Raw genomic sequence first — 57671 nt, forward strand, 5'->3', positions numbered from 1 at the left:
GGATTTATCGGCTCCAAAAGACCTATCGCGGCATACTGGACGGTCGTGAATCTATCCAGAAGCCACAGATCTGGGGCCGTTCCGCTCCGGACCGCGGTGATGACCGCCGAAGCGTCTCCCTGCGTGGAAGTGGGTACCTGGGATTGCTTGACCTTGAATTCAGGATGGATCTTCTTGAACTTCCTGATGATCGCCTCCTGACTCGGCAGGTCATTTGCCCATAGTCCCCATAGATTCACGTAGTTGGGATCGGCTGCGCTGCCACAGCCTGAAAGGGTGAGCGCGCCTGCTCCCAGTACCGTCGCTCCCAGCGAGAGTCGCAGAAAATCACGGCGTGAGACCATCATGACACCTCCTTTGATTCGTCAATGCGAGTTGATGGATGCAAGGCCTGACCCTTGTCGGATGCTGCTGCGGTTCGTGTCATTTGAACGCTCCCATCGTGATGCCTGAGATGAAGTAACGCTGGAACACAAAGAAGAGCAGCACAAGAGGCAGCAGCACCAGCACACTCGCCGCCATGAGCAGCCCATAGTTGACGTTCGTTCCCCCCGTGCTTTGGAAGAACTGCAGACCGATTGCCAAGGTCTGCACGCTTTCATCGTGCAGATAGATCAACGGACCCATGAAATCGTTCCACGCGCCCACCGCGGAGAAGATTGCGATGGCCGTGAGCGCCGGCCCTGTCATCGGGAAGACGATGGACCATGCGAGCTTCCATTCGCTGGCACCGTCGACTCGAGCGGCATCCAGCAGATCTCGTGGAATCTGTGACATGAACTGCCGCAGCAGGAATATGTTGAATCCGCTTCCAAACAGTGCCGGCACAACAAGTGGAATGAAGGTATTGATCGTGTGAAGCCCCGCCCAGAAATCGAACATGGGAATGAGGGTGATGGGCATGGGAATGAACAGGGTGGCAATGACGACGAAGAAGATCTTGTCACGCCATGGCCAATCGATGCACGAGAATCCATACGCAATCACGAAGTTCGCGACAACGTTGAACAGGGTGCTCAGCGCAGTGATGATGACGGTATTGCGGAAATATGTCAGGAATGGCATCATCTTCGTTGCGTTAAGGAAGTTCTCCCAGTGCCATTCCCTGGGCCATAGTGTGGGTGGGTATTGCGCCAGCTCTTGCGGAGACTTCACCGCCGAGATGACCATCCAATAGATTGGGAGCAGGAACAGCAGCAGCACGAGGAACAGGATTATCCTCGCAGCCCATGCGCTGTACCAGGGCGCCCTCGATCCATCCGCCCTCTTGTTGTATTTGCTTGTTTTTCTTATTCCATCGTTGCCGCTCTTGCCGACTCCCGGCTGCGCGATTTGAGCGACGGGCGAAGCACCATGTGTCATGATGAGTCCTTTCAGTCAGCCGAAACGTCGTAGTTAACGAACTTCTGTGAAATCCAATACACGAAGTAGGCAAGGATGATGCCAAAGACGAAGAGCAGCAGCGCCATAGCCGACGCATAGCCCAATTGTGCATACCCGAATGCGTTGTTGTAGAGATACAGCATGTAGAACAATGTGCCATTGTCAGGACCGCCGTTGGTCATGATGAATGACTGCGTGAAGATCTGCAATGCTCCGGAGATTCCGGTTATGAGGTTGAACAGAATCGTCGGCGTCAGCAGGGGCAGGGTTATCGAGAAGAACTGCCTTATGGGACCGGCGCCATCAACACGGGCCGATTCATACAGCGTTCCTGGAATGTTGTGCAGACCTGCCAGATATATCAGCGCGGCATTTCCTGCGCCCAGCTGAGCCATGACGACCATAACCACTTTTGCAGTCATGGGATCGCCCAGAAGATTCGAGTTAGGAACCCCAAACCAGCCCAGGAATATGTTGAACAGACCCATCGTGGGATTCGTGAACACGATGAATATGAACGACAGCGCAAAGGCCGGAACAAGCGAGGGTATGTACAGCGCCGTTCTGTAGAGGGCCACCTCACGGACATTCTTGTTCATTGCGAATGCCAGCAGCAAGGCGACGACCAATCCTATCGGAACTGCCATCGCCGCATATATGAGCGTGTTTTCCACTGACTTTGCAGTCAAGGGATCCGTGAATGCGCTCTTATAATTCTGCAGACCTATGTATTCCGGATTGTTCATGCCGGAATATCGGGTGAAGCTTATGACTGTCGAGTATACGATCGGATAGATCATGAACACGCAGAAACCGATGATCCACGGGGAGATGAAAAGCAATCCTATCCTTGTGTTCCTTTTTTCATGTTCGGTCCATCTATGCCGGCGCTTCACTCGTTTCTTACCACTGGTGAGTGAAGTCTCGGCCTCGTGGATGTTCTTCGGAGCTAGACCCCCAACCCCAACTAAAGTAGACACCTTTGTCCTCCTTCATTTTTCTGACACCGAAACCGTGAGAAGATTATTCGACTTCCTTTCTCAAACGCAAGGTACTGATTTGGAAAGGCTTCATGCTCAGGAATATCTGATGGTCCTCATTCGCGAGAAGCTTGGGTGAACCATTCGACGAATCCTGCCGAGGCCATGACGAATCGTTGGAAAGCGAAGATTCAAGGGCATCACACCGATCGGCGCCCATGAATGTTCGATCGAGCTGGATCTGGACTGTGCCACGGCCGCCATGGGACTCATAGAGGCGGACGATGACGTCGCCCGACTCGTCATCCGCGAGTTTGATCGCCTCTATCACGGCATTGCCATCGACGATAGACGCAAGAGGCGCAACGGTCCGCGCACCATTGAGATGGTGGACTGGCGCGTTGAGTCGGTAGCCGTCCTCGATCGCATCCTCCACATCGGCACCGACCAGAAGATCGGTCTTCATCATGAAACTTCCCTGATCGGCATGTGGGTCAGGGGCCTCGGGGCCGCGAAGCAGCGATTCGCCGATGACCGTATACGGTCCCTTGCGTCCCGTGGCGCGGAATATCCCATGCCCATAGGTCTGATCGTTGGCGATGGCGACTCCGAAGTCGCCCTCTTCGACTCTGACCCAGCGCTGGGCCATCGTCTCGAACCGTGCCTTCTGCCACGAAGTGTTCGTATGTATTGCACGCGTGAGATGCCCGAACTGGATTTCAGATTGAGCGAAATCAGTCATCAGATCCAGTGGGAACTCAAGCTTCAGGAGCTTTCGCTTTTCATGCCATTCGATTGCCGTCGTGAAACCCACCTGAGATGCATGGGGAGCAAGGCAGATGGTCTGTCTATACGAGCTCTTCCCATGGTGACGTGTAATCGTCGCAACGGCAGCGCCGCTGTCGTCATGGGTCACGCTGACGCTGTCGCAGGAATCGATGACCTGCTCATGGCGACGGTAGTCATCGTCTATGTTCCACGCATCCCATTGGTTTGGAATGTCTCTGGCGATGACCAGCTTCCCGAGCGACTCGTTTTCAGGAATTAGCTGGCGTGCCCTTCTCCTGTCGACAAGCGAGTCCACCATGCCGCTCCCGCTCAGATGCAGTTCGAGAATTCCGTTGTCAATGGTCCACCCATCCCCATCGCAATCACGAATGTCCACCCGATCGAGGCTCTCGCTTCGCGCTTCGCCTATCTCTCCGGCACGGACTCCATCGACCGTGAAGGCTCCAGGATTGACGGCAAGTGTGAGATCCCCCTCTCCCACAAGTGCCTTCAGACTGGCGTCGATGATGCGTTGGGCACGGTCCATGAGATCCGCATACATTCGTGTGGCATCCTCGTACACCCATTCGATCGCAGACCCCGGAAGGATGTCATGGAATTGAAGCAGCAACGCCGTCTGCCACAGATCGTGCAATTCATCATACGGGTATTGATCCCCCTCTCGGACAGCAGCGGTGGCAGCCCACATCTCAGCTTCGCGCAGCATATGCTCGCTGCGTCTGTTGCCTGCCTTCATGTTGTGCTGTGATGTCAGCACTCCACGATGATTCTCCAGATAGAGTTCGCCAACCCATGTGGGAGCGTCGGGATACTCGCCTTCAGCCTGTTCGAAGAAAGCCTCGGGAGAGGCAAGCCTCACGCGAGGAGATGCCTCCATGTTCTGCTGCCTATGTGCAAGTTCAAGCATGTCGCGGGTTGGACCACCGCCGCCGTCGCCGAATCCGTAAAGCAGCATCGTTGACCTTGCCGAACCCAGTTCCTTGAAATTCGATTCTCCCCTTGCCAATTCCTCCGGACTGAAAGTGGCACCATACGTATCCGCAGGAGGAAAATGAGTGAACACTCTGCTGCCATCGATGCCCTCCCACCAGAAGCTGGAATGAGGGAACACGTTGGTGTCATTCCACGACAGCTTCTGAGTGAGCATCCACTTCATGCCAACGTGCCGAGCGATTCCTGGCAGTGCCCCGGAATACCCAAAGCTGTCGGGCAGCCAGACTATCGAAGGCTTGACGTTGAAATACTTCTTGAAGAAGGCAATCCCCTCGCTGAATTGACGGATGTATGCTTCCGAGCCGATCATGTTCGCGTCGGCTTCGACCCATTCACCGCCCACGACAACCCAGCGGCCTTCCGCAACGCGTTTCTGAATTCTCTGGAATATATCGGGATGGTCTTCCAGCAGCCACTTATATTGCACGGCACTGGACGCGGCGAAGGTGAACTGTGGGTCCAGGTCCATCAGATACAGGACGTTGGAGAAGGTGCGCGCAACCTTGCGACGCGTCTCCCGCAGAGGCCAAAGCCATGCGGAATCGATATGCGCGTGCCCAACGGCATATACGTTGGTCGCCGATGCCACGGCCGGACTGTCCAGCGCCGGCTTCAAGGCCTTGCGCGCGGCCTGCACGCTGCCTCGGACATCGTCGGGGTCAAGCGCATCTATCGCCAGACTCAACGCGTGGATGATATCCGCCTTGCGCGTGCTTCTCTCTGGCAGGACATCAGCCCATCCACGCAGCACCATGACATCATAGACAAAGCCATCGGCCTCACTGTCTATCGAAAGGAGCTGGGCCTTTCTCAGACGATAGATGGGCTCCTTGCCGGCCGTCTTTCTCGAGCCAAGAGGCATGGGAGTGGTCCACCCAAAGCTGGCAATGTCCGGATTCGAAGCGGCCTCTACATAGAACTCAACATGGTGCTCAGCCGCGTCAGAGAGCTCACCCTCCAAGGGGATGTTCAGATTGCGTGGCTCAATGCCCTTGACGACGGTGCCATCCGGGCGATATACGGTTCCCTCTGCCTGGAATCCCGGCCCGCCGCCTTGGAATCCAAGATCGATGGCCAGCTCAATCCTCTGATTGGCAAGGTCTGCGCGATGCAGCCAGTGCGCCGGTATCGTCCCGGAAATGTGAAACCAGGTCGTGCCCCATGGGAATGACCAGTTGTCACCAACCGATGTGGGCTCGAACTCGTGTGCGACTGCCTCCTTGAATGTGACGGGCTCTCCAGGAGCTTCCCATCTCGAAACGCTCACGGCAGTGCTTTCAGTAATGCGACCGGGAACGACCCAGTCTTTTACCAAATGATCGATACGCTCACAGATTGCATTTTCTTCTAAGAACACAGGTCAAACCCCTTTGCTTGACGGTGATTATATATTTATTATATCTTCCGATGACTATATTGCAACTTCTTTCGATTTATTTTTATTATATATATTTTATATATTGTTTACTTAGCTTAAATATCCTTACATTCTCGGATTCCTGAGAAATTCCTATGAACCGTCTTCCCCATGCAGGTACATTTCAGTGATATATTGCATCAGCACCATCAATGATTTCCCTTACTAGAGCGTGTAATAGCTACTGGAAATAATCAATCTAACGAGTATACTTTTTGTATTATCAGAGTCTTGTGCCGGTACTGTTTCACAGAGGAGTCGCGATGTTCGAAGCTCATTGTTCCAACGGCTCACAGACCTGCCGCCCCATGTCGAAAGCAGTCGGACACGGATCTCTCTCCAAAGGCGTCGAGGATGAACATCGTCGGGCGAGAACGGAGGCCCTGTCAATGGGCCACCCTCCCATGCACGCCATCTGAGCGTCGCCGGAAATGGTGGGATTCATATCGTGCAGTTTGGTTCATTACACTTAAGTCAAATAGATCGTCTTCACAGGCTTTATCCAAGGAGGATAAGATTCTCTACCATCAGATTTATGAAAAGATTCGAGCGGACATACAGGGCAATGCGTACGAGATCGGCAGCAAGCTCCCCTCGGTAAAGCAACTCTGCGAAAAATACTCGGTGAGTGCAATAACCATCCGGCATGCACTCGACATGCTTCGCGACGAGGGCTTCATCACCCGCCAGCCCCGCATAGGAACGACGGTAACCAGCTTGAATCCAGGCACGGTCGCGAAGCCGACCTCGCCGTCAAATCTTCCTACGATCGCCTTCCTGACCACCGATTTCTCAGATTCATTCGGGACTCTCGTGCTGATGGGGGCATTGAAACGAGCTCAGAACAGGGCGCACATATTGCTTGGCAGAACTTCGGCAGACGACACTCTCCAAGAGAGCGAGATCGCCTCGGCACTCAGCGCGGATGCGGATGGGCTCATCCTGATGCCCTCCAATTCGACATTCATTCCAAAGGCGATTCTTGATCTGATATCCCGCGGTTTCCCGGTCACGATTCTCGACAGGCTCTTTCAAGGCATTCCTGTCGCGACCATTTCGAGCGACAACGTCCAGGCGGCGAAGGAGGCGACGAATCATCTATTCGATCTCGGACACAAGAATGTCGCATTCATCGGATCCAAGTCGCACATATCGACGATCACCTCACGGCATAGCGGCTGGGCTATGGCCTATGCAAACAATGACATTGTGCTCGATGACGAGCTGAGCTTCACAGAGGTTCAATCCACGATCCCCGACTCCACGGCGGAGGAACGGGAAGACGACATCCGTAAGCTCGAAGAATTCATAACCGCCCATGGCTTCGTCACCGCATGCCTCGTTTCGGAATACAACATCGCGCTTCTGCTTCGAGAGGCCCTGCGAAGGGTCGGCAAATCCATTCCAGAGGATATGTCGGTCATCTGCTTCGACCACGCAAGCTACGCATTCGATCATGAGCTCTTCAGATTCACGCACGTCGAACAGGAGCAGAAGGCATTGGGCGAGAAGGCGATCGACGTGACGCTGCGACAAATTGAGAACGGCCCCAGCAGCGAACAGATCCTATTGCCAACGTCACTGGTGACAGGGAATTCGACGGCAGAACCGCGGAAACGCACAGTGGCCACCCAGCCATGCGAATGACACGGCTCAGATGGCTCCGGGTGCCTATGTCAACGCAGTTCGAAGCCGGACGCGATCGCACGCTGGCCTCCATCGGCCATGGCCTGCATGGATTCGTACGGATGAATCAGCGTGACCTGACGATGTCATTGAGCGAATAGCTGAGTTTGACCGAGGCATTGCTCGATACCGTGATCTTGGATTTCGAATCGGTCGTGTACCGTGCCATCGAGTATGACTTTCCGCTTCCCTGAACGAAGAATTCCACGCTGCTCTGATCCTGGATAATATGGAAAGTCAAGGTTGCCGGGGATGCGATGCCGCTGTTGGCAGTTATTTTCTTCGTGTATTCATAGACACCGCCGCTGTCTTGGATGCGGGTGGTCGTTCTTGAGACTGAATAGTCGCCGGTCGCAGCGGAATATTCAATTGTCTCCGAAGCGTCCTTATGCGTAAGGGACACGGTTATGTCACCGCCGAGCCTGCTCTCACCGCTCACAGTCGAGAACCGCAGCACTGCATTTTGGCTTGTTGACCGAGTGACGTCAAGCAATTGCCGATGACTCCGAGACCCATAGGCAGTGCCCTTCACGGCACGCGCATAGAGAGACGATGGTTCGACGAAGGTGTTGTCAAGGGTGTAGTTTCCGGCCTGTCCCCTCAGTTTCAAACGATGGGCGAGGCTCAGCGATCCCAGTCTGTAAGCCGTGCCATTCTCGTCGGCAATCGTCTTGTCGGAATAGCCCCAGTTTCCCATCCATGCAAGCGAGATCAGTGCAGCATCGCCTTGCTGCATGAAATTCGCGCCATAGTAATCCGAACCATCATCCACGCGCTTGGGCTGCTGCTCTGGCACGAAAACATTCTTGCCGTCCAGATGACCGACCATGTAGTACGTCCCAGTGGTCTGACCATATTGGTATCCATTCGCGCCAAAGAACAGGATCGTCTTTCGCTCTCCGGTCTGAGGATCATACAGGGTCTTGATGTTTGGGCATTCGATCGTTCCCAGATCCTTGCCGCCCAAAGCCTCGGCATCGAGCATCGTATCGCCGACTTCAGTGAATGCAACGCCATCCTTGCTCGAATAGGTACCGATTCTGTCACCTTCAGCCAGATACATCATCAAAGTCTTCGATCGGGCATCATACGAGATATACGGATCTCTGAAATTGCTGCTCGCATCGGGAGCCGACATAATCGCAGCATCGCGATAAGGCTCGAAGGTCCTGCCGCCATTCTTTGAATATGCAACGAACTGCTTCTGCACACCATCGATGTAGCTGGTGAAATACGCCACGAGATCCGTCTTGGACAGATCCCCATAGAATCCGTTCTCATTCGTGATCACCGAACCAGTCGCCATCCAATACCAGACACCATTGAACTTTGGAATCGAAACTCCGACATTCGTGTAGTGGACGAAGTCTTTGGTCTTGACGTGATACCAGACGGTTCCATCATCGTCGTGCCGGTAATTGGCATTCTGCAGATACATGAAGTGATAGTAGCCGTCACTGCCCTTCCAGATGGTCTGGATATCGTTCATGAAACCCTGCGACGCTTGATAATGATAGAACTGGTCAAATTGTGTCTTTGTCAAACTGTTGCTCTCCCCTGTGGCGTCGACGGAATCGGCAGCATCGACCGCGTTGGCCTGTGAGGAAAAGCTCATTCCCACTCCGGTCGATAGGACGGTGACAAGGCAGACCGCGGCTGCCAGCATGCGCCTGGAACAGCGGTGAAGAAACCGCGTCTTCTGCGTGATCCCAATATTTCGCTCCCCATTGTCAAATCTCGGCTTATGCACTCTCATACACATTTCCCCCAGCAATCCCGTAACTGCATTGTTACCGTGACTTCGTCGTACTGGGAAAGAGATTATTACGTCAAACGTTTGACGTCAAGTCGGAGAGAATCCAATGTAATCGTCCTCAACGACGGCATGGCACCCATGCCAACAATGTGGCATGGGTGCCATGCATATATCAGACAGAGCGCCGACCGTGCTGAAGAACTCCCCGACGCGGCAAGAGGATTGCAATCGTCAGGCAATCCCTCATGCCGTGTCGTTCATCCGCGCGACAGTCTCTTTGACCGTCAGTGCTTTCTTGTCGAGTACCTCGACCTCGCCAAGACCGAGCCCAATCCAAGGAATGCAAGCACGACCGCAACGCCCGCCACACCTGCAATCGCGGTTCCTGTCTTTGCCAGTGGAGATTCGCCGGAGGATTGCTGTGCGCCTGCAGGAATCTTGTCGTTCTTGGCATTGACCGTCGCATCTATGCTCTTGACCTGCAACTCAATGGTGAACTTGAGCTTGGCGGCGTTCAACCTGTATCCCTTGGGAGACTGGGTTTCCTGGAAGTAATAGTCGCCGGGCTTCAAGCCATCGACCGTTACCTTGCCATCAGCGCCTGTCTTGAGACCGGACTGAATCTTCGTGCCGTCAGCCTTGTAGAGGCTGAACACAGCTCCAGCCAGCGTCTTGCCGGTCGCTCCATCGGTCTTGGTCAGGACGACAGACCCAGTGATCTCATCATTGGTCACGGAAACATTCGCAACCTTGGCAGTCGTCTGAAGATCCACCGTGAAGACCCACTTGGCGCCGCTCTTCACATAGCCAGCAGGAGCCTTGGTCTCAACGAAGTAATAGTCGCCAGGCTTCAAGCCATCGACCGTCACCGTACCATCCTCACCAGTCTTGACACCGGTCTGAATCTTGGTGCCATCAGCCTTGTACAGATCGAACGTTGCACCGGCAAGAACCTTGTTCGTATCGCTGTCGGTCTTCGTCAGCACCACCGAACCAGTCTTCTCTGCATTCGTTGCGGAGGCTGTGGCGACCTTTGCAGTGGTCTGAAGCTCGACCGTGAAGTTCAGCTTCGAATCATTGAGCACATAGCCAGCAGGAGCCGCAGTCTCGACGAAGTAATAGTCGCCGGGCTTCAAGCCATCGACCGTCACCGTGCCATCGGCGCCAGTCGTCAGACCCGTCTTGACCTCCGTGCCATCAGCCTTGTACAGATCGAACGTTGCACCGGCAAGAACCTTGTTCGTATCGCTGTCGGTCTTCGTCAGCACCACCGAACCAGTCTTCTCGGCGTTCGTGGCCGAAGCCGTCGCAACCGTCACAGGACTCTGGAACGCAATCGTGAACGGAACATGATCGCCGCTCAGCTCATAGCCAGCAGGAGCCGCCGTCTCGACGAAGTAATAGTCGCCAGGCAGCAGACCATCGACCGTCACCCTACCATCAGCGCCAGTCGTCACACCAGACTTCACCGGAGTGGCGCTGTCATTGGACGAATACACATCGAACACCGCACCAGCCAAAGGCTTGTTGGAATCACCATCGGTCTTCGTCAGCACGACCGAGCCGGTCGTTTCCTGATCCGAAACTGTGCACTTATTGGTGTTGCTGGAGGTATCAACCGAGCAGGTGACATCGCTTGGCGAAGAACTTGCGGCAGCGGTTGTGTACGACACGGTAAATGTCACGCCGTTCTTCAAATTGTCAGAGATGGTGTATCCCGCAGGAGCAGAGGTCTCGACAAGGATGTATTTGCCGGAAACCATGTTGCCCCAGGTCAGATTGCCATCGCTGTCCGTCGTGCCTGTCTTGAGAAGCGTGGCCTTCTGGCCATTGGAGTCGACGCTGTAGAGTGCGAAGGAAGCGTTCGACAGGGCAGCCTTGGTCTCGGCGTCGATCTTGTTGATCTCGATAGTGGTGTTCTTGCCGTCTGCCGAACCGTTGTTGTTATATACGGCAACGTTATTGGACTTGCTGGTCTGCGATTGCTCCAGATTGTCAGCGGAAATTGTCACCGAGTTGCTGACCGTATCATTCTTAAGCGGCGTGTTCACCAACGTGCGATATTGCAGGTCATATGCAGTATGAATCGTATTGCTGAAAGCAATGGTCAAGGTCTGTACGCCAGTCGCGGCCACTGTCTGCAGATCGACGGTGTAGTCCTTGCCGAGCGTAAGAGCTTTGCTGGTATCAGGAGTATATGTCTGCCCATCGGCGGAGACACTCACCGGATAGATCTTGATTGAACTCTGGTCGACGATCTGATTCGACGTTGGATTATCGACAATCTTCGCATTTTCCAAAGTGGACTGCGATTTATTGATCCAGACATTCCAATTCACATATGAGCTATCCGTGGAATCAGCGGTGCCAGACTTGTCAACATAGTTGCTGCCATTGGGAACGCTGATCGAAGCGTCAAGTTCGTTGTCGATCTTGTTATTGGTGTATGTTGCAGTGTTGCTTTCCTTCGTATCTGAAAGTACCTGATTGTCGAGACTCGTTTCGAACTGCAAGACGTATGCCTTGGTGCTGTCATCAGGAAGCTTTGCGGTCACCGTCTTGGAATCAGAATCAAAGCTCGGGCTGATCGAAGAGGTGACATCGCTGCCCAGGGAATATGATCCGTCGGCATTGATCGTTGCCTCGAACACCTTGGCGCTGTCAGGGACATAGGTCTGTGTGGAAGGAATCGGATCGGTGATCGACGCGTTGCTCAGCGTCCGTTGATTGTAATTTCCAACAACGGTCCAGGTGATGTCCTTGGTTGTCGCGTTATAGCTCCCCGACTTGCTTCCATCGTTTTGTGCACTGTCATTTGGGGAGAAGTCTGCCGAGCCGGTATTTGTATGCGTGGAGCCACTAGTGTCGGTCCACTGCGCTTCAGCGCTATTTTTCCAATCCTTATTGCTGGGCAAGTTCAGTGTGTCGAACGAAGTGTTGTAACTGAGGGTGTACCAATCTGGTGCGGACGTCTTCAAGTCACCAAGAAATTCGAGTGTGAATCCATCAGCAGTCGCCTTGACTTCATAGTCTGTACCATTGACGTAGGTAACGTTCTTATCTTTATCTTTAAGCACGAACGAACTCATGTCTACGGTGAGGCCCTCGGGGACTGTATCTGTCAATATCCAGTTGCTCATATTCTGACGAGCTTGGTTAATGTCAAAATGCCATGCAACCTGCTTGGTATTGTAATCAACGGATCCACGGGTTTTGGTGAGGCCCTGCTGTCCCAATGAGCCGGAGTTCGTGGTCTTCGTAACGTCATCGCTCGAAGCCGTATTGGTAATTCCATCCTTGTCGCTGTCATCAATCGCACCGCTGATGGTTGACTGATAGGCGATTTTTACGGCCTTGTCCAATCCATTGACGAAGGACACCGTCATCTGGTTGTGGTCTGCGTTATAGGCAATCGTGTAGTCTGCAGGATCAACCGTGCTTCCATCCGCATAGGTGAGCACAGGAGTTCCGGTGAACGTCCCCTTGTCGAGCGTATCGGTGATCACTGCATTGTCGGCCGACAGAGTCGCGTCCTGACCATTGTAGTCAATATGCCAGTTATATTTCTGGCTTCCGTCATTGTCCGCACCATCGAAGCTCTTGTCGAGGAACTTGCCATAATTTGCAGCCACTGATGCAGAGGCTGGCGAATCTTTCCCGTCATTGTTCAACGTGGCCGTGTTCTTGAATGTTTCGGTCCCGCCGTCCTTTGGCACCTTGGAGGTGTCGATATCGGACTTATATTCGATCTTGAACGCATCCCTTGTAGTAGCATACTTGCCAATGAACGTGACCTTGCCGGCGGCATCCACGGTATAGTCCGTGCCTTCTGTAAGGGCAGCTCCGGTTGACGTCACGTTGCCTTTCGTGTCAACGGTCACTGGGTATACGGCAACGCTTTTCAGCGTGGAAGCAACGGAATCCTCGGTTGAGCTCGGCATGGGGTCAGTGACCGTCGCGTTGGTCAGGGTCTGCAAGCTTGTATTGATGGTGACGTCCCATGTGATGCCCGTAGGGTTCTTGCCGTTCGTCTCTCCGTTCAGCGTTCCGGCCTTTGCGATGTCGGTGCCGCCAGTTGGCTGCACAAAGTATGGGATGGCAGGTTCGTTGCTCGTTGTGGGAATGTCGAAGCTCTGTTCACCTGTCGTCGTCTCTTGAGAAATCGAGGAACTGTATTCGAAGGTTCCAGAAACGTCGTCCACTCCGTCAACATTGTCATTGAAGGTGAAGGTCACATTGCCTGAGGCGTCAACGGTATAGGTGCCATAATCGCCAAGTTTTCCATTCGTGACGGTGTGATAGTCAATGTTCGCTGGCATCTTGAAGGTGAAGGTGTCGCCACCCTTCAGTCTGGTGCCGTCTGCCAACGGATCAGGAACGCTCCATGTATATTTAAAATCAACGTTGGTCCCAGCATTGACCTGCGATGAATCTACCTCATTGCCATTGGCATCGGTGAATGTCGCCTTTGCTGTGTCAATGATCGTTCCGTTCGAATCATCGGGAAGATTGGTGTTAATGGTGCCAGTTGTTACCCCTGGCGTCGTGTCATCTGCCAGTGCCGTTCCGCTTGAAGTCTGGAATACCACGAGCAATGTGGCCAAAGCCACCAGGAAAGTCACGATTCTCTTGACTATCCCTGTCTTCGCTAAATTTGAAGACTTTTTCATACATCCCCCTTGACCCTATCAATCCGGTCGGGGCCTTAGCCTTCGAGTATCGATAAGGTGTTTCTAACAATGAAGCCGGCCAGAAATGCCAGCGTCCCCCAGAAAGTAAAGAATAGCACAAATGGCACTTCAGAAAATTATATTTGTCAAGTGCCACTAGGCATTTTTCCGATGTCCATTTGGCATGGAAAGTCCATGCAATGCATGTTATCCCTCAGTCATCAGGGATACGCGTTGAACGATTCATCATAGGGAATGAGACATAGTTCACTATATTGATTGTCCGAAATGACCAATGGCAAGCTAGACTAGCTTGCATTTCATCATCTCCAAGTCCGAAAAAACGATTCAGCGCCTTGCACCTGCCCAGTCTTTCACACTCGTTGCCGTCCTTTCCGGGATGGTCGGTCACCTGACCGTGAATCATGCACATCACCCCTTTGCATGCAGCATGGCGATCGACATGCGTGTCAGACGGCAGGCCGGATGCGAATCGATGGGGCGGATTGAATCCGCATTGCTCGCCGCAGACGCATATCAGTCGAATAATCCACATGCAAAGAGTGTGGGAATGTTTGATGGGCCGGATGACCACCGTCATTTTTTCTGTTTGAATATCATGTGGTTGCGGATTGACTTCCTGAGTTGCACTGCACGACGAAAGGCTTGCGCGTATCGCTGACGTCTACTCCGATATGTCAGGGCTGTCGGATGAACCGCATACCAGCGGGCATTGGCACAGGAACCAATGGAATTCATGCCTCGCAACCATCGAGGATAGGGAGGACAGCGTGAGCACAGAGCCTCAGGGCTGGGGAGAGCAGCCACAGCCGTTGCACCCCGCAAGAGATTCCCGCCTGCTGACCATCGCTTCATCGAGCGCATGCCTGTTGCTCTCCATCGCACTGTTTCTGCTGTTCATCCCAACAAAAAGAGCGATCGCATACGAGGCGCATCATCTCGAACGTCTCGCCTCTGCGTCGTCTCGGATCATGGCTGCCCACCGTCTCCACGCAAGGACTCCGAACGAGCTCCAATATGCAGATGGGTACCACCCGATTGGCGAGGTGTCTGTTCCGAACATGCGGGACACGGACCATGTCGTCCGAATAGCCAAAAAGGGCGCAACCGATAAGTACGTCTGCTGGACGACCGGCACGAACCTGGAAACCTCACTTACCATGCCGGGAGCGAAGATCGACGGCATCAGCGGTTCGAGCGTGACGATCCCGCTGACCCTCAGACATTCCCCGCGAGTGCTGTGGGGAACCCCATACGTCGGCGACCACCATGTCATCAATGCTCTGGATGCCGGACTGGTAGCGAACGGAATCAGGAACAACACGACGCGGCTGAACCTGATTCTTGACATGCTGCCCACCTCGGTGGAGAAGACCCTGCTGTTCCCCGCAGGCCATTTCGCCTTCAGGGGAGTCATCAACATGGTCAGCAACATCACGATGCTCGGAATCAGAAATGAATCATTCGTCCAAATGCCCAAGGGGGTTCATGGCGGCATGGTCATCTGGTACCCGACAGGCGGTGCCACAGGATACGACGGAATGCATGATGTGACGTGGAGAAACATCACCTTCCGAGGTGAATACCATGACCTGATTCCGACGCAGACCATCTATCAGCCTCTTATTCACGCCAATCGCATCACTTACGATTCATGCACCTTCATGATGGTTCAGCGACCATTCGGACATCTTCTGGATGTCGATGGAAGTACCAATGTCACGGTTCGCAACAGTGTCGTGATTGGCTCGCCAAACCGCGGACAGACATTCAAGGAAGCATTCCAGATGGATGTCGCAGCCCTCGGTGCAAGCGGCTACTATGACAGACAGACCGTCTTTGACAATCTTCCGACCACCAATATGTCGATCATCCACAACCGATTCCTGCCGCTTCGCAGCAAGACGGGCCAGCTGCTGCTTCCGGCAGCGGATCCTTTCGGAACCCATATGGCATATGCAAGGACGACGGCACTCAGCAGCTATATTCGCCACGGCCTCTTTGCGAACAACTACGTCGAGGACCCCGCTGCCTTCGAGGGCGCTGGGGGATATAACAGCGCAGTCATACACTTTGACGCTGCCGACGACATCACCATCATCGGCAACACCTTCAAATGGACAGGCGAGACGCCCCAGCCGTCCTGGGGGGTGGCGTTCTACGCCCGCTCCCATCGGATGGTGAAGCCTTCCGGCTGGCGAGGCATCACCATATCGGATAATCTCTTCGAGAATTTCGCTCCCAGGCGAGGCGTGTTCGAGCTCTATCAGGAACGAAGCAGTATCGATGTTCCTGGCAGATCAGTCTCAGCCGTTCACATTCAGGGCAACCGCTTCAATGGAACGCCGGAGCGCCTTGCATACCTCTGGCTTCGGGATTATTCAAGACTATTCATTGCCACGCACGATCAGCGCATTCGTGGTCTAGACAACGTGGTGAACGGCACCATATATCTGGATTCCCACCCATCCACGAGATCGCGAGGAACCGTCGCCTAGCAAGCCCACGCAGGGTTCGGCGCAGCCGCCATTCCCGAGATCGATGCAACGCGCTGCCACGAATTCCCGGTTGGTTCGCCTGCGTGGACTGCTCGGCATCGGTGCCAGCCCCGGTGCAATGGCACAGCATTGCATTTCGCAGCATGATGGGGCGCGCAATCAATAACAGCATTGCGCGCCCCATCCATGAATTCTGATGCTTCGAATGACCGGATTCGCATTCAGACATGTCGAAGAACCGATGAATCAGTCAAGAATCTGCTGCACTGAATCGCGAATCTTGGAAGTCGCGCCATCAACCGCAGAGCCTGCGCTCCTGACGGTCTGATCGACGGCTGTGCCTGCATTGCTCAGCGTCTGATTCACCGCCTTGCGAACCTGCCTGTTCCCGCGATCTATGGTCTTCTGCCAATTGTCTGGAATCTCGACCTTCGCGTCACGGCAGTACTTGAAGTAGAAGAACAGAGCGATGCCCGCAAGCACCGCAATGATGCAGAACATCTTCAGATGCCCATGTCCCTGCTCTTCCTCATCACCCCAGCCATAGGTGTCAGCGTTCTGCTCGGACTCCTTGAAGTCATCCTCATCGTTGTGTTCAGTGGTCGTATCTATATTCTTGTCGCTTGCCATAGTCATCCCCCTTTAGCCCAAGGTTACTCCACACGCGAGCATTTCCCAGGTCCCACACCCTTGGAGCGATATTTTTGTGACATATTTCATTGAAAGGAATCACAGGGATCCACCGATCGAAGGAATCATTTCAGGCACCTATGATCCGCTCCGCCCCGTCCCGAATCTCGATGGCCTCATGATTTGAGATTCCCTGAAGGTCGTGGCTGCTCGAGTACTCATCCTGAATAGCCTTCGCAGCTGCCTTGAATGGAAAGTTGCCCACATGAGGCACCAGATAGAAGTCAAGAACGCCAAGTCCCGTATAGTCCCCGGCGAGCTCGGGAGCGGCATCCGTGGAATCCATATGGGAGATGTATCCGATGTCAGGAGCAAGGATCACCGAACCTGCTGACGCACCAATATAGGTTTTCCCAGCATCGATGTGATCGACGATGGCCTTGTCCGCTTCACTGCGACGCAATTCCTGAAGCAGATAGAACGTATTTCCCCCAGTTATCACAACATAGTCGCTCTGCCCGATGCATCTACGGATCTCCTGCGGGCTGGCGGTCGAGACTTCAAGGTCAGCAACGCGAATACCCAAGGATTTCAAAGCCGATCGATCCGCATTGACATAATGCCTCACCTTCTGCCTTGAACTCGCAGTCGGTATCAGACACGCCTTTTTACCAGTGCAGTCACCTCGGGCAAAATCATGGAATCTGGCGGCCATCGGTGCAAACATCGAAGTTAGAAAAAGCGTATGCATGCGTCCTCCATCTGACTCAGACCATCCTATTACTTCCAATGCAGTGACGTGTGACAATCAGCCCACGTCTGAATAACGAACGTGGGCTGATTGGCGATTGACATTCAGTGCAAGGCACCGATTCGGTTCAGTCTCTTCCAGCTCGTGATCTGCCTGAGAATCTCAATGCCGCTCCCAGCGCTCCGAGAAGCATCGCAAGGGCAATGATGATGGCGAGTGGGCTTCCCGTCGTGGCCAAATCGGCATTCTCACTTGCGGACTTGCGTGAGGCATCCGATCCAGGCTCTCCGACCTTGCCTGCCAGACCGCCAGCCTGAGACCCAGCCATTCCCGTATTGGAACCGAACGATCCGCTGCCTGGCTGCGAACCCGAATTCGAACCTGCGCCTGTGCCACCTTGAGAACCCGATGACGACCCGCCTGCCGTTCCTGTCCCCGTTCCCGAGTGCGACCCCGAACCGGAATCGTCGCCACCGGAGTTGCTCCCAGCCACTATGGAGAAACCGACTGAAGCGGACCAGTCTCCCGCGCCCTTTGCATTGCGTGCACGCACCTCGACAGTGTGCCGGCCTTTGGAAAGATTGCCTATCACGAGCGAAAGCTGGCTTGCATTGGTCTGCAACGGGGTCTTTCCCCCATCGATGCGGACATCATAGCCAGATATCGCGGAGTATCCGTCCTTCTCCGGTACCTTCCATGAAACCGTGACCTCGTTTCCCTTGCTCTTGGCGCTCACTCCCTCCGGAATGCCTGGAATGGTGACATCCGAGAGAAGAATCAGCGCATTCTCCGCTCCGACCAAGGTCCGATCCGCCGCATTCAAGGCATCGTCAGACGACGTGCTGATTCCAGACACATTCCTTGCGTTGGACAGCGCGTCATCGAACACCTTCCAGGTGTCCGCAGTGTATTGAGCCGAGTCGAGATCAGCTGCATCCGCTATATCGTATTCCAACTGCAGCCGTGCCTTCGGAATCAATTGCCGAATCGCTGCCTTCATCTGGTATGTCGCCTCGTCAACATCCGCCTGCGTCGCCACCGAGTTGGACACGGTCGCCTGCGACGCGGCAAGGACCTTTGCGAATGCGGCGTAGTCGACATCCGTGTACCGAGCCTTGTCCTTGACATATTGCTGCGCCGAATCAAGCTGCTGATTGAGTGCGGTCACGTCAAGCGTCGCCGGCTTCTCCGAGAATGCCAGGCTGTCGATGTTGGCAACGTAAGGATGGCTGCTGTCCGCAGTGGTGACCAGCTTGAGATACACGGTGTGCGTTCCTGTTATCGAGCTTGGAAGATCCACCGTCGTGGAGCCCTCGGTGTACCAATCGCTTCCGGTCGCAGGCAGTGCGATGGTGGCGAATGGCGTTCCCAGATCACTTTCCGAGGCCGCATCGAGATACATTTCGATACTTGAATTCGTCCCGCATCGATTGCTGTTGTTGACATAGTTCACCGTCAGCCGCTGCAGGGCGGAGGAACCGAAGTCGACGTCGTCGTATCTCAGCCAGTCGCCGTTGCTGGTCCCCTTCAGAACCGTCTGCGACTTTCCAGTGTTGCTCATCGTATCGGTTTCGACACCAAGATTCGTACCACCACCCTTGTCTTGGAAGGATTCGGCTTCAAGCGTCTTGGTCGCTGAGCTGTCGTCCGTCTGCGTCCCAAATCGGAAGTAGTCGAAGTTCGATGCCCACGTGCGCCCAGAAGGAGCATGGAACACGAACGAGACCGTTCCCGCTGCGGCGAGCTTTGCGAGCGCATCGGCGCTCAGTTCGGTTTCGACACTCGCATACTTGTCGTATCCGCCGGTTCCTTGCAGATCGACGGTCGCTACGACCGGGCTGTCCTTGTCCCCTGCATGGACTTCGACGGTGCTTGGCGTATCGCTCGCCGCATAGTTCGCGGCATATCGAACCGTGATCTGCGTCGTTTTGCCAGTCTTCGCGGCTGCGACAAGCGAATCGAAGTCCATGTCATTGTATTGGATCCAGGCACCGTCAGCGACGCCTCCCAGATCACCATCCGAGTAATATGCTTCGTTCTTCAGGTCACCGCCAGACCACGCATCGCTGCTCTCAGCCTGCAGGGTGCGCAACGCGGATCCATGTATCGCCAACGCGGATGCTGCGGATTGCAGCTTCTCGCCGGCCGACTGCACGTCGCTGGAGGTTGCGGCTGCGTCGGCGAGCACCTTCTGCGCCTGCTTCAGGGCATCGGAGAAGGCTTGATGGCTTTTGGTCGTGAAACTGACATCCTGTTCGATCTTCAAGTCATCGACGATGCCCTGCAGATCGAGCTTCTCCTTGCTGGTGATGTCGATGCTCAGCGGTTCCTGCACGCTCAGGCCTGGGCCGGAGAGCGATGAGGAAAGCGCTCCGTCCGAGAATGCGGCATCTGTCAACCCGATGTGGAAGTTCGTGGCTGCCTCGACGGTTCCATCGAGCTGCACAGTCAAGCTGTGATCGCCGGTGATCCGGGCCGTGACCTTCACTGTCCCAGGCAGACCGACAACGGTCATGGCACCGCTTGACAGCGGATCTTCGCGCACGACTTGACTCGTGGCGAATGCTATGCCGTTGGGCAGCGTGAAGTTGAACGAGCCCTTGATCCTACCCGTTTCATCGGTGGTTATCGATGTCTTGTCAACCATTGCACGGTATGTCGATTCGTATGCTCCCGTGCTGGTTGGATCGCTCAGCGAATATGCCGCCGCACCATTCGAACCCCAATCCGACGCGGTCGACTGCATGTCGAAGGACAGGCTTCCACCTGCAAGCAGTTCACTGTAATCCACCCAGGTGTTGTTGTAGGCCTTTCCGTTCAGTGTGGCTCCACCAATGTAATAGTTGGACGAGGAGGCGCCCTTCGCATTGATGGTGAAGCTTCGACCATCGCTTTGCTTGATCTTCACGCTGTCAAAGAATGGGCTTCCGATCTGATACTGCGACGATCCCGCTGTCACGGGGAACAGCCCGATGGCAGAGGCGACGAAGGTCGCCGACATCGTGCCTGCATCATTGTCCATCGTCGGCAGGAATCCCTGCGGCGACAGCTTATAGACGCTGGCCTTTATCGGTGGCGTGAATTCGCCATTGCTGCTCGAATACTCATCGGTGCTGCCAGTTGCAATGTATCGGTTCCACGAGGGCTCGGTGAATATCTGACGCACCCATTTCTGCGTGCTGCTCGCCTGACCTACGTAATTGAACAGGTATTCCGTCTGCAGATCCACCTCATTGGTATTGGAATGCAGGATGCTGGAAGGATCGTCATTGCCGTCTTCGCCGAACATGTGGTGGAGGGCATCGGTCATTGCGGTCTTGCCACCCATGGCAGTCTGAAGACCTGCCATGTCATAGGCGTCATACCAATTGTATTGCCACAGCGTTCCTTGATATGCGTTTGCTGCCTGGAACTGTTCGAGATCGTCGTTCGCGAATGCACCCGAGCTGTTCTTCGACGATAGGACGTTCACCTTGGTCCCATCAGCCGCAGTCCACGCATCTTCCTTGTATTGGTTCGCAAGGGGAAGTGCCGCGAGCTGCGCATAGTTCTTGGCGTCATCAGCCTTGTTCAGCCGCGTGGCAATGATCGACATCGCCCAGTCGTCGTAACCGCGCTGCAGCGAGTCAGTCGGGTGATCGGCGATATAGCCCGCCTTCAACTCATCGGCGGTGTAGCTGCCGACAAGTCGCTGCAATGCAGGATACGCCTGCGACAGATTTTCGAAACCTGTGTATCCCTTTGATATGGCATCCGCGATGATAACCGCGGAGCGTTCGAAACGGACCGTTGGCACGGACTGCATCAGATCTCCCGGCAGCTTGGTATCGCTTGCGGCCTGCGTGTCCGCGAAGATATTGATGAGCGACTGTGCCATGTCTCGATAGATTTCAGGGTAGAGATACGCGATGACCGAGAATTTTCGGAAGTCGTCCCAGCCTGACCACCCATCATATTCCGTATAGCCATTGGCCTTATGCACAACGCCGTCGACTCCTCGATATGTTCCCGATGTGCTGGTCGCGTTGACCGGCACAGCAAGCGTACTGTACAGATGCGTATAGAAGAGGCGTTTGAGCGTGCCGTCAGGGTCATTGGTCGACGATGCCGTGACGTCGATGCGCGAGAGCAGGCTCTCCCAACTGTCTGCAGTATTCTGGCGCACCTGGGTGAAGGTGCTCGATCCGACCTCTGCCTTCTGGTCTGTCTTTGCCTGCGCTGCACTTATCGGGGACAGCGTGATGCGCAGATCGACCGGCTTGCCTGTCGACGTGCCGAAGTTAAGTACGGCGCCCGTATCCACACCGGATTGCTCCGTTGCGGAACTCGAATCGGCGATGTCTTGGAGAGAGCCGCCATCTCCCCAGGTCTGCACCGAATCGACCGGCTGATCGGTCGTCGCATAATAATACAGCGTGTAGTTCGGACCGTTGAACGAACCTTCAACCTTGCCGGATATGGCAATCGTGCCGTCATCGAGCTTCTGCACGCTCAGCGAGGATGCGATGCGCGAGGTGAAGTTATTCTTCAGGTCGAACACCACTGACTGGCGCTGACCTTGGGGGAAGGTGTATTCGTGCATTGCCGTCCGCGTCGTCGCAGTCACCTGTGCATTGATGTATCCATCGGCTTGCTTGAAGTCCGAGTCGGTTCCTGAGCTGGAACGCAGATCGACGGAATAGTATCCCGGCGTTGCGCTTTCCTTGTCATGCGAGAAGGAGTGGGCATACGATGCCGTCGCAGGACGCTTGGTATATGAAACCGATGTCGGAACGACCAAGATGTCTCCGCCGCCACCCGATCCGCCGACTCCGTCAAGATTGTCATTCGTGAAGCCGGATATCTGCGTCGACGAATAGTTATACCCCGTGTGGTTGCGGTTGGAGGTGCTCAGAGGATTCACCTTTGCCAATCCATTCGGCGCCTCGGCTCCAGGCATGTCATTGCCATCGTCATCGGCTGTCGATACGAATGGGTCCACATACTGAGACATTGCACCGACCTGAACCGCCTCCTTCAACTTCACGACATAAGTATGGGAACTCGATCCATCAGCTGCGGTCACCACGATGGTCACTGCGCCGCCGCTGACCGAGGTCTTCACCGTAGCCTTCGAATTCGCCGTGGTCGCCTTGACGTCGTCTGCCGTTATGCCTGCAGCGCCGTTGACCTCGATGGTTGTGCCATCGCTGCTTGACGCCTCATCCACGTCTGCTGAAACGCCCTTGACCTGAATCGAAGACAGAGCCACATTCGTGGAAGGCAGCTCCTCGACCGTGACCGAGCCGTCTGCGTTCACCGTTACATGCGCGCTGAGGGCGGCGGCAAGATTGATGCGTTCCCAGCTTGCCTCATTCTCATTGGAACGATCGAGTGGATACCCCGAATCCAATGAGGTCTGCTCGATAATCGACTTGCGTTGCGCATCGCTCAGATTGGGGTACTTGGTAATCAGCAGATCCTCGGCACCGGTCGGAATGATCAGGGAAGCCCCACTCGCCTGAACCTGGGGGAAACCATAGGTAAGCCTGTCCGTGTACGTCGACGTCGCCTGCGTGTCCGTCGCGACATCACCGGCGCACGATGCGATCGAATCGCCATACCCTGCGATCCTGCACTGGCCCAGCAGCACCGATTCCATCTCCTGATGGGCCTCTTGGAAGAGCTTCTGGAATTCAGGATCGCTCCAACGGTATCCGATCATGGCCTGCGCTCCCATGCGGCCTCCCATGACATCGATCGGGTAGTGGAAACCGAGCACGATTCGATTGTTGCCATATTCCGAGGTGCGTTGAAGCATCTGAGGCGCCAGTTCAGACAGCAGAGTCGCCAGAGTGGTTCCGGCAACATAGCCCGCCGTGGTGTGTCCGCTCGGGAATGAGTCGTTCGAGAAGCCATAGCCGATATTCTTCTCATCGATGCGACCGATCAGCCGCTGATACGGTCTGGCCTCCTTATATTCGTTCTTTGCGGCGTCATGGCCGTCGATGCCGCTCGTGACCATGGCAAGCACCTGCGCCGTCTTGGGCAGCTTGCCTGAAGACATGGCCTTGAGATAAAGACTGCCTAGATTCGTCCCATATGCGTCACTCATGGTCTGGACCGGCGAATTATTCGCATCGTTTATGGCCTTGTCGACCTGTGCGGTCGATGCGGTGTTATTTATTTGGACGATCTTCTTATCGTTCAGCGCTGTAAGCTTTTCACCGGGTTCAACCGTCTTGCCGCTCCAGACGCTCGGCGAGTCACTCAAATCGGTATAGCCCTTGAGCAGATCGACCCAATAGTCCTTCCCATCTGATGTCGCTGGCCAGGTACTCGAAGAATATTGAGCCGTGTATTCCGAATTCGTGTATGAGAATGACAGATAGTCAGAAGTCGCATAGAGCTGCGGCATGTCAAAATAGGCATCCGAGCTTGTGCCATTGCATTGATGGACCTCCACTGCAATGACATTGTCGCCGGCTTTCAAGACCGAGGCCGGAATGCTGAATAGGGCGGTCTGCGGATCCTCGCCCCCACCGAAGTTCAGAGGGGTGGTGTTCGAATCGACGTCGCCGTCATTGAAACCGGCGACTCGAGTGCCGTTGACATAGACCGTCGCTGTGTCGTCAAAGGTTATCTGTCCGATCAGGCCACCGATGCTGGCAAGTTGGGTGGAATCGAGGGCGAAGCTACGCTTGAAGAAATAGGCGGGGACGATTCCGTCAGCGCCGAGATAACGCTTGATGACCGTATTCGCGGTGAATCCGTCTCCAAGGTCTGCGGTATCGCTGTTATTGCTGTTCTTCACGCCGAAGGAAGCGGTTCCGCTCTTCCAGCCCGCCGAGGCGTCTGCATCGGAAACGCTGGTCGTCCACGACGTGCGATCACTCGCACCATGCGTCGGATCGCTCGTCGACTTCGTCGAATCCGTGGTGTCCCAGTATTCCCAATCCTCGGATTGCAGACCTGAGACATCCATTCCCTGCTGCTGGCCAACGAGGGTCCAGTCGGCCATCTGAAGCTGGTTGGTGCTGGTGCCGTCACTTTTATCGGTGATTCTCAGCTGGTAGTACTTGTATGCCTGGGGCTTGGCTATCGGGAATCCCCTGACCTGGTGGCGGTCGGAGAAGCTTTGACCGCTCTGTGAATCGAGCTGCTTCCATGAGGACGACGAAGCGTCCGCCGCCGCGGCATCGTCGTTGCTTCCGAGGACCGTCCAGCTTTTTGGATCCCTGTTCTGAGAGTCATTTCCCGATGTGATGGTGTATCCGTATGCCGAAGACGCCTTGCTCAGCGAATAGATCACATATACCGGCGATGCCGAAGTCGGGGCGGCCTCGCCCTCATACCACTTGGTGCTTTCGTCGTTGTCCTTGACCTGCGAGACCGATTCCGAACCCGATCCCGCATGGTTGGAGCTTGCAGTCGAAACGAGCTCCTGTATGGATGTGGATGAGGCATCCTTCAATGAATCCGCCGTTTGGCTCAACGCATTCTGAGCCGTCGTCTGCGTGGACGACGTATCGTCTGCGGCCATTGCCGATGCTGGCATACCTGCAAAGAAAGTTCCTATCGTTGCAATCATCGCAACGCATAGCATGCCTGTTCGTGAATGTTTCATGCTTCCCCTCACACCTCAAACCGATCGAATTCAATCAGCGAATCCCCTGATCCGGTAAAACCCCAGATAAGGCTATAGGAAGACACTCTTGAATCGACGACTTGCAGATGAAAGGAGGGATAAGGGAACATGAAGTTTAGGTAAACACATGATAGCGCTTACAGAATTGATGCTTTTTTAACATGAACCAGTTACATATCTATGTGTAAGCGCTTTCAATCGTACTTCGATCACAGACTTCTTGCTTCACATGATCCAAGCCATGATGCCAAGTCGCAGTCGAGATTCCGAGTTTTGCGGCCGACATGAACAACCCCTGCTCATCTCTGGCTATTTCCCGGTCACATTTCATGGATTTGAGATCCGTCTGCCCAGAATCTGCCGCAAAACTCGGGGTCGATGAAAAACCGCCGCGCTTTGGGAATCATCGCTCCTCGGCATTGGATGGGCTGGCTGCGAGATGCCTGCGAAGATACGTTCCCGTGACGCTCCGGGGATTTGCGGCTATCTCCTCGGGCGTACCGGTTGCGACGATGCGGCCGCCGGCCTCTCCGCCGCCAGGTCCCATATCGATCACATAATCCGCATTCGCAATCATGTCAAGATCATGTTCGACGAAGACGACCGTTGCCCCCTTGTCGACCAGTCTCTGCAACACCGCCAGCAGCGTGCGCACATCGAGCGGGTGCAGGCCTGTCGTCGGTTCATCGAGCACGAACATCGTGCTCGCGTGCCTCTTGCCCAATTCATTGGCCAGCTTGAGCCGCTGGGCCTCTCCGCCGGAGAGCGATGGCGTATCTTCCCCAAGCTTCACATAGCCCAGACCGAGGTCCTCAAGCGTGCCCAGAGCCTTGCGAATGCGGCGAAGGAGCGCATCGGAAACATGGTCATCCACGATCGGTCGAGCAGCGAACGATTCCGCCAGCTCGTCCACGCCCATATCGAGCAGCTGAGGCAAGGTGCATCCGGGTTCCTGACGGTCCGCGCCAAGATGCAGATGGACCTTATCGATGTCATCCCTGTAGCGCGACCCGCCGCACGCGGGGCAGGTAATCGTTACGTCCGGCAGGAATTGCACGTCGAGGCTTATCTGGCCTGTGCCATCGCATTGCGCGCATCTCAGCGATCCAGTGTTGTATGAGAAGTCGGAAGGTCCATATCCCAGTTCGCGGGAATCATCGGTTGCTGCGAACGCACGCCGCAGCATACCCATGATGCCCGTATAGGTCGCGACCGTCGAGCGCACATTGATGCCGATAGGCGTCGAATCGACCACGCGAACGCGCGTTATTCCCGCATGCTCCAGCTCACGCACATGCTCCGGCAGCTTCTCGCCATCAGCGATTGCCTGCAGGCCCGGAACCAGCGATTCAAGCACCATCGTGGTCTTGCCGGAACCCGATACGCCGGTCACGGCAGTCATCCTGCCCTTCGGCATCCGCACATCCAAGGCATGCACCGTATGCAGCGGACTGGTTGTCATATGCACGCATTCCCGGTCATGCAGATGAGAAGGATTTCGGACACGGCACAGCACTGGCTCTGAGCCGTTCAGAAAGCCACCGATTCGGGAACTCGGACTGGCGGCGACTTCACTCGGCGTCCCTTGGCTGATGACCCTTCCACCAAGTCTCCCCGCACCCGGACCCATTTCAATCAGGTGGTCGACATTCCTGAGCACGCCGACATCATGATCTACCAAAACGACCGAATTGCCATCTGCCAGCAAATCGCGCATCACACCCATCAATCCCTCGACGTTGCTGGGATGCAAGCCCGTCGATGGCTCATCAAGCACATACAGCACTCCTGTGGTCTCGTTTCGCACGGCCCTGGAGAGCTGCGCCCGCTGACGCTCACCGGTTGAAAGCGAGGCACTGGAGCGGTCGAGGGACAGGTATCCAAGTCCCAGCTGCACAAGCCTTCTGCTCATCAGCATGAAGGCTTCGACAAGGTCATCCGCCATGGCACGCATGTCCTCCGGCAAAAGGGCGGGCACCGTCTGCACCCATCCCTGCACCTTCAGCAATGGCCACGAAGTCACCTCCGCCAATCCGCTTCCCTCGATCCGAGGTGCGCGGGCCGCATCAGACAGTCTTGTTCCATCGCAGGCAGGGCATCGGCGTTCAACCACAAACTTTGAGACCTTTGCCAGACGCTTCTCGTCATTGGCGCGCCTGAGCTCGTCCAAAACCGTGAGCCGTGCGTTGCGGAAGGTGAAATCCAATTCATGGACGCCTTTCACCGAAGTGAAGGTGATGTGCTTCTTCTCTTCAGGACCATTGAAGACGATGTCCTTTTCACGCTTCGTCAGCTGATTCCATGGCACGTCGATGCGAACGCCGAACTCACGCACGATGGCCGGCTGCACGTTGAACCCGAAGGTTCGCCAGGGAACGACCGCACCTTCATCGATGGTCATCGTCTCGTCGGGAACAATCGTGGAGTCATCGATCTCCCGCACGATTCCCGTACCCTGGCATTTCGGGCAGGCTCCCAGGGAGTTGAATGCCAGCTCCTCTGCACTCGGAGCGTGCATGGCAGCACCGCACACCTCGCAGTTGAATGGAATCTCGGCGGCGACATTCAGCGTCGGCTTGTTGTAGTGTCCATTCGGGCAACGATGCGATGCCAGACGCGAAAACATCAGTCGCAAAACGTTCAGCAGCTCGGTGGATGTCCCGAACGTCGACCTCACGCCGCCGATGCCCGGTCTCTGCCGCAGAGCCAAAGCCGGGGGAATATATCTGACGGAATCCACCTGAGACCTCGCGGCCTGCGTCATCCTTCTGCGCGTATAGGTCGACAGGGCATCGAGATACCGTCTCGACCCCTCCGCGTAGAGGATGCCCAGAGCCAACGACGATTTCCCAGAACCCGACACCCCAGCGATTCCGACAAGTCGGTGAAGGGGAACCGAAAGACTGACGCTGTTCAGATTATGGTTGCGAGCGCCTCGTATCTCAATCGCGGATGGAATGCCGCTCCCACCAGATTCGTTCGATTCTGTCATGTTCCGATCAACTTCTTGCCTGTCCTCGAAGATGTGGCGCGCATTTCAATCCACACGCCAATAGAATCCACTGTGCCCAGTCACAGAGACAAAGACAGCCCCATCGGGGCGCAGCATCGCAGAGGGGAATGCGCATGTCGCATGAGTCCGCGGCCGCATTCCCGATTCCAGTGACTCATGCCTCAGATGGCCCTGATCAAGCGGCATCGTCCTTCACCCATTCACTCCCAATCTCAAAGGCTGCAGGAAAACTGACGTGCCAACTTCGCCGTTGGCAAATAAATGTCTATTGCATTACACTTCATCCTGATTCTGGTCAAATGGGTGCATAATGAGTTCAGGCAAGGGGGCCAGTGATGCATCTTTTTCCATTATTCAGTTCCCCGCCGCAGACGATTCACATGCTGCGTCGGGCTTGTCAAGACCGCGCACAACACATGAAGAATCTGACCTTTACACGCGACACAATCGCCCAAGGAAGAGTGGCTCATGGCATATAAATCAATTAATCCGTATACCGGTGAACTTATTGAATCGTTCGAGACGGCTACTGACGATGAAGTCAGAAATGCCATCACCAAGGCAGATGAAGCATTCCAATCATGGAAGGAGACATCATTCGCGAAACGCGCTGAGATTCTCGCGAACATTGCCAGAATTCTCAGAGAGAACCATACCGAATACGCACGCATTCTCACCACAGACATGGGTAAGCTTCTTGGCGAGGCTGAGGCGGAAGTCGAGCTCACCGCGAAGATGCTCGACTATTACGTCGAACATGGCGAAGAGGAACTGCAGCCTCGCACGATTCATGTGGAGGGATTCCCCGATGGCAAGGTCAAGCTTGACTACGAACCACTTGGCGTGCTCTACATGGTCGAACCTTGGAACTTCCCCTATTATCAGATCGTTCGCGTTGCCGCGCCGCAACTCATTGCAGGAAACACCCTGCTGCTCAAGCACGCTTCGAACGTTCCCCGTTCAGCCGTGGCCTTCGAGAAACTGTTCAAGGAGGCGGGACTGCCAGACGGCGTCTTCACCAATCTGTTCGCATCTCATGACCAGAACGAACTGATTCTTGCAGATTCACGCGTCAAGGGCGTTGCGCTCACTGGCAGCGAAGGCGCTGGCGCTGCAGTCGCATCGACGGCAGGCAAATATCTGAAGAAGAGCACGCTCGAGCTTGGCGGCTCGGATCCATTCATCATTCTCGAAGACGCCGATCTGGACAAGGCAGTCAACTGGGCAGTCGTGGGTCGTCACTGGAACGGTGGCCAGGTCTGCGTCTCCTCGAAGCGCATCATCGTGGTCGAATCACTATACGATGAATTCCTTGAGAAATACCGGGCAGGCGTCGCCAAGCTCAAGATGGGCGATCCGCTTGATCCAGACACGACGCTCGCACCGCTTTCGACGCAATCCGCCGTTGATATTCTTGACAGGCAGGTCAAGGAGGCCGTCAGGAATGGCGCCCATGCAGAGAAGGTCGGAGATCCGGTTCCACAGACAGGAGCCTTCTATCAGCCAACGATCCTGACCGACATCACACCTGACAACCCAGCCTATACAACGGAGATGTTCGGACCGGTGAGCTCGATCTATCGGGTCAAGGATGAGGCCGAGGCGATCAAGGTTGCCAACGGCACACCATTCGGACTCGGCGGTTCAGTATTCACCAAGGATTCCGCTCGCGCCTGGGACGTCTCGCGCAAGATCACGACCGGCATGATGTTCATCAACCATCCAACCGGCGTGAAGGCCGACATTCCATTCGGTGGCGTGAATCGCTCCGGATACGGCCATGAACTGATCGATCTCGGCATTCACGAATTCGTGAACATCAAGGTCATTGCCGAACCGAACATAGATGATGCCTTCTGAGTGCAGACAGGCTCGAAAAGGTGCGGTGTTTCTCAGCTAACCGCTGATAACACTCCAATAACAACCAAATCCGACACTTTTGAAGGCTCAGCCTGTATATTCAAAAGTGAATTATTCAACAAGCGAAGGGGGTTTGCAATGGGATTAATGGATGATGCCAAGAAAGCTGCCAAAGACGCCGGTGATAAGGTTTCCGAAGCTGCAGCAGACTTGAAGGATGCAGTCAGCGAAAAATTTGCAGATGCAAAGAAGACTGGTTCTGAGAAGGCCGATGAAGTGAAGGACATCGCTTCGGATAAAGGCGATGAATTGAAGGCCAATGCCAAGGTCGCTCAGGCCGAGGCGGAAAAGAAGGGCGTCGAGTTCAAGAACGACGCAAAGGATGCAGCCCGCTGAAGCATCACGCGTAGCCGGAAGGCGATCGGCGCCACATCGGTGAATGATCGATGAAAAGCTGCTCGACGCCATCCGACGAGTGATATGAGAGTTCCCCCACCCATCTCCACAGATGGGTGGGGGAACTCTTATATGCATTGCGTTGCGCCGCCGCACAGACTCCTGCGTGTTCTCTCGGAATCTCGCCATCGCAGAGTTACCATTGAATATGCCTACACGAAGCCGAGGTGATCACGATGAAGTGTCAGCCTTTTTACACCAGAACTGGTGGCCGATGCCGTTTCTATCATGACGATGACGATTGCCCGTTTGGGAGGGCGATACCATCTGAAACCAGGTGCGAGGGGAAGGGCGACCGTCCGCACTGCTGGCTTTGCGCAGACCTTATGCGAGATCAGCAATGCGTCTCGCGTCCCGATCCGAACATTGTCGAAAGCTTTTCCTGATTCCGCAGGAATCAATTGGGGGAATCCACCACAGCAGCCAGCCCGCAGTGGCGGCACTGCGCGTCGTCATCCACCCAGCCTGTCATCGGATTCGAGAGCCACGCATCGTGATGAGCTCGGACATCATTGCCACACTGATCTGGGAATATGTTTCAATCGATGCGAACTGTGGTCCATCGGAATTGGAATTTCTTGAGTACCCTGTAATCGCAATCGTCGTAGCGCCCGACGCGGCCGCCGATTGCAAGCCCGGTTTCGAATCTTCAATGGCGATGCACTCGCGAATCTCAGACAGTGCGACCTCAGCCACCTTGCACGCCTGAAGGTAGGGAGCGGGATCTGGTTTCTTGGGCAGATCGTCATCTCCACAGACAAAGCCAGCAAACGCCTTTTCAGGAGCCTGACGAACTGCCGCTTCGGCCATGCGACGTGGGGAAGCCGTCACCAGAATCGATGGTATGTTTTGTTGCGCCAAGGCAACGAGAAGCTCGAGCGTACCTGGAATCCAAGGCATGCGCTCCTCTTCAAGCTCAGCGACCCGTTCGACCATCATCGTGGCGATCGTAGGCGCAGGAAGCCGTGTCCCGTGGTCTATCAACGCCTGGGCGCACACCAAGACAGGAAAGCCTGAATGCTGCCAGCCAAGTTCCTCCGTCCACTCACCACCATGCGCATGCGCTATTTCGATTTCAGCCTGATGCCAATATGGCTCGGAGTCGATAAGGGTTCCATCCATATCCCAGAAGACGGCCTTGGGCTTCATCAATCGTGCCTTTCTCGATCGTATGCACCGCGATGGTCGCGGTCTTGGCCTGTCAGGCTCTGGACTTGAGTCCAGACCCGCTCAGACCAAAGGCCGTGACCTGCGGCATCATGCATCTTCGTTCCATTCAATCATCACATCTTGGCAGGAAACGACGATGCCTGAGTAATCAGCGGCCAGAAATCCTGAAGGGTGCGCGGTTTTTCTTGGCGTGTCTGCGTGGTGCAGAGCCTCGAGAGTCATTCCCCCGCATCGAGCTGCGCTCGGAATTGTGCTGATGCTCGGAACGACGGCTACGGGAATTCTCGCCCCGTGAACCTGGCCTTGATGAAGATCCGTTCTGCCCGCCATGCCGACGTCCAGAACGCTCGCCCCGGCCGCCATGGCGATGGCTGCCCGATCCGTGAACAGGCTCGAGTGGCTCCAATGTCCAACCATCGATGCGTTCGGCATGCTGCCCTACAAGCGATTCGACAGCCGGCGAGTCACTGGTGACAGAGATTGGCTTGCTCGTGATGTTGGCAATGCGAAGCATGCGACGCACGTCTCTGCGCTGCTCCGGAAGCACAAGCGTGACGACATCGCCCTCATGACCGGCACGAGCGGTTCTGCCCGACCGATGCAGGAAGGACTTCGCATCTGCCGGCGGGTCGACCTGGACGACCAGTTCGACACCGCTCACATCGACGCCACGGGCAGCCACATCGGTTGCCACCAGTACCTTGACCGAACCGTTGCTGAATGCGTTGAGATTCCTGTCTCGTTGATTCTGTGACAGGTTCCCATGAAGCTCTGCGGCTGGAATGCCGCTGTTGGTGAGGTTCTTGGCCAGTTTCTTTGCCTGATACTTCGTTCTGGTGAAGAGGATTCGCTTTCCCTTGCCGGAAGCCAGCGTGCGGACCAGCTCATGCTTGGTCGCCTGCGTGGTCTCGAAGATATGGTGCGTCATGGTTGACACATGTGCCGTCGCATCGTCGATCTCGTGCACCTTCGGATTGTGCAGGAACCTATGCACAAGCTCATCGATGCCGTGGTCAAGCGTTGCAGAGAACAGCATGTGCTGAGCCTCAACGGGTATCTGCTCAAGAAGCCGTTCGACGGCAGGCAGGAAGCCCATGTCTGCCATCTCATCAGCCTCGTCAAGAATGGTGACCTCAACCGCGTCGAGAGAAAGCAGGCGCTGTCTCAGCAGATCCTCGAGCCGTCCCGGGCATGCGACGACGATATCGGCACCGGCGCGCAACGCGTCAACCTGACGCTGCTGACGAACGCCGCCATAGACGGTTGTGGTCTGCAAGCGGCACAGAGCCGCCAAAGGCTCCACGACCTCATTGATCTGGTTCGCAAGCTCACGCGTTGGTGCAAGAATCAATCCGCGCGGCTCAGGCAGCGGCATGTTCCTCTGGTTTCTGCCGGAGCGGCGGCTGCCGCCGCGATTCCTTCCGTTGCGTCCCTCGTCCTCGAATTGGCCGCCACGCTTGCGCATCGCGCGCTCATAGCGTCCAAGCGTCTCATCGTCCTCTGCGCCTCCCTGCATGCCAAGTCGGACGATCAGCGGAATCGCGAATGCCAGGGTCTTGCCGGAGCCGGTCTTGCCGCGGCCAAGGATGTCTCTGCCAGCCAGGGAATCAGGAAGCGTGTCCTTCTGGATGGGGAAAGCCGTCGCCTTGCCCTCAGAGGCGAGTGCGCGGCATATCATCTCGGGCACGCCGAGCTCAGAGAATGGAACGTTCGCCTCATCGCCATGCTGCGAATCGTCTTCATAGGACTTGAAATCCTGCTTTGAATGTGTTTGTACTGTTCTATGTTGTGAAACCGAAGTAGACACCGGTTACCTTTCGTATTTAGGCATGAAAATATATATGCAGCAGACATGCCGAAGCCTTGCCGCGTAGTCGCAAGCAAGGCAGAAAATTCGTGAATTGGATCCCGAGAATCAAAGCGTTCCAGCGACGGGGACTGAATGCAGTCCCAAACGAGTATCGACTATACAGCAACGTCCCTATTTCGTGTCATTCAGCTGAAAAATGAATGTTCAGGCGCATGGTCAGAAGCCAACACGCAGCAATGCGCCGAACCGACGCCACGCGGAAGTCAGCGGAGATCGAAACCGATGGAATGTCTGCACCGAACAGGCGGCAGGATGGATGGAGCCGTCAGAGATCCTGATCCGAGCCCCAGATGATCAGCGAACGTGACGAGTCGAGATCTTCGACATCTTCGAATGCTACGAGCTCCTCATGCTTGCGGTGCATTTCGTGACGCCACAGCCTTGCGCGCTCGGAACGCTGCACCTCGATGACCTCGCCATTGCGACCGGCGGCGAACACGCTCGATCCGCTTGGGACTCGCATTCGGCTGATTTCACGCCGAAGCTGTCGGTTTTCCTCTTGCAGGGCCAGAATCCTGGTGACACCGGCAAGGTTGATCGACTCATCCTGACTCAGGTGCTGAGCCTGACACAGCCGGTCGATGTCACGCAGCGAGTAGCGACGGGCACCGCCTTGCGTACGCCTGGGCACGACAAGGCCCAGACGGTCATACTGCCGCAGTGTCTGAGGGTGGATGTTGGCCAGGGTTGCGACTTTGCCGACGGTGAATACTGGAAGATCGCTGTCGAAGCCGGAATCGTCGACATTGTCAAGATCGAGTCTGCCTTCGACCAGCGAGCGAGCGCAGATGATGTACATCTGTCGCATGTCTCTCGTTACCTTCTGCACACTCGCTCACCTTCCTTACCCAGTCCAGGCCGCACATCAGAATCGATGCCGGCAAAGTCTCAGCGCTGCACGATTCCTAGCGCCTCAGCCGTTCCTCGGCAATGCCCTTCGAGAAGTTTTCGCTAGCCTTCTCAAATTCCTTCAATGCCTTCCGTTCAGCTATGCTCAGGCGTCCGGGCATGCGGATTTCGATCCTTGCGACCAAATCACCATTCCCACGCCTTGACTGCACACCCTTGCCCTTGATGCGAACGGTGTCTCCGGCGGAACTTCCCGATGGAATCTTGAAGGTGACCTCCTCGCCCTCGAAGTCAAGGGCTTGTATCTTTCCTCCAAAGGCCGCCTCGGAAACGGTCACCGGCAACGACATGACGATGTCACGGCCATCCATGTCGAAACGGGAATCCTCGCGCACATGCACACTCAGATACAAGTCTCCGCGTGAACCGCCGTTTTCGCCGGCTGCACCTTTGGCAGCCAAGCGAATGCGCTGCCCATCGTGCACTCCGGCTGGAACGTGGGTCTTGAATTTCGAACCACCCACGCTCAGCGATACCGTTGCACCTTTCACCGCCTGACGGAAGGTCAGGGTTATGTCCGACTTGAGGTCCTTGCCCTGAACCGGTGCGGCAGGACGAGCCTGTCCGTAGCCGGAACCGCCGAAACCAGCATTGCCGAAACCGGCACGCCGGTGACCGGAGCCCCCGCCGAATGCAGAGAAGATGTCGGAGAAATCGCCCTGCTGGCCGCCGCCGGAGGTGCTGAAGCGGATGTTTCCTCCATTGCCTGCACCGGCATTGCCGAACATGGTGCCAAACATATCCTGGAATGAATCGCCAGAGAATCCGCCCTGACCGGATCCACCCGAGAACCGTGCGCCTCCCATGCCAAACTGCCGGATCGCATCATATTTCTGACGCTGCTCCTTGCTGTTCAAAACATCGTAGGCTTCCGAAATGTCCTTGAACTTGTCCTCTGCCTCAGCGGTCTTGTTCAAATCAGGATGATACTTTCGGGCGAGCTTGCGATATGCCTTCGTGATCTCTTCGGCACTTGCGTCCTTGGAGACACCAAGGACACTGTAGAAATCCTTGTTCAGCCATTCATTCTCAGCCATGTAATCTCCTTTGTGGACTGTTCGAACGTGAATTCAATGCTGGAAAAAATCGTTCCGCCGCAGTCACTGCTCCTTTGGGGACGCCACCACCACGCGAGCCGCGCGAATCACGCGGTCCCCGATTCGGTAGCCTGCCTCGACAACCGTATCGACGGTTTCCTTTTCAGCATCGGCATCGGGCCTGTGCAGGATCGCCTCGTGCTTGGTGGGATCGAAGTCCTCGCCTTTCTCACCGAACTTCTCGACGCCAAACTTCTTGAATGTGGCATCGATCCTCGATGAGACAGCCTTGAACGAATCGTCGAGCTGTCCATGTTCCTTGATGCGATCAATGTCATCAAGCGCTGGCAGCAATGCCGTAAGCACATCGGTTATTCCGTGCTGGCGGAACAGCGTCTGCTCCTTGAGGGCGCGGTTGCGATAGTTGACGAACTCCGCACGTTCACGCTGCAAGGCTTCCAGATACTGCGCCGCTTCCTTCTTTGCCTTACCCAAAGGCGTCAACTCCCCGTCGTCGGCATCTGACCTGTCTGATGTTCCCGGATGATCTGCGCCATCCGATGCGTCAGACTTGGCAGACTCGGACTTCCCATCTTCCGAACCCATGTCATCCGAGGACTTTGCATTATCGGAACCGGTCGAAGGCGCATTCGGATCCACATTCGTCCCAGCTTCCGGCGATGGACCTTCGGCCGCATCGTCGGCGGCCGCGCTTGGCGCATCGCCCGATGCCGGTGTCTCCACACCTTCACCGGCATGCTTCCCCGATGTACCGGCAGATGCCGGGCCATGCTTCAATGACTCGACATCCTCCATGTTTCGCAAGTAATCGTCCTTGCCAAAATCGGACATCACTCGCCATCCTTCTTCTTGTCATCGTCGTCAACGACCTCGGCATCGACGACGTCGTCATCGGAGGATGGGCTAGATGCGTTGCCTGCGGCCTGACCGGCGTCTGCACCGGCAGCGCCTGCCGCACCAGCGGCCTGCTGCTGGGAGTAGAGCGCCTCGCCAATCTTCTGCGCGGAGGTGGTCAGCTCGGTCTGGGCAGACTTGATCTTCTCGATGTCATCACCCTTCAGGGCTTCCTTCAAGGCATTCACCTTGTCGGTGACTTCCTTGGCGACGTCATCGGAGAGCTTGTCCTTGTTGTCCGAGACGAGCTTCTCCGTCTGGTATGCGAAGGACTCGGCATTGTTGCGGGTCTCAGCGTCCTCGCGACGCTGCTTGTCTTCACCCTCGTGAGCCTCGGCCTCCTTGACCATGCGGTCGATCTCATCCTTTGGCAGGCCTGAACCACCGGTGATCGTCATCGACTGTTCCTTGCCCGTGCCCTTGTCCTTTGCAGAGACGTGCACGATGCCGTTGGCGTCGATGTCGAAGGTGACCTCGACCTGAGGTACGCCGCGAGGTGCAGGAGCGATGCCGGTCAGCTCGAAGGTTCCGAGCGGCTTGTTGTCGCGGGCGAACTCTCGCTCACCCTGATAGACCTGGATCAGCACGCTTGGCTGGTTGTCCTCAGCTGTCGAGAAGACTTCCGAACGCTTGGTCGGAATTGCCGTGTTGCGGTCGATCAGCTTGGTCATGATGCCACCCTTGGTCTCGATGCCGAGGCTCAATGGGGTCACATCGATCAGCAGAACGTCCTTGCGGTCGCCCTTGATGACGCCCGACTGCACTGCCGCGCCAACGGCCACGACCTCATCCGGGTTGACGGACTTGTTGGCTTCCTTGCCGCCGGTGAGTTCCTTGACGAGCTCCTGCACGGCAGGCATACGTGTCGAACCGCCGACGAGCACGACATGGTCGATGTCGTTGACCGAGATGTTCGCATCGGAAAGCACATTGTTGAACGGTGTGCGGCAACGGCCGAGAAGATCCGAGGTCATCTCTTCGAAGTGTGCGCGGGTCAGCGTCTCATCCAGATGCACCGGGGTGCCGTCCTGGGTCATTGCCAGATACTGCATCGAGATGTTGGTCGAAGCCGAGGAGCTGAGCTCCTTCTTCGCCTGCTCGGCTGCTTCCTTCAGACGCTGCAGCGCGATCTTGTCCTTGGCAAGGTCGACGCCATACTTGTTCTTCACTTCGCTGACGAGCCAGTCGATGACCTTCTGATCCCAGTCGTCGCCACCGAGGCGGTTGTCGCCGTTGGTCGCCTGGACCTGAATCGTCGAGAAGCCGTCGTCATCCTTGCCAATCTCCAGCAGGGACACATCGAAGGTGCCGCCACCAAGGTCGAAGACCAGAATGCGCTCGTCCTCCTTGCCCTTTTCAAGGCCATAGGCGAGGGCGGCCGCAGTCGGTTCGTTGATGATGCGCAGCACGTTCAATCCTGCGATCTTTCCGGCGTCCTTGGTCGCCTGACGCTGTGCGTCGTTGAAGTATGCGGGGCAGGTGATGACCGCATCGGTCACCGGGCCGCCGAGATAAGCCTCGGCATCCCTCTTGAGCTTCATCAGGACCTGCGCCGAAATCTCCTGCGGGGTCCACTTCTTGCCATCGATGTCGACGGTCCAGTCAGTGCCCATGTGGCGCTTGACCGAACTGATGGTGCGATCGACGTTGGTCACTGCCTGACGCTTTGCGACCTCGCCGACCAGAATCTCACCGGACTTGCTGAATGCAACCACCGATGGTGTGGTGCGAGCGCCTTCTGCGTTCACGATTACTGTTGGTTCGCCACCTTCGAGCGTTGCGATGCAGGAATTCGTGGTTCCAAGATCGATGCCTACTGCACGTGCCATGTTATGTTTTCCTTCTGTTGTCGTGTGGCGCAGCGTTCTTCGCGCAACGCCTGTTCTATGGTTTCCCGCTCATGTTCTCAACCAGCTGCTGAAGCTCTCACCCAACAGCCTTTCCAAAACTTGAGCCTACATCACTCAAGTTCTGAACGCAAACCATTATTCCCGATTCCTGAAAAAACATCGAAATCATTCGTGCGAGATTGCACAGAAATCATCAGAATCATTGAAACGGCAGCGAACATGAAAGCGCCGCGCCCGGCGATGCAAACGCGGCGGCTTCGACGCCAGGGCAAGGCAGCAACTGAGAAAACCGACAATCAACCCTCCACCGCGCCTGGCAGGTAGAACCATGACGCAACCACCAAGGCGACATATATCACACCGATAAGAGCCATCGCCAAGGCCGCACCGGGGGCAATTGCATGTCAGGAAGACGGCGTCGCGATGCCTCTCCACGAACGCAGACTTTCAGAAGCTGAGACGTGTCCTACGAATCGTCATTGGTTCCAGAACTGGATCACATTATCACCCTTGTATTGGGATAGGGTCGAGAAATGTGCCGTATCCATCCTGAACAGACGCGCAGCGGCAGGGTCAAGCCCCAGCCAGCAGGTCGTAAGGATCCTCAATATATGCGCATGGGCCACCAAGACGACCATCTGTCCGTCCGCCACAAGCGGTTCGATGGCATCGATGACGCCCTGCGCCCTGTTCGCCACCTGTTTCAGGGTCTCACCCTCACCATTGTGAACGGAAACGTGTTCGCCGCCTGGCAGAACGGCATCCCAGTCCCCCAACAGATCGTGGTTGATGCCCTCTGTCCCCTGACGCCACAGATTCCAGTCCTTGCCGTTGGCCTCGCGGATATCCGCCCTTGTTCGTCCCTCTGCAGGGCCGTAGTCCCACTCCATGAGACCATCAAGAAGCTGTGTCGGATGCAGTCCTGCAAACATTGCCGTCTGCCGTGCACGCCTGAGGGGGCTGCTGAAAACATATTCAGGAGTTCGGTCATCGAACTGGGCGCGCAATCTCCTGCCCGCTGCGAGAGACTGCCGTTCTCCTTCCACCGTCAGAGGAATATCGGTTCGGCCCGTGTGCTGACCGGAAAGGCTCCACGCCGTCTGACCATGCCGCAGGAGAACGATGGCTCCTGATCTCGAGGCTTCCTTGCATTCGACATATACGGAATTAACCATGTCTATACTGTACTCTCCAACTTTGCATGTGGAATAATGACACCATGAAGGATTCAGAGAACACGGAACTTTCCGACCTTGCAGACAAGGTCGGCAGTCAGTTGGGAACCATCGACAGTAAGGTCAATGACATGCGCAAACAAGTCGAGAACGACCCGGAAACGGTAGGAGACAAATTACTCAAGGTTGCAATACCGGCGGTGTCAGCATTGATTGCAAGCCAGCTTTTCAAAATATTCTGGAACAAGACCACAGGCAATTCCAAGGACGATGTCGACGACAGCCAGCAGGGCATATTCATGACGATTCTCTTTGCCGGGCTCTCTGCCGCACTTTCCAGTGCGGTAAGCCAATTCTCTGGCATCGGATCGAGCACCTATGTCAAGCATCGCCAGAAGAAGCGCAGCACCCGCTGAAATGGCTTAGCATGCTCCGCTGTCTGAATGCACAGACCGCGTAGCCAACACAGCCTACGCAGACCGCACAGACCGCCCGACTTCGCCGGATTGCCCATGACCTCATCGGGCGGTCCGGCGAAGTCATCATCCCTTGATGGCTTCTGCCATCACGCCCTTGATGATGTATTTCTGACAGATGATTGACAGATGCTGCAGAACACGACAATAGGCACTTTGGCGCGCACCAGGCATCCCACATCACCGCTCCCCCGTCGACGACCTTATAAAGCATCAACATCACCATCCGGAATGGCACGATCATGTTGAGCAGCAATAGAAGCTACAGTGTCTTCGCCGCCATGTCGTCGACGCGTACGATCCACCACGCGCACATCGAGGCACACAGCAGAATCAGCCCCACGGAACCGACGGTCACGAAGACGGTCCAGCCGAAGCTTCCGATCAGGTCGGTTCTTTCGATGCCGCGAGCGCAGTTCTCCAACCCGACGAATGCCTGCCCGACGGGGATTGAGAAATGAGTTCGCGAGCATCCGAAGAATCCCTAGATTATGAAAACGTTGTATGTAGGAAAAATACATATATCACAACATAAATCTAGAGATTATCTGCATATAATGATACCGTTGTCATTCTGGGTTGTCATCGGTTCGATACCGAATTCATCCCGAACGACGAGGTTCACTATGCCGGCAACAGTCCTCGTCTCAGACTATGAAAGGCGCCGGATCCACCCTACGAGGAGAAAGAGACCATGACAGACAACAACCTTAGAGACGACTGGTGGAAGCAGGCTGTGGTGTATCAGGTCTATCCACGCAGCTTCAAGGATTCCGATGGCGATGGACTTGGCGACATTGCGGGCGTGACGGAAAAGATCCCCTATCTGAAGGCTCTCGGCGTGGATGCCATATGGCTTTCGCCCTTCTATCCCTCTGCCCTGGCTGACGGTGGATACGACATCATCGATTACCGCAATGTGGATCCACGGCTCGGAACCATGAAGGATTTCGATGATATGGAAAAGGCAGCCCACAGGTCAGGCATCAAGATAGTCGTGGATATCGTTCCGAACCATACCTCAAACGAGCATGTCTGGTTCAAGCAGGCTCTGGCCGATGGGCGGGGCTCGGCCGCCCGCGAGCGCTACATCTTCAAGGAAGGCTCTGGGCCCAATGGCGAGTTCCCCCCGAACGACTGGGGTTCTCTCTTCGGTGGACCAGCATGGGAGCGAGTCGATGATGGACAATGGTATCTCCATATCTTCGCCAAGGAACAGCCTGACCTCAATTGGAACAACCCCGAAGTGCATGAGGAGTTCAAGAAGACCCTGCGTTTCTGGGCAGATCACGGAGCTGACGGATTCCGCGTCGACGTTGCCCACGGCTTGGCAAAGAAGCTTGATGGCGCATCCATGAAGGACCTGTCACGATGGACCGTGCACGACTCGCTCTGCCATGACGGCACCCATCCACTCTGGGACCGCGCGCAGGTTCACGACATCTATCGCGAATGGCGTCAGGTCTTCAACGAATATACGCCGCACCGCTTTGCAGTAGGCGAGGCATGGGTCGTGCCGGAGCATCAGTATCTCTATGCCTCCCCGGATGAACTCGGCCAGGTCTTCAACTTTGAGTTTGCCAAGGCGAACTGGGACAGTTCGGCGATGCGCACGGCTATCACGGAAGGTCTCAAGGCAGCCGAACGGTCAGGGTCGACTCCGACCTGGGTCATGAGCAATCATGACGTTCCACGCCACGCCTCCCGATATGGCCTGCCACAGGTTCCCAGCCAGGCGCACCATCAGCTCGCCAAGGATTGGCTGCTCAGAGATGGCACCAGCTACTACGAAGACCGCGATCTGGGAACCAAGCGTGCACGGGCTGCCATCATGATGGAAGCCGCACTTCCCGGCTCCGTCTATGTCTATCAAGGTGAAGAACTCGGTCTGTTCGAAGTGGCAAACATCCCATGGGATCGGCTGGAGGACCCGACTCCATTCAAGACCCGCTACAATTTCACCGACAAGGGTCGCGATGGATGCCGTGTGCCGCTGCCTTGGGACAACGCCGACATGCCCCGTGCCGCAACCTGGGATGCTTCATTCGGCGCAGGTGCATCGTTCGGATTCTCACCCAAGACCAAGGCCGATGGCACCGTCTCCGCCGAGGCTCATCTTCCGCAGCCACTGTGGTTCAAGGACTTTGCGGTGAATGCCGAGGATGACGATTCGGGATCCATGCTCAACCTCTATCGCCGCTGTCTTGAGCTACGCGCCCAGATGCTCACACCGACCCAACTCAGTACGATCGATTGGCTCGATCTTGGCAGCCAGGTCATAGCATATGCGCGCAAGGCATCCGACGATAGCGGGTTCCAGCAGATCGTCTCCGTAACGAACTTTGGCAATGAGCCAGTCGAACTTCCGAAGGGCAAGGTGCTTTTGAGCTCGCAGACATTGCCACAGGATGGAACGATTCCGCAGGATGTGACCGTCTGGATCGCTCGCTGAATTCTGAGTTCCGATTTTTGTGCGCTTCACTGAAGTGCACAAAAATCGCATGGACGCGGCACAAGACCCATCTTGCCCTTGCAAGTAGCTACGATAGGTAGATGCCGACCAGACCCGACAGCACGATGGGTAAATCGGCCGACGGGCATGGCAACGTTGCTATGCTGCATGAGGATATTCGGAACCAATTCCGCGAGATAAGAAGGATGCAACGATGAGCGCAACCATTCATGACGTCGCTGACCGGGCTGGCGTATCGATTTCGACGGTCTCACGCGCATTCACCCACCCGGAAATGGTCTCGGCGGCGACTCGGGAAACGGTTGTCCGCGTCGCAGACCAATTGAATTTCTCCATCTCTCGCTCAGCCGCGGCACTCAAGTCGGGCATGTCCCTTCGCATCGCCCTGCTGCTGAGCGACCATAGCAGCACATGGTTCAATGCAACGGTGAACGAGGGGTTGAACGACATATTCCACCCGGCAGGATACGACCTTTCGATTTTCCAGATAGACAGCCGACAGGATCGCAAGATATTCTTCGACACCCTCCCGACTCGCAGCAATGCAGATGCAGTCATCGTGAACTCCTTCGACGTCGACGAAAACGAAGTCGCACGACTCAATTCCTTGCATGTTCCCCTGATTGGCATCAATTCCGCCAGCATGAACGCATTCTCGGCTTCGGTGTCGATCGACGACCGCCAAGGCGAGACCATAGCGGTCAGGCATCTGATCTCTCTGGGGCATCGCCAGCTCACCTATGTGCAGACACAGACCGCGAACTCCCTGCTGTTCAGCGTCCAACAACGCATGGAAACCTTCATGGAGCTATGCAAGAAGCAGTCGCTACCAGCTCCACGAATCATCATGGCCTCGCAGTCCCGCAATCAGGTCGCTGACGTCGTCTCGCAGATTCTCGCGATGGATGCCCTGCCAACCGCAATCGTCTGCCAGGAAGACAGCATTGCCATTCCACTCATCTTCCAGCTCAAAAGAAGCGGCATCAGCATTCCCGAGGATGTCTCAGTCATCGGATTCGACGACAGCACCTTCGCGGATGACATCGGCCTTACCACCATCCGACAGGATCCCCTGAACATGGCAAAACTTGCGGCACAGATGACATTGAAGCTGCTCAACGACGAGGAAATCGACAAACCGCAGCGCATATTCACGCCGCAACTGATACTCCGCTCCAGCACCGGAGCGGCAAGAAGGGACGCCTGATGCTGCCTTGGCTGCGCGATGCCATATTCTACGAGATCTACCCACAGAGCTTCTATGACTCGAACGATGACGGCATTGGCGACATCAACGGAATCACCGAGAAACTGGGCTACATTCGGGACTTGGGATGCAACGCCCTCTGGATCAACCCTTGCTTTGACTCGCCTTTCAAGGACGCCGGCTATGACGTTCGCGACTACGCACAGGTAGCATCTCGATATGGGAGCAATGCAGATTTGGAGCGACTCTTCAGGCAGGCACACACGATGGGCATGCATGTGCTGCTTGACCTGGTTCCTGGCCATACCAGCGAAGAGCATGCCTGGTTCGTGCAGAGCAAGCGAGCTGAGCCAAACGAGCTTTCAGACCGATACATATGGACGAACTCCACTTTTGCCAATGCTGATGGAATGCCCTTCATCGGAGGAGAAAGCCCGCGCGATGGCACGTACATCCTGAACTTCTTCAAGAGCCAGCCTGCCTTGAACTACGGTTTCGGCACGCGCAATCAGGTCTGGCAGCAATCCCCGGACTCCTCAGCCGCGAATGCCACAAAGCACGCGATGATTGATATCATGCGCTTCTGGCTTTCGCGTGGCTGCGATGGATTCCGCGTCGACATGGCGGACTCGCTGGTAAAGAAGGACGACGAGGAGAAAACCGAAACGATACGGGTCTGGCAGCAGATGCTTCGCCCAATCCGGGCAGAGTTTCCCGAGGCCGCATTCGTCTCTGAGTGGGGGCGCCCATGGCAGGCTTTCAAGGCTGGATTCGACATGGACTTCTATCTTGATTGGCGCTGGGATGGCAAACCCAACGGATACAGTCTCCTTGCCCGCAACACCGACCATCCCGAGACGAGATCCGGCGACATGAGCTATTTCGCAAGCGATAGCCCAACAACCATCGATGCCTTTCTCGCCGACTATCTGCCGCAATATTATCGAGTCGATGGGCACGGAGCCTTCTGCTTCATCACCGGCAACCACGATTCGCCAAGGCTCGCTCCACGACTCAGCATAAGCGAGATTGCCGTCGCATATGCGATGTTTCTCACCATGCCAGGCATTCCATTCATCTACTATGGCGATGAAATCGGAATGCGGTACCAGTCCTTGCCCAGTGTCGAGGGAGGATATCGAAGAACAGGCTCAAGAACTCCCATGCAATGGAATAACGGCAGAAATTGCGGCTTCTCCGATGCAGATCCGGACAGGCTCTATCTTCCGGTGGATCATTCGTCCGGGGCTCCTACCGTCGAGCAGCAGCAAGGCGATTCGCAATCCTTGCTGAATTCGGTCAAAGAACTCACGACGCTTCGCCACCGGTCCGTCGCCCTGCGTCCAGATGCACCATTTGCCGTCATCGCGGCTCCGCTTGGCAGCAAGACATTCGTCTATCGTCGTGGCGAGGGAGAGCACTCGCTCATCATCGCGCTGAATGCCGGAAACACCCTGCAGCGTTTGAGCCATGACGCTCTCGGGCTGCTCACCTCACCCACCTGCGTCGTGTCTCGGAACGCGCGATTGACCGATTCCAGCCTGGAGCTTGGGCCTTCGAGCTATGCGATCATGGCCCGATAGCATAATGCTGACGAACTTCGATTGGACAATACGATGTTCAGCGCCCCATTCTTACTATGGAACAGATAGCGAGAATCAATATATAGACCACCACAAGGGCCATATACTGACGATTCTGCGATGACAAGGTTCCTTGCTCATCTCTGCGAAAATGCACTGCGAGCAGGCCGAACGATGGGATCATGAAACCGACGAGCCCAGCAAGGGTCGCGGACAGCATCATCGTGTTCTCATGACGGGAAACGTATCGGAATACCAGACCGTACAGCAGGAACAGCACACCGCCCTGCATGATTCCCAGCCGAACTCCCACGTTCACCAGCCACATCCATGCAAAGCCGGCAATGACGACGATGCCTCGAAGAAGCGCCATACGCATGCCAGTGCTCCGCTTGCAGTCCTCCGCATCGGAGAGCCGACGGCGAGCAGGTGAAAGTGCGTCGAGAATCAGCAGAACGATCATTGTGATCAGCACTGCAAATGCCGGATTCTGCGAGCTGAAGTCCCAAGCCTTGCCTGAATTCGCAACATCGTATGGCACCTCGCTCACCACGGCCGCAACCGCAATCGTAAGCAAGCCGTGCCATCTGCCTCGATTCGCGTCAGGCCCTTCGAACGAGCTCATCCATGCGACAAGCATCCACGCGATGATCGGAGTCGCACACCAAGACAGCGCCTCAAGAACAAGCGCGACCGTCAGCGAACGCACTGGTGCGTGCATCAGATTCCCCAGGCTTGGCACGATCATCGAAGAGCTCAGCATGCCGCAGGCAATCAGCATCAGACTGAGGGTACCCAGCCGCAGCGAATCAAGACCCTTGAAATGTCGCCTCTTCACGCGTCGTGACTCCTGATCCGCCGCATCTGAATACCGATCCATCACACTCATCAGCCCTTGACCGAGCCAGACATCGACTCCTGATAGAAACGCTGCATCACTATGAACAGCAACGCAATCGGGATTGAGACGCACACAGCCCCCGCTGCGAACCGTGCATACCAATCTTGAATGTATTCCTTCTGCAGCATCATCCACAGACCTAGCGACACCGTGTAATTCTCCTGCGTTCGGGCTATCGCCTTCGCGAGCACGAAGTCAAGCCACGGAGTCAGGAACCCCACGATTGCCTGGTAGACGATCATCGGACGCGAAACTGGAATCACGATCTTCGTGAAGACCTGCCATCGTGAGCATCCATCGATGTAGGCCGCCTCGTCAAGAGACATCGGGATCGTATCCATATATCCCTTCATCACATAGAAGGTGGCCCCGCTACCGGCCGAATACACGATGATAAGCGCTAGGTTAGTCATGCCGCCGCCGGTCAGCCCCAGCGCCTTCAAGATGAAATAGATCGCCACGACGGCCATGATTCCGGGGAACATGCCAAGAATCAATGCGATATTCATGAATGGCTTGCGGAATCTGAACCGCAGCCGACTCATGCAGAATGCGACGCTGAGCACGAAGAAAGTGCTGATGATGCAGGTGAAGATCGCGATTATCAGGGTATTCATGAACATCCGCGGAAAGTTCAAGACATCCGTCTGGGTGAACAGCTCCTTGTAATTGCTCAATGTGTATCTTGTCGGGAAGAAGGTCGACGAATAGGGCGCTGTGTTCTGGTTGAAGCTTTCGGCGAGCACCCAGATTATCGGCGCGAGCCAGATCACCGCCATGATTGTCAGGAACACGTGCGTTGCGGTGTCTCCCACTATCCGCTGCGTGCGCGTGGATCTGAACAGTTCGGAATTCCTGCCACGCGAACGCTCCGCCACCTTTCTGCCAGAGCCCGCCCCTGAACCGTCTGGAGTATTCAGGGAAACGCCCTCAGACGGCCTTGTGGCGACGCCCTTCGCTGAATGCTGTGATGCCCTGCTCACTGGAATCCCTCCTCGTTCTTGTACGAACCGCTGCTTCTGTAAGCCACAAGAGAGACCACGGCAAGCACGATAAAGGTCAGAATGCCGATGACGGCACCGAGATTATAGTTGCTCTTGTCAACGGTCAGCTTGTAGAGCCACGTGATAAGCAGGTCTGTCTTGCCGGCCGAAGCGCCCACAGGCGTAGGATCACCGTTGGACAGCAGGTAGATGACGTTGAAATTGTTCACGTTCGCCGTGAAGGTGGTTATCAGATATGGCGTCATGACAAAGAACATATATGGCATCGTCACGTTTCTGAAAAGCTGCCATGAATTAGCTCCATCCAGACGTGCAGCCTCGTACAGCTCGCCGGGAATGTTCTGGAGAATGCCAGTGACCTGCATGATCGTGTATGGGATGCCAACCCATAGATTGATTACGATGACGGTGACCCGAGCCCATGTGGCATCAGTGAAGAAGGGCAGTGCGGAATCGATCCACCCCCACTGCTGCAGGAGACGGTTGATGGCGCCCGACGGCTGCAGCATGGTGTTCATCACCAGAAGAGAGACGAATTGGGGAACGGCGATGGACATCGAGAAGCACGCACGCCAGAATCCCTTGAGTCTCGTTCCTTTCCGTTCGATGATCATGGCCATGAACATTCCAAGGAAGTAATTCAGGAATGTTGCGAAGAATGCCCAGACAAGGGTCCAGGCCAAAACCGACATGAACAGCTGAATGTTGACGTCTCCGGCACCGCTGCCAAAGACCTTGGCGAAGTTCTGCAAGCCAACCCATCCGAATCGGGTCACATGGTTGGAATCGTAGCTGGTGAATGCCATCGTGATCATGAAGACAAGCGGGAGCACGGTGAAGACGGCGATGCCCGCAGTCGGCAGGGACATAAGCAGCGTCTGAATGTTCACATTCGTAAGACTGCGCATATCCTGCATGAAGTTCGGGGCCTTGCCATCATTCTCGGCAGCCAGCACCTGCGCCTTGTATGCGCTGCGCACCGCCACCCAAGCGACAACGAGGAATGCCAGACACAGAACAATCGTGGAAATTCCATAGAGCAGTATGACCACTGAGGGCTGGCCAGCTTGGTACACCCAGAATCCGTTTACCTTGGTCTTTGTCTGGCCAGTGCCTTCAAGCCTGATCAGTGCACCGATCTTTGCAGAACCCTGAGCGGCCATGAAATAGATGAAGCCAACTTCTATGGCGAGGAAGATGGCGCCTTTCACAAACTGTCTATGCGCGATGTTGCCCAGTCCGAAAATGACAAGCGACAGCCGTGTGAAGATGTTTCCCCGGCTCATTCCCTTGGAAAACGAATAGGGCGATGGCTGAATGTAGTCTTTCTTTCTTCTGCGTGGCTTGGGCGAAGGCTGCACGATCTCACGCGATTCTATGGTTACTGACATCAACCCTCCCGATGTCCTTCACGAGTGGCGCCCTGCCTTGAATGGGGCACTCATGATTCATGAAATATCTTAGCGAAGCATCATTCACCGGTGCGCGTCAACGATTGCGTCATGGCACGCACCGGCAAACGACCATTGCGAACACTGATCAGTTAGAGCTTGCGTACGCGGCATTCCACGCTTCGGTCTTGGCGACTGCGTTCGCAGCAGTGACGTCTCCGTTCATGATTGCCTTGCCAAAGTTCTCGGCAGGGGTCCAGAAGTTCGACATGGCTGCAACCGTCGGCTGCAGGATCGACGTGTTGTTGATCGTGTCATTCTGAGCGACCGCGACCGGATCGGCTGCGACGGTCTTGTCGGTGAGGAGAGTCTGATCTGCAGGAATGATGCCTCTCATCGTGTAATGGAGCTTCTGCGCCTTGGCGCTGCCCAGATACGCCGCGAATTCAGAGGCCGCCTGCGGATATTTTGTGTTCGGATTGTAAGCGACGGCCTTGGATCCTGCAAATGACTCCATTTGAATCGACTTGCCATTCAGATCGTAGGTTGGCAGTTGAGCGGCAGCGTAGTTATCGCCCAAGGCCTTTTTGACATTTGCCGAATCCCATGAACCGGAGAACAGCACGTCAACCGAACCATTGCCAAGTCCCGCAAGCCCTGAGCCATTGGCATCGGATACGAAATTGGAATTTTTCGACAGACCCACAAGATACTTGGTCACATCACTCGCCTTGGTTCCGGAAAAATCTACTCCTGCCTTGGCATTGGTACCATTCTTGCCATAAAGCGTATTGCCGTTGCCGAGGTAGAAGGCAGGCATGTACCAGGAGTTGGTGATCGGGAACGATACCTTTCCCTTCTGAAGCATGGAATCAAAGGATTTGACGTCGCTCGAAGAGAATTTGCTCTTGTTGTAATACATGAACCATGTATTGCCCGTGTAGGGAACGCCGTAGACCTTACCACCCTGGGTCACGGAAGTGATCATCTGCTTGGTGTTCTGGCTCTTCACCTGAGCGAGGGCTGAATCGCTGAGTTCACCGATGGCATCGGCGGAAACGAGCGTTCCGAGCTGATCGTTCGAGAACATGTACACATCCGCCGCGGCGCTAGGATCCTGCTTGACGGTCGTTCCTGCGTCACCTTCGGAAACCACTGAATTCTTCCATGTGATCTTGTATTCAGGATGTGCCTTCTCGAATGATGCCTCCAAGGTTGGAAGCCACGACGAGGAATTCTGCTGATCCTCCTGCGGCGCCCACACCGTGAGCTTAACCGCCGACGTGCCGGTAGACGTTGAATCACTTGAAGCTGACGAAGACCCACATGCTGCCAATGAACCCACCAGCATTGCTGCGGCAATCCCCAAGCCACTTATTTTTCTGAAATCAGTCATCGTTGACCTCTCCATTGCTTTCGTTATAGGTTACGGGACGAATCTCGCTGCCGTCCCTTGCAAACCCCCATGTCTGCAACCGTTATCAATGGTAACGCATTTTTACCAAGGCACGCAACCACATCAGGTATAAGTTTCTATGTTTGCGCGTCATGCAAACCTTGTCATTTCATAATCTTGCACAGCTTGCAGAACATTCGTCCAGAGATAAATCGCGCCCTGTCTTCTCATTTTCAGCAAAGCTTGGCACAATGTATTCAATGAACCAAAACAATCACACTCAGTCTGATTCTGAGACACAATCGGAGACACCAGCACAACTAGCCGAATCTTGGCACGGCAGCGATGCCACCGCCCATAACGACGCGATGGACACTCTTCTGAATCGTAGATCGATACGTCGGTTCGAATCCACGCCGATTCCACCCAAGACCTCTGAACTTCTCGAACTTGCCGCGCAGCGTGCAGCCACCAGTCAGTTCTTGAACGCGTGGTCAGCCATAAGAATCACCGATCCTGCGCTCAAGCAGCAGCTGGCTGAAATTGGCGAGCAACCCTATATCGCCGAGGCGCCCCTGCTGTACATATTCGTTCTCGATCAGCGCCGGAACGCACATATCGCCAAAGAACAGGGAATCGATGTCTCTGCCGACGGCTTCAATCTTGCCTCCAGCTACCGATTCCTTCAGGCACAGAACGATGCGGTCCTTGCCCTGCATGCAATGGAGACTGCCGCAGAGTCCCTCGGACTCGGCTGCGTGATCCTCGGTTCGGTCCTGAACGACATTGACAGGCTCATCACGCTACTGCATCTGCGGCAACTCACATTCCCGGTCCTTGGCCTTGCCATCGGCAAGCCAGCCCAGCAGCCCACTCTCAAGCCACGCATGCCCCGGTCGATGCAGTTCTTCGAAAACGCCTATCCGGCTGATTTTGACAATGAGGAATTCTCGCAATCGCTCATCTCCTTTGATGCCACGGTTCATCAATACTATGATCTGCGTCATGCCGACCGTCCCGTCGCAGCATTCAGCGCCCAAATCAAAAAGGTATCGTCAGCCAAGCCTTCGAGGCTGAACGATATCGGACGATTGGCCCCAAAGCAGGGATTCGATATCAGGACGCAGCCAGAGCAGGAACACTGACCTTGCACGCATCCTGAGGATCGTGAAGGCCTGGAAACACCGGATTGGCATCGACATAAGTCCGATCCGTGCGCCTTATCCTCGAAGATCGCCAGCACGATCGAACCATCTATCGTCTTGGCTTATACCCCTTCTTGCGAGAATGCGGCTTGCGAGAGCGTTCCAGATCATGGTGTGGCAGGCTGGTCGAGGGATCTCTGCTTGTCAGATGCCACATTTCGCAATAGTCGCATCTATACACCCACAACCTCACCCCACGGCTGACGAAGCTCTCGTCAGCCGCCCGCTCTGCAATTGCCTTGTCATGATACATGATCTTCGACGTCGCGCGGCATCGTTGTGGGGTGAAAAAGTGCATACTGCTATCGTAGGTCCACGTTTCACTAGGGCAGGTCGTTGCCTGCGGAAACATAGAGATCGTACCATTCCTGTCTTGTCAGCTCGACATCCGCGCCGGCAATCATCTGTGTGAGTCGCGACGGTGTCATCGACCCGAGGAGAACTTGCATCCGCGCAGGATGGCGCAGAATCCAAGCCACTGCAATGGCGCTTGCATTGACTTGGTACTTGGCCGCAAGTTCATCCAGCTTCGCATTAAGCTCAGGAAACTTGGGACTGCCAAGGAACACTCCCTCGAAGAATCCATATTGGAATGGACTCCATGCTTGAATCGTCATCCTATGAAGACGCGAATAGGAGATAAGCCCACCATCGTGGTCGATGCTCGCGGAATCGTCCATGTTGACATGCATTTCCTGCTGCACCATGGCAGTGTGACCAAGCCCGAACTGCAACTGGTTGACCTCGAGCTTCTCGTCCAACGCACTTTGCAGAAGATCGATCTGACCGGGGTTGACGTTGCTTACGCCAAAGTGGTGGACCTTGCCCTGATTGCGTAGGGTTTGGAACGCATCCGCCAGGTCATCGAGCTCAACCAAGGTATCTGGCCTGTGCAGCAGGGCAAAATCGACGTAGTCAACCTGAAGGTTGTCCAATTCCTTGTCAAGAGCGGCGAGCAGATGCTTCTTTGAAAAGTCATAGCCGACGATGTGTCCATGATCGTCTCTCGCAATGCCGAATTTAGTCTCCAAGACAATGCTCGTCCTCTGAACGCCAAGATCCTTGATTGACTGACCGAATCTGCGAGAACTCTCGCCGTCCGCGTACACATCCGCCGTGTCAAAGAAGTTGATGCCCCCATCCAAGGCTGCCTCGACGACAGCGTTGGCCTCAGCCTGCGACTTGTCTGCGATTCTCATTACACCGAGGGCGGTGCGAGAAGCATGAACGCCAGTCGTACCAATATCCAAAAACTTCATTGTCTCTCCCTGTCTTGGAATTACCGTTCGGTACAACAATATCGAGCATGTTTATGAAACATGAACACTTACGGAAAATATTCACTCAGCTAAACACGATAAGCGACGGAGGTGTGTGTGGGTATGGTTCGACCCCGGGGAGCTGTGCTCTACCCGGGGTCTCCCCGTCGTGTGAAGCGACGACGCGCTACTCTCCCACACCCTGACGAGTGCAGTACCATCGCCGTGCTAGGCCTTAGCTTCCAGGTTCGGAATGGAACTGGGCGTTTCCCCTAGGCTATGGTCGCCGCAAATCTTCGAATTATCACGCGCACTCTCATGCGCATGGCCTGTGGTCGCTTGGGAACCGGACAGTGGACGCTATACTTCATCGATCGCTGCAGTCAACAAGTGCTCCTTGCTGCTGGGATGCCTGCTAGAAGGACCTGCATATCCACCCACCACCAGGGATGAGTGAAGTATGATTGCCTTTCGACTGTTAGTACCGGTCAGCTCCAACCCTCGCGGGTCTTCCACATCCGGCCTATCAACCATGTAATCTTCATGGAGTCTTCAGAAACTCAAGGTTTCACGGAATTCTTATCTTGGAGAAGGCTTCCCGCTTAGATGCTTTCAGCGGTTATCCCTTCCGAACGTAGCTAACCAGCCGTGCCGCTGGCGCGACAACTGGCATACCAGAGGTTCGTCCACCCAGGTCCTCTCGTACTATGGGCAGGACTCCTCAAAATTCCAACGAGCGCAGAGGATAGAGACCAAACTGTCTCACGACGTTCTGAACCCAGCTCGCGTGCCGCTTTAATCGGCGAACAGCCGAACCCTTGGGACCTGCTACAGCCCCAGGATGCGACGAGCCGACATCGAGGTGCCAAACCATCCCGTCGATATGGACTCTTGGGAATGATCAGCCTGTTATCCCCGGGGTACCTTTTATCCGTTGAGCGATGCCGCGTCCGTACACCGGCACCGGATCACTATTTCCGACTTTCGTCCCTGCTCGACCTGTCAGTCTCACAGTCAAGCTCCCTTGTGCAATTACACTCAACACCCGATTGCCAACCGGGCTGAGGGAACCTTTGAGCGCCTCCGTTACTCTTTAGGAGGCAACCGCCCCAGTTAAACTACCCGCCAGGCACTGTCCCTGACGTGGATAACACGTCGAGGTTAGATATCAAATGAGAACAGAGCGGTATTTCACTTGGCGACTCCACTCAGGCTGGCGCCCAAGCTTCGAAGTCTCCCGCCTATGCTACACAGTTCGCACCTAATACCAATACCAAGGTATAGTAAAGGTCCCGGGGTCTTTTCGTCCTTCTGCGCTTAACGAGCATCTTTACTCGTACTGCAATTTCGCCGAGCTCCTGGTCGAGACAGTGGGGAAGTCGTTACGCCATTCGTGCAGGTCGGAACTTACCCGACAAGGAATTTCGCTACCTTAGGATGGTTATAGTTACCACCGCCGTTTACCGGGGCTTAAATTCACCGCTTCGCCGAAGCTGACGGATCCTCTTAACCTTCCGGCACCGGGCAGGCGTCAGTGCATATACAGCGACTTTCGTCTTCGCATGCACCTGTGTTTTTGGTAAACAGTCGCTACCCCCTGGTCTGTGCCACCCGCTACGGCTCGCCGCGTGAAGCGGTCCACCATGACGGGTCTCCCTTATACCGAAGGCACGGGAGTAATTTGCCGAGTTCCTTGACCAGGATTCTCTCGATCGCTTTGGTATTCTCTACCTGACCACCTGTGTTGGTTTAGGGTACGGGCGGCAATGGATCTAGCACCGAAGCTTTTCTTGACAGCCTGGATCACCGGATTCGAGCCTGAAGGCTCCCATCATCACACCTCGGGCTCACGCACGACGGATTTGCCTATCGTGCACCCTGCGTGCTTGACCACGGAATACCACCTCCGCAGCCGGCTACCATTCTGTGTCACTCCTGTGCTGTCCTACTGTAAGGAAAGGTCGAAACCACGACGCCATCCATGACCCGAAGGTCACCTCAGGCACCGCAGGATCTTAGTACTCCAAATCTCGGATTGGGCGATCCAAAGCCGGTAGGAGAATATCAACTCCTTCATCCATTCGACTACGCCTGTCGGCCTCGCCTTAGGACCCGACTAACCCAGGGACGATGAACGTGGCCCTGGAACCCTTAGTCATCCAGCGTGGGAGATTGTCACTCCCATTTCGCTACTCATGTCTGCATTCTCACTTCCGTACAGTCCACGGCCGAGTTCCCTCGCCGCTTCGCCCCGTACGGAACGCTCTCCTACCCATCAGCACTAGGCTGATGCCGCGTCTTCGGTGGTGTGCTTGAGCCCCGCTACATTGTCGGCGCGGAACCACTAGACCAGTGAGCTGTTACGCACTCTTTCAAGGGTGGCTGCTTCTAAGCCAACCTCCTGGCTGTCTATGCGACTCCACATCCTTTCCCACTTAGCACACGCTTTGGGACCTTAGACGACGATCTGGGCTGTTTCCCTTTTGACTACGAAGCTTATCCCCCGCAGACTCACTGCCGCAATACACTTCACAGGTATTCGGAGTTTGGTTGCTGTTGGTACCCTATACGGGCCCGCAAGCATCCAGTAGCTCTACCCCCTGGAAGCAATCAAACGACGCTGCACCTAAATGCATTTCGGAGAGAACCAGCTATCACGGAATTTGATTGGCCTTTCACCCCTAACCCTAAGTCATCGGCTCAGTTTTCAACCTAAGTCCGTCCGGTCCTCCACGCAGTCTTACCCACGCTTCAACCTGCTCAGGGCTAGATCATCCCGCTTCGGGTCCAGGACATGCGACTAAAACGCCTTTTAAGACTCGCTTTCGCTACGGATCCCCCACTCGGGTTAACCTCGCCACATATCACTGACTCGCAGACTCATTTTTCGATAGGCACGCCGTCACCCCGAAAGGCTCCGACGGTTTGTAAGCACATGGTTTCAGAAACTATTTCACTCCCCTCCCGGGGTACTTTTCACCTTTCCCTCACGGTACTCGTTCGCTATCGGTCAGATAGAAATATTTAGGCTTATCCAACGGTCTGGACAGATTCGCACGGAATTCCTCGAGTTCCGTACTACTTGGGAGAAACGATCGACAGACAGCGCGCCTTCGACTACGGGGCCATCACCCTCTACGGCCAGGTCTTCAATCCTGTTCGTCTATCACGCTGTTTTATCACTGACGCCAGCCCTGTCAGAGGCCGGACACGTCTTCCCACGACACCCAATGCGCAACGCCTGACAGCTATCACGCGCACTCGGTTTAGCCTGATCCGCTTTCGCTCGCCACTACTCACGGAATATCTTTTCCTGCAGGTACTGAGATGTTTCACTTCCCTGCGTACCCCCCGCACAAGGCGGTACCGCCCCATGACGGGCGGTGTGTTTCCACATTCAGAAATCCTCGGATCGAAGCCCTGTTGGCGGCTCCCCGAGGCTTATCGCAGCCTCATACGTCTTTCATCGGTTCTATCTGCCAAGGCATCCACCATATGCCCTTGTAAGCAACACATACGAACAACATATGCCCTACTACAAGCCTCTACTAGCAAATTCCCAGACAACAAATCATCACACTAAAATTGATCACAAACGATCGACACAAACTCCAAACGGAGTTCGGTCTGAAATATACAGCAAGCAATAAATGCTTGCTCGCGTCCACTATCCAGTTCTCAAGCCACCACCGCACTACCAGCATCAACCACCGAAAACGACGGCATCCACCGGAAGGCATCGAATCGCCGAGTGGCAATCCGGGAGCCCAAAAGCGTATCTGCACTGCAAAGCCAACCACTCGTTCCACGCCAGCATGCCCACGCGACCACCGCAATGATGGCCCGAAAGGCTCGTTCGCCACAAACCGTGGCATATTCTCCGTAGAAAGGAGGTGATCCAGCCGCACCTTCCGGTACGGCTACCTTGTTACGACTTAGTCCCAATCACGAGTCTCACCTTAGACGGCTCCCCCCAAAAGGTTAGGCCACCGGCTTCGGGTGCTACCCACTTTCATGACTTGACGGGCGGTGTGTACAAGGCCCGGGAACGCATTCACCGCGACGTTGCTGATTCGCGATTACTAGCGACTCCGCCTTCATGGAGCCGAGTTGCAGGCTCCAATCCGAACTGAGACCGGTTTTAAGAGATTGGCTCCATGTCGCCATGTCGCATCTCGTTGTACCGGCCATTGTAGCATGCGTGAAGCCCTAGACGTAAGGGGCATGATGATCTGACGTCATCCCCACCTTCCTCCGAGTTAACCCCGGCGGTCCCTTGTGAGTTCCCGCCATGACGCGCTGGCAACACAAGGCAAGGGTTGCGCTCGTTGCGGGACTTAACCCAACATCTCACGACACGAGCTGACGACGACCATGCACCACCTGTGAATCGGCCCCGAAGGGAAGCCCCATCTCTGGGACGGTCCGAAACATGTCAAGCCTAGGTAAGGTTCTTCGCGTTGCATCGAATTAATCCGCATGCTCCGCCGCTTGTGCGGGCCCCCGTCAATTTCTTTGAGTTTTAGCCTTGCGGCCGTACTCCCCAGGCGGGATGCTTAACGCGTTAGCTCCGACACGGAACCCGTGGAATGGGCCCCACATCCAGCATCCACCGTTTACGGCATGGACTACCAGGGTATCTAATCCTGTTCGCTCCCCATGCTTTCGCTCCTCAGCGTCAGTAACAGCCCAGAGACCTGCCTTCGCCATTGGTGTTCTTCCCGATATCTACACATTCCACCGTTACACCGGGAATTCCAGTCTCCCCTACTGCACTCTAGCCTGCCCGTACCCGGCGCAGATCCACCGTTAAGCGATGGACTTTCACACCAGGCGTGACAAACCGCCTACGAGCTCTTTACGCCCAATAATTCCGGATAATGCTTGCACCCTACGTATTACCGCGGCTGCTGGCACGTAGTTAGCCGGTGCTTATTCAAAAGGTACACTCACTCTCGCTTGCTCCCAATTAAAAGCGGTTTACAACCCGAAGGCCGTCATCCCGCACGCGGCGTCGCTGCATCAGGGTTTCCCCCATTGTGCAATATTCCCCACTGCTGCCTCCCGTAGGAGTCTGGGCCGTATCTCAGTCCCAATGTGGCCGGTCGCCCTCTCAGGCCGGCTACCCGTCAAAGCCTTGGTGAGCCATTACCTCACCAACAAGCTGATAGGACGCGACACCATCTCATACCGCTAACACTTTCCCGACCATCCATGCGGAAGGTCGGAACATCCGGCATTACCACCCGTTTCCAGGAGCTATTCCAGAGTATGAGGCAGGTTAGTCACGCATTACTCACCCGTTCGCCACTCTCACCGA

Annotated in this window: 31 protein-coding genes, 3 rRNA genes and 2 pseudogenes (2 of these 36 cut by a window edge); 9 read left to right on the forward strand and 27 right to left on the reverse strand. The window is 55.4% G+C overall.

From position 1 onward, the window contains the following. The 4 genes from QN062_RS05645 to QN062_RS05660 all read right to left on the reverse strand — a co-directional run. On the reverse strand, nucleotides 1-347 hold the beginning of the coding sequence (locus QN062_RS05645) for an extracellular solute-binding protein (RefSeq protein ID WP_369340873.1). The gene continues 988 nt to the left of window position 1, outside the view; the window shows 347 of its 1335 coding nt (coding positions 1-347); its start codon is at nucleotides 345-347; the stop codon falls past the left edge of the window. A 76-nt stretch (nucleotides 348-423) separates the two neighbouring features. Further along, nucleotides 424-1362, reverse strand: a complete 939-nt coding sequence (locus QN062_RS05650; protein WP_369340874.1) for a carbohydrate ABC transporter permease — start codon at nucleotides 1360-1362, stop codon at nucleotides 424-426. Between the two features lie 11 nt (nucleotides 1363-1373). After that, nucleotides 1374-2363 carry a carbohydrate ABC transporter permease gene (locus QN062_RS05655; protein WP_369340875.1) on the reverse strand — a complete coding sequence of 330 codons (990 nt, stop codon included), beginning with the start codon at nucleotides 2361-2363 and terminating at the stop codon, nucleotides 1374-1376. 43 nt (nucleotides 2364-2406) lie between these two features. Then, complete coding sequence (locus tag QN062_RS05660) at nucleotides 2407-5502, reverse strand: alpha-mannosidase (RefSeq protein WP_369340876.1); 3096 nt, start codon at nucleotides 5500-5502, stop codon at nucleotides 2407-2409. Between the two features lie 414 nt (nucleotides 5503-5916). Here QN062_RS05660 and QN062_RS05665 point away from each other — a divergent pair, with 414 nt between their 5' ends. Then, nucleotides 5917-7209: a GntR family transcriptional regulator gene (locus QN062_RS05665; protein ID WP_369340877.1), complete on the forward strand. Its 1293-nt coding sequence runs from the start codon at nucleotides 5917-5919 to the stop codon at nucleotides 7207-7209. 106 nt (nucleotides 7210-7315) lie between these two features. On the opposite strand, the gene QN062_RS05670 is transcribed toward QN062_RS05665, so the two are convergent. Further along, nucleotides 7316-8863, reverse strand: a complete 1548-nt coding sequence (locus tag QN062_RS05670; protein ID WP_369340878.1) for a GH32 C-terminal domain-containing protein — start codon at nucleotides 8861-8863, stop codon at nucleotides 7316-7318. 425 nt (nucleotides 8864-9288) lie between these two features. Then, nucleotides 9289-13674: a SpaA isopeptide-forming pilin-related protein gene (locus QN062_RS05675; protein WP_369340879.1), complete on the reverse strand. Its 4386-nt coding sequence runs from the start codon at nucleotides 13672-13674 to the stop codon at nucleotides 9289-9291. Nucleotides 13675-14465: 791 nt separating this feature from the next. On the opposite strand from QN062_RS05675, the gene QN062_RS05680 reads away from it, so the two are divergent. Next, nucleotides 14466-16193: a hypothetical protein gene (locus QN062_RS05680; RefSeq protein WP_369340880.1), complete on the forward strand. Its 1728-nt coding sequence runs from the start codon at nucleotides 14466-14468 to the stop codon at nucleotides 16191-16193. Nucleotides 16194-16439: 246 nt separating this feature from the next. Here QN062_RS05680 and QN062_RS05685 read toward each other — a convergent pair whose 3' ends face one another. The 4 genes from QN062_RS05685 to QN062_RS05700 form a co-directional block, all read right to left on the reverse strand. Next, nucleotides 16440-16823 (reverse strand): hypothetical protein, encoded by a 384-nt coding sequence (locus tag QN062_RS05685; protein ID WP_369340881.1) that lies wholly within the window; start codon nucleotides 16821-16823, stop codon nucleotides 16440-16442. A gap of 130 nt (nucleotides 16824-16953) precedes the next feature. Further along, the gene (locus QN062_RS05690) at nucleotides 16954-17574 is read right to left on the reverse strand and encodes a Type 1 glutamine amidotransferase-like domain-containing protein (protein ID WP_369340882.1); all 621 of its coding nucleotides are present in this window, start codon (nucleotides 17572-17574) and stop codon (nucleotides 16954-16956) included. Nucleotides 17575-17701: 127 nt separating this feature from the next. Further along, a complete protein-coding gene (locus tag QN062_RS05695) occupies nucleotides 17702-25180 on the reverse strand; it encodes a glycoside hydrolase domain-containing protein (protein WP_369340883.1) in 7479 nt (2492 codons plus the stop codon). Nucleotides 25181-25604: 424 nt separating this feature from the next. Further along, nucleotides 25605-28193, reverse strand: a complete 2589-nt coding sequence (locus QN062_RS05700) for an excinuclease ABC subunit UvrA (RefSeq protein ID WP_369340884.1) — start codon at nucleotides 28191-28193, stop codon at nucleotides 25605-25607. Nucleotides 28194-28682: 489 nt separating this feature from the next. On the opposite strand from QN062_RS05700, the gene QN062_RS05705 reads away from it, so the two are divergent. Further along, nucleotides 28683-30074, forward strand: a complete 1392-nt coding sequence (locus QN062_RS05705) for an NAD-dependent succinate-semialdehyde dehydrogenase (protein ID WP_369340885.1) — start codon at nucleotides 28683-28685, stop codon at nucleotides 30072-30074. Then, entirely contained in the window at nucleotides 30075-30470 is a 396-nt protein-coding gene (locus QN062_RS05710) for a hypothetical protein (RefSeq protein ID WP_369340886.1), read from the forward strand. 528 nt (nucleotides 30471-30998) lie between these two features. Here the strand turns inward: QN062_RS05710 and QN062_RS05715 are convergent. From QN062_RS05715 to QN062_RS05745, 7 genes and pseudogenes are all read right to left on the reverse strand, one after another. Next, nucleotides 30999-31679 (reverse strand): HAD family hydrolase, encoded by a 681-nt coding sequence (locus QN062_RS05715; RefSeq protein ID WP_369340887.1) that lies wholly within the window; start codon nucleotides 31677-31679, stop codon nucleotides 30999-31001. Nucleotides 31680-32102: 423 nt separating this feature from the next. Then, nucleotides 32103-33378 (reverse strand): annotated as a pseudogene (locus QN062_RS05720) (DEAD/DEAH box helicase); the annotation flags it as partial. A 457-nt stretch (nucleotides 33379-33835) separates the two neighbouring features. Continuing rightward, nucleotides 33836-34399: a heat shock protein transcriptional repressor HspR gene (locus tag QN062_RS05725; protein ID WP_394854694.1), complete on the reverse strand. Its 564-nt coding sequence runs from the start codon at nucleotides 34397-34399 to the stop codon at nucleotides 33836-33838. A gap of 76 nt (nucleotides 34400-34475) precedes the next feature. Next, nucleotides 34476-35516 carry a DnaJ C-terminal domain-containing protein gene (locus QN062_RS05730; RefSeq protein WP_369340888.1) on the reverse strand — a complete coding sequence of 347 codons (1041 nt, stop codon included), beginning with the start codon at nucleotides 35514-35516 and terminating at the stop codon, nucleotides 34476-34478. Nucleotides 35517-35579: 63 nt separating this feature from the next. Continuing rightward, nucleotides 35580-36368 carry a nucleotide exchange factor GrpE gene (gene grpE / locus QN062_RS05735; protein WP_369340889.1) on the reverse strand — a complete coding sequence of 263 codons (789 nt, stop codon included), beginning with the start codon at nucleotides 36366-36368 and terminating at the stop codon, nucleotides 35580-35582. Then, complete coding sequence (gene dnaK, locus QN062_RS05740) at nucleotides 36368-38260, reverse strand: molecular chaperone DnaK (RefSeq protein ID WP_369340890.1); 1893 nt, start codon at nucleotides 38258-38260, stop codon at nucleotides 36368-36370. Before dnaK ends, grpE begins: the two co-directional genes overlap by 1 nt. 497 nt (nucleotides 38261-38757) lie before the next feature. Then, nucleotides 38758-39456, reverse strand: a complete 699-nt coding sequence (locus tag QN062_RS05745; protein WP_369340891.1) for a histidine phosphatase family protein — start codon at nucleotides 39454-39456, stop codon at nucleotides 38758-38760. Nucleotides 39457-39500: 44 nt separating this feature from the next. Here QN062_RS05745 and QN062_RS05750 point away from each other — a divergent pair, with 44 nt between their 5' ends. Next, a complete protein-coding gene (locus QN062_RS05750) occupies nucleotides 39501-39872 on the forward strand; it encodes a DUF4235 domain-containing protein (RefSeq protein WP_369340892.1) in 372 nt (123 codons plus the stop codon). 253 nt (nucleotides 39873-40125) lie between these two features. Here QN062_RS05750 and QN062_RS05755 read toward each other — a convergent pair. Further along, a pseudogene (locus tag QN062_RS05755) lies at nucleotides 40126-40401 on the reverse strand (carbohydrate ABC transporter permease); the annotation flags it as partial. A 225-nt stretch (nucleotides 40402-40626) separates the two neighbouring features. Here QN062_RS05755 and QN062_RS05760 point away from each other — a divergent pair. The 3 genes from QN062_RS05760 (at nucleotide 40627) to QN062_RS05770 (ending at nucleotide 45195) form a co-directional block, all read left to right on the forward strand. Next, complete coding sequence (locus QN062_RS05760) at nucleotides 40627-42384, forward strand: glycoside hydrolase family 13 protein (RefSeq protein WP_369340893.1); 1758 nt, start codon at nucleotides 40627-40629, stop codon at nucleotides 42382-42384. Nucleotides 42385-42598: 214 nt separating this feature from the next. Continuing rightward, a complete protein-coding gene (locus QN062_RS05765) occupies nucleotides 42599-43612 on the forward strand; it encodes a LacI family DNA-binding transcriptional regulator (protein ID WP_369340894.1) in 1014 nt (337 codons plus the stop codon). Further along, on the forward strand, nucleotides 43612-45195 hold the full coding sequence (locus QN062_RS05770; RefSeq protein WP_369340895.1) for an alpha-amylase family glycosyl hydrolase: 1584 nt from the start codon (nucleotides 43612-43614) through the stop codon (nucleotides 45193-45195). Before QN062_RS05765 ends, QN062_RS05770 begins: the two co-directional genes overlap by 1 nt. Nucleotides 45196-45232: 37 nt before the next feature. Here QN062_RS05770 and QN062_RS05775 read toward each other — a convergent pair whose 3' ends face one another. From QN062_RS05775 to QN062_RS05790, 4 genes are all read right to left on the reverse strand, one after another. Then, nucleotides 45233-46084, reverse strand: coding sequence for a hypothetical protein (locus QN062_RS05775; protein WP_369340896.1), 852 nt, complete (start codon nucleotides 46082-46084; stop codon nucleotides 45233-45235). Beyond that, complete coding sequence (locus QN062_RS05780) at nucleotides 46084-46974, reverse strand: sugar ABC transporter permease (protein WP_369342555.1); 891 nt, start codon at nucleotides 46972-46974, stop codon at nucleotides 46084-46086. Before QN062_RS05780 ends, QN062_RS05775 begins: the two co-directional genes overlap by 1 nt. Nucleotides 46975-47075: 101 nt before the next feature. Then, entirely contained in the window at nucleotides 47076-48491 is a 1416-nt protein-coding gene (locus QN062_RS05785) for a carbohydrate ABC transporter permease (protein WP_369340897.1), read from the reverse strand. Between the two features lie 148 nt (nucleotides 48492-48639). Beyond that, nucleotides 48640-49887, reverse strand: a complete 1248-nt coding sequence (locus QN062_RS05790; protein WP_369340898.1) for an extracellular solute-binding protein — start codon at nucleotides 49885-49887, stop codon at nucleotides 48640-48642. A 368-nt stretch (nucleotides 49888-50255) separates the two neighbouring features. Between QN062_RS05790 and QN062_RS05795 the strand changes: the two genes are divergently transcribed. Continuing rightward, nucleotides 50256-51032, forward strand: coding sequence for a nitroreductase family protein (locus QN062_RS05795; protein WP_369340899.1), 777 nt, complete (start codon nucleotides 50256-50258; stop codon nucleotides 51030-51032). Between the two features lie 109 nt (nucleotides 51033-51141). Here QN062_RS05795 and QN062_RS05800 read toward each other — a convergent pair whose 3' ends face one another. The 5 genes from QN062_RS05800 to QN062_RS05820 all read right to left on the reverse strand — a co-directional run. After that, on the reverse strand, nucleotides 51142-51390 hold the full coding sequence (locus QN062_RS05800) for a hypothetical protein (protein WP_369340900.1): 249 nt from the start codon (nucleotides 51388-51390) through the stop codon (nucleotides 51142-51144). 25 nt (nucleotides 51391-51415) lie between these two features. After that, the gene (locus QN062_RS05805; RefSeq protein ID WP_369340901.1) at nucleotides 51416-52351 is read right to left on the reverse strand and encodes an aldo/keto reductase family oxidoreductase; all 936 of its coding nucleotides are present in this window, start codon (nucleotides 52349-52351) and stop codon (nucleotides 51416-51418) included. A 174-nt stretch (nucleotides 52352-52525) separates the two neighbouring features. Next, a 5S ribosomal RNA gene (gene rrf, locus QN062_RS05810) occupies nucleotides 52526-52642 on the reverse strand. Between the two features lie 166 nt (nucleotides 52643-52808). After that, a 23S ribosomal RNA gene (locus QN062_RS05815) occupies nucleotides 52809-55866 on the reverse strand. Between the two features lie 371 nt (nucleotides 55867-56237). Further along, a 16S ribosomal RNA gene (locus tag QN062_RS05820) occupies nucleotides 56238-57671 on the reverse strand (it continues 88 nt past the right edge of the window). Together the 16S, 23S and 5S rRNA genes form the textbook arrangement of a ribosomal RNA operon.

It is taken from the genome of Bifidobacterium sp. WK012_4_13 (genome assembly GCF_041080835.1).
Taxonomy (GTDB): domain Bacteria; phylum Actinomycetota; class Actinomycetes; order Actinomycetales; family Bifidobacteriaceae; genus Bombiscardovia; species Bombiscardovia fermentum.

What these genes read in the sequence shown, in the direction of transcription:
- QN062_RS05650 (WP_369340874.1), bottom strand. Translation starts at nt 1,362, where the DNA reads ATGACACATGGTGCTTCGCCCGTCGCTCAAATCGCGCAGCCGGGAGTC.
- QN062_RS05665 (WP_369340877.1), top strand. Translation starts at nt 5,917, where the DNA reads ATGAACATCGTCGGGCGAGAACGGAGGCCCTGTCAATGGGCCACCCTC.
- QN062_RS05670 (WP_369340878.1), bottom strand. Translation starts at nt 8,863, where the DNA reads ATGAGCTTTTCCTCACAGGCCAACGCGGTCGATGCTGCCGATTCCGTC.
- QN062_RS05675 (WP_369340879.1), bottom strand. Translation starts at nt 13,674, where the DNA reads ATGAAAAAGTCTTCAAATTTAGCGAAGACAGGGATAGTCAAGAGAATC.
- QN062_RS05685 (WP_369340881.1), bottom strand. Translation starts at nt 16,823, where the DNA reads ATGGCAAGCGACAAGAATATAGATACGACCACTGAACACAACGATGAG.
- QN062_RS05690 (WP_369340882.1), bottom strand. Translation starts at nt 17,574, where the DNA reads ATGCATACGCTTTTTCTAACTTCGATGTTTGCACCGATGGCCGCCAGA.
- QN062_RS05695 (WP_369340883.1), bottom strand. Translation starts at nt 25,180, where the DNA reads ATGAAACATTCACGAACAGGCATGCTATGCGTTGCGATGATTGCAACG.
- QN062_RS05700 (WP_369340884.1), bottom strand. Translation starts at nt 28,193, where the DNA reads ATGACAGAATCGAACGAATCTGGTGGGAGCGGCATTCCATCCGCGATT.
- QN062_RS05705 (WP_369340885.1), top strand. Translation starts at nt 28,683, where the DNA reads ATGGCATATAAATCAATTAATCCGTATACCGGTGAACTTATTGAATCG.
- QN062_RS05715 (WP_369340887.1), bottom strand. Translation starts at nt 31,679, where the DNA reads ATGAAGCCCAAGGCCGTCTTCTGGGATATGGATGGAACCCTTATCGAC.
- QN062_RS05730 (WP_369340888.1), bottom strand. Translation starts at nt 35,516, where the DNA reads ATGGCTGAGAATGAATGGCTGAACAAGGATTTCTACAGTGTCCTTGGT.
- grpE (WP_369340889.1), bottom strand. Translation starts at nt 36,368, where the DNA reads ATGTCCGATTTTGGCAAGGACGATTACTTGCGAAACATGGAGGATGTC.
- dnaK (WP_369340890.1), bottom strand. Translation starts at nt 38,260, where the DNA reads ATGGCACGTGCAGTAGGCATCGATCTTGGAACCACGAATTCCTGCATC.
- QN062_RS05745 (WP_369340891.1), bottom strand. Translation starts at nt 39,456, where the DNA reads ATGGTTAATTCCGTATATGTCGAATGCAAGGAAGCCTCGAGATCAGGA.
- QN062_RS05750 (WP_369340892.1), top strand. Translation starts at nt 39,501, where the DNA reads ATGAAGGATTCAGAGAACACGGAACTTTCCGACCTTGCAGACAAGGTC.
- QN062_RS05760 (WP_369340893.1), top strand. Translation starts at nt 40,627, where the DNA reads ATGACAGACAACAACCTTAGAGACGACTGGTGGAAGCAGGCTGTGGTG.
- QN062_RS05765 (WP_369340894.1), top strand. Translation starts at nt 42,599, where the DNA reads ATGAGCGCAACCATTCATGACGTCGCTGACCGGGCTGGCGTATCGATT.
- QN062_RS05770 (WP_369340895.1), top strand. Translation starts at nt 43,612, where the DNA reads ATGCTGCCTTGGCTGCGCGATGCCATATTCTACGAGATCTACCCACAG.
- QN062_RS05775 (WP_369340896.1), bottom strand. Translation starts at nt 46,084, where the DNA reads ATGAGTGTGATGGATCGGTATTCAGATGCGGCGGATCAGGAGTCACGA.
- QN062_RS05785 (WP_369340897.1), bottom strand. Translation starts at nt 48,491, where the DNA reads ATGTCAGTAACCATAGAATCGCGTGAGATCGTGCAGCCTTCGCCCAAG.
- QN062_RS05790 (WP_369340898.1), bottom strand. Translation starts at nt 49,887, where the DNA reads ATGACTGATTTCAGAAAAATAAGTGGCTTGGGGATTGCCGCAGCAATG.
- QN062_RS05795 (WP_369340899.1), top strand. Translation starts at nt 50,256, where the DNA reads ATGGACACTCTTCTGAATCGTAGATCGATACGTCGGTTCGAATCCACG.
- QN062_RS05800 (WP_369340900.1), bottom strand. Translation starts at nt 51,390, where the DNA reads ATGCACTTTTTCACCCCACAACGATGCCGCGCGACGTCGAAGATCATG.
- QN062_RS05805 (WP_369340901.1), bottom strand. Translation starts at nt 52,351, where the DNA reads ATGAAGTTTTTGGATATTGGTACGACTGGCGTTCATGCTTCTCGCACC.